The sequence below is a fragment of the Streptosporangium sp. NPDC023963 genome (assembly GCF_040639135.1).
Classification (GTDB): domain Bacteria; phylum Actinomycetota; class Actinomycetes; order Streptosporangiales; family Streptosporangiaceae; genus Streptosporangium.
The window spans coordinates 55,444-103,525 of the sequence record NZ_JBEZZK010000025.1 but is presented as its reverse complement, the minus strand read 5'-3'; the positions used below and the strand labels follow the sequence as shown (position 1 = coordinate 103,525).

The 48,082-nt window shown below is 66.9% G+C and carries 41 protein-coding genes and 1 tRNA gene (1 of these 42 cut by a window edge); 20 read left to right on the top strand and 22 right to left on the bottom strand.

The genetic code is table 11. The features are described from left to right. Positions 1-443: 443 nt before the first annotated feature. Together AB0F88_RS42090 and AB0F88_RS42085 are read right to left on the bottom strand one after the other, a co-directional pair. Complete coding sequence (locus AB0F88_RS42090; protein WP_362697461.1) at positions 444-3,509, bottom strand: BTAD domain-containing putative transcriptional regulator; 3,066 nt, start codon at positions 3,507-3,509, stop codon at positions 444-446. A 337-nt stretch (positions 3,510-3,846) separates the two neighbouring features. Continuing rightward, positions 3,847-4,869, bottom strand: a complete 1,023-nt coding sequence (locus AB0F88_RS42085; protein WP_362697458.1) for a hypothetical protein — start codon at positions 4,867-4,869, stop codon at positions 3,847-3,849. Between the two features lie 91 nt (positions 4,870-4,960). Here AB0F88_RS42085 and AB0F88_RS42080 point away from each other — a divergent pair, with 91 nt between their 5' ends. Continuing rightward, positions 4,961-8,308, top strand: coding sequence for a S8 family serine peptidase (locus AB0F88_RS42080; RefSeq protein ID WP_362697454.1), 3,348 nt, complete (start codon positions 4,961-4,963; stop codon positions 8,306-8,308). A gap of 254 nt (positions 8,309-8,562) precedes the next feature. Here the strand turns inward: AB0F88_RS42080 and AB0F88_RS42075 are convergent, their stop codons facing one another. Next, entirely contained in the window at positions 8,563-9,189 is a 627-nt protein-coding gene (locus tag AB0F88_RS42075) for a transcriptional regulator (RefSeq protein ID WP_362697451.1), read from the bottom strand. Positions 9,190-9,206: 17 nt separating this feature from the next. Between AB0F88_RS42075 and AB0F88_RS42070 the strand changes: the two genes are divergently transcribed. Continuing rightward, on the top strand, positions 9,207-10,871 hold the full coding sequence (locus tag AB0F88_RS42070; RefSeq protein ID WP_362697449.1) for a pyruvate, phosphate dikinase: 1,665 nt from the start codon (positions 9,207-9,209) through the stop codon (positions 10,869-10,871). A 211-nt stretch (positions 10,872-11,082) separates the two neighbouring features. Here AB0F88_RS42070 and AB0F88_RS42065 read toward each other — a convergent pair whose 3' ends face one another. The 3 genes from AB0F88_RS42065 to AB0F88_RS42055 form a co-directional block, all read right to left on the bottom strand. Then, a complete protein-coding gene (locus AB0F88_RS42065) occupies positions 11,083-11,712 on the bottom strand; it encodes a hemerythrin domain-containing protein (protein ID WP_362697470.1) in 630 nt (209 codons plus the stop codon). A gap of 1,866 nt (positions 11,713-13,578) precedes the next feature. After that, on the bottom strand, positions 13,579-14,001 hold the full coding sequence (locus AB0F88_RS42060; protein WP_362697446.1) for a hypothetical protein: 423 nt from the start codon (positions 13,999-14,001) through the stop codon (positions 13,579-13,581). A 417-nt stretch (positions 14,002-14,418) separates the two neighbouring features. Beyond that, entirely contained in the window at positions 14,419-15,708 is a 1,290-nt protein-coding gene (locus AB0F88_RS42055; protein ID WP_362697443.1) for an esterase-like activity of phytase family protein, read from the bottom strand. 171 nt (positions 15,709-15,879) lie between these two features. On the opposite strand from AB0F88_RS42055, the gene AB0F88_RS42050 reads away from it, so the two are divergent. From AB0F88_RS42050 to AB0F88_RS42040, 3 genes are read left to right on the top strand one after another with little or no spacing between them, the layout of a single operon-like run. After that, positions 15,880-16,356: a SigE family RNA polymerase sigma factor gene (locus AB0F88_RS42050; protein ID WP_362697440.1), complete on the top strand. Its 477-nt coding sequence runs from the start codon at positions 15,880-15,882 to the stop codon at positions 16,354-16,356. Then, positions 16,356-17,774 carry a hypothetical protein gene (locus AB0F88_RS42045; protein ID WP_362697437.1) on the top strand — a complete coding sequence of 473 codons (1,419 nt, stop codon included), beginning with the start codon at positions 16,356-16,358 and terminating at the stop codon, positions 17,772-17,774. The genes AB0F88_RS42050 and AB0F88_RS42045 overlap by 1 nt, the downstream gene beginning before the upstream one ends. Before the next feature lie 10 nt (positions 17,775-17,784). Beyond that, entirely contained in the window at positions 17,785-18,249 is a 465-nt protein-coding gene (locus tag AB0F88_RS42040) for a MaoC family dehydratase (RefSeq protein ID WP_362697434.1), read from the top strand. 112 nt (positions 18,250-18,361) lie between these two features. Here the strand turns inward: AB0F88_RS42040 and AB0F88_RS42035 are convergent, their stop codons facing one another. Together AB0F88_RS42035 and AB0F88_RS42030 are read right to left on the bottom strand one after the other, a co-directional pair. Further along, positions 18,362-18,997, bottom strand: coding sequence for a response regulator transcription factor (locus AB0F88_RS42035; RefSeq protein ID WP_362697431.1), 636 nt, complete (start codon positions 18,995-18,997; stop codon positions 18,362-18,364). Positions 18,998-19,117: 120 nt separating this feature from the next. Further along, positions 19,118-20,257: a histidine kinase gene (locus AB0F88_RS42030; protein WP_362697428.1), complete on the bottom strand. Its 1,140-nt coding sequence runs from the start codon at positions 20,255-20,257 to the stop codon at positions 19,118-19,120. 259 nt (positions 20,258-20,516) lie between these two features. On the opposite strand from AB0F88_RS42030, the gene AB0F88_RS42025 reads away from it, so the two are divergent. The 3 genes from AB0F88_RS42025 (at position 20,517) to AB0F88_RS42015 (ending at position 21,460) form a co-directional block, all read left to right on the top strand. Continuing rightward, positions 20,517-20,699: a hypothetical protein gene (locus AB0F88_RS42025; protein ID WP_362697425.1), complete on the top strand. Its 183-nt coding sequence runs from the start codon at positions 20,517-20,519 to the stop codon at positions 20,697-20,699. A gap of 146 nt (positions 20,700-20,845) precedes the next feature. Continuing rightward, a tRNA-Arg gene (locus AB0F88_RS42020) sits at positions 20,846-20,918 on the top strand. A gap of 155 nt (positions 20,919-21,073) precedes the next feature. Continuing rightward, positions 21,074-21,460: a hypothetical protein gene (locus AB0F88_RS42015; RefSeq protein ID WP_362697422.1), complete on the top strand. Its 387-nt coding sequence runs from the start codon at positions 21,074-21,076 to the stop codon at positions 21,458-21,460. A gap of 78 nt (positions 21,461-21,538) precedes the next feature. Here the strand turns inward: AB0F88_RS42015 and AB0F88_RS42010 are convergent, their stop codons facing one another. The 11 genes from AB0F88_RS42010 to AB0F88_RS41960 form a co-directional block, all read right to left on the bottom strand. Continuing rightward, on the bottom strand, positions 21,539-22,783 hold the full coding sequence (locus AB0F88_RS42010; RefSeq protein ID WP_362697419.1) for a site-specific integrase: 1,245 nt from the start codon (positions 22,781-22,783) through the stop codon (positions 21,539-21,541). Then, positions 22,783-22,968, bottom strand: a complete 186-nt coding sequence (locus AB0F88_RS42005) for a helix-turn-helix domain-containing protein (protein ID WP_362697416.1) — start codon at positions 22,966-22,968, stop codon at positions 22,783-22,785. Before AB0F88_RS42005 ends, AB0F88_RS42010 begins: the two co-directional genes overlap by 1 nt. Then, entirely contained in the window at positions 22,961-24,154 is a 1,194-nt protein-coding gene (locus AB0F88_RS42000) for a replication initiator (protein ID WP_362697413.1), read from the bottom strand. Before AB0F88_RS42000 ends, AB0F88_RS42005 begins: the two co-directional genes overlap by 8 nt. 64 nt (positions 24,155-24,218) lie before the next feature. Continuing rightward, positions 24,219-24,398: a hypothetical protein gene (locus AB0F88_RS41995; RefSeq protein WP_362697410.1), complete on the bottom strand. Its 180-nt coding sequence runs from the start codon at positions 24,396-24,398 to the stop codon at positions 24,219-24,221. A gap of 42 nt (positions 24,399-24,440) precedes the next feature. Then, positions 24,441-25,313 (bottom strand): MBL fold metallo-hydrolase, encoded by an 873-nt coding sequence (locus AB0F88_RS41990; protein WP_362697407.1) that lies wholly within the window; start codon positions 25,311-25,313, stop codon positions 24,441-24,443. 45 nt (positions 25,314-25,358) lie between these two features. Beyond that, complete coding sequence (locus AB0F88_RS41985; RefSeq protein ID WP_362697403.1) at positions 25,359-26,096, bottom strand: hypothetical protein; 738 nt, start codon at positions 26,094-26,096, stop codon at positions 25,359-25,361. A 41-nt stretch (positions 26,097-26,137) separates the two neighbouring features. Then, positions 26,138-27,319, bottom strand: a complete 1,182-nt coding sequence (locus AB0F88_RS41980; RefSeq protein ID WP_362697400.1) for a glycine amidinotransferase — start codon at positions 27,317-27,319, stop codon at positions 26,138-26,140. Further along, positions 27,279-28,283 carry a hypothetical protein gene (locus AB0F88_RS41975; RefSeq protein WP_362697397.1) on the bottom strand — a complete coding sequence of 335 codons (1,005 nt, stop codon included), beginning with the start codon at positions 28,281-28,283 and terminating at the stop codon, positions 27,279-27,281. Before AB0F88_RS41975 ends, AB0F88_RS41980 begins: the two co-directional genes overlap by 41 nt. A gap of 102 nt (positions 28,284-28,385) precedes the next feature. Then, on the bottom strand, positions 28,386-33,065 hold the full coding sequence (locus tag AB0F88_RS41970) for a methyltransferase domain-containing protein (protein ID WP_362697394.1): 4,680 nt from the start codon (positions 33,063-33,065) through the stop codon (positions 28,386-28,388). 165 nt (positions 33,066-33,230) lie between these two features. After that, positions 33,231-33,545 carry a CU044_2847 family protein gene (locus AB0F88_RS41965; protein WP_362697391.1) on the bottom strand — a complete coding sequence of 105 codons (315 nt, stop codon included), beginning with the start codon at positions 33,543-33,545 and terminating at the stop codon, positions 33,231-33,233. A gap of 543 nt (positions 33,546-34,088) precedes the next feature. Beyond that, positions 34,089-34,304, bottom strand: a complete 216-nt coding sequence (locus AB0F88_RS41960) for a hypothetical protein (RefSeq protein ID WP_362697467.1) — start codon at positions 34,302-34,304, stop codon at positions 34,089-34,091. Positions 34,305-34,473: 169 nt separating this feature from the next. Here AB0F88_RS41960 and AB0F88_RS41955 point away from each other — a divergent pair, with 169 nt between their 5' ends. The 11 genes from AB0F88_RS41955 to AB0F88_RS41905 all read left to right on the top strand — a co-directional run bounded on the left by AB0F88_RS41955 (position 34,474) and on the right by AB0F88_RS41905 (position 45,399). Further along, positions 34,474-35,310 carry a hypothetical protein gene (locus AB0F88_RS41955; RefSeq protein WP_362697388.1) on the top strand — a complete coding sequence of 279 codons (837 nt, stop codon included), beginning with the start codon at positions 34,474-34,476 and terminating at the stop codon, positions 35,308-35,310. 212 nt (positions 35,311-35,522) lie between these two features. Further along, positions 35,523-36,938, top strand: a complete 1,416-nt coding sequence (locus AB0F88_RS41950; RefSeq protein ID WP_362697385.1) for a hypothetical protein — start codon at positions 35,523-35,525, stop codon at positions 36,936-36,938. A gap of 276 nt (positions 36,939-37,214) precedes the next feature. Further along, complete coding sequence (locus AB0F88_RS41945; protein ID WP_362697382.1) at positions 37,215-38,162, top strand: PaaX family transcriptional regulator C-terminal domain-containing protein; 948 nt, start codon at positions 37,215-37,217, stop codon at positions 38,160-38,162. 566 nt (positions 38,163-38,728) lie between these two features. Continuing rightward, on the top strand, positions 38,729-39,934 hold the full coding sequence (locus tag AB0F88_RS41940; protein ID WP_362697379.1) for a cellulose binding domain-containing protein: 1,206 nt from the start codon (positions 38,729-38,731) through the stop codon (positions 39,932-39,934). 271 nt (positions 39,935-40,205) lie between these two features. Further along, positions 40,206-40,358: a hypothetical protein gene (locus tag AB0F88_RS41935; protein ID WP_362697376.1), complete on the top strand. Its 153-nt coding sequence runs from the start codon at positions 40,206-40,208 to the stop codon at positions 40,356-40,358. A gap of 709 nt (positions 40,359-41,067) precedes the next feature. Next, a complete protein-coding gene (locus AB0F88_RS41930; protein ID WP_362697374.1) occupies positions 41,068-41,910 on the top strand; it encodes a peptidoglycan-binding protein in 843 nt (280 codons plus the stop codon). A 61-nt stretch (positions 41,911-41,971) separates the two neighbouring features. After that, positions 41,972-42,862 carry a peptidase inhibitor family I36 protein gene (locus tag AB0F88_RS41925; protein ID WP_362697371.1) on the top strand — a complete coding sequence of 297 codons (891 nt, stop codon included), beginning with the start codon at positions 41,972-41,974 and terminating at the stop codon, positions 42,860-42,862. A 34-nt stretch (positions 42,863-42,896) separates the two neighbouring features. Further along, on the top strand, positions 42,897-43,847 hold the full coding sequence (locus AB0F88_RS41920; protein WP_362697368.1) for a SpoIID/LytB domain-containing protein: 951 nt from the start codon (positions 42,897-42,899) through the stop codon (positions 43,845-43,847). A 299-nt stretch (positions 43,848-44,146) separates the two neighbouring features. Next, a complete protein-coding gene (locus tag AB0F88_RS41915) occupies positions 44,147-44,548 on the top strand; it encodes a hypothetical protein (RefSeq protein WP_362697365.1) in 402 nt (133 codons plus the stop codon). A 94-nt stretch (positions 44,549-44,642) separates the two neighbouring features. After that, entirely contained in the window at positions 44,643-45,029 is a 387-nt protein-coding gene (locus AB0F88_RS41910; protein ID WP_362697362.1) for a carbohydrate-binding protein, read from the top strand. 139 nt (positions 45,030-45,168) lie between these two features. Beyond that, positions 45,169-45,399: a hypothetical protein gene (locus AB0F88_RS41905; RefSeq protein ID WP_362697359.1), complete on the top strand. Its 231-nt coding sequence runs from the start codon at positions 45,169-45,171 to the stop codon at positions 45,397-45,399. Between the two features lie 310 nt (positions 45,400-45,709). Here the strand turns inward: AB0F88_RS41905 and AB0F88_RS41900 are convergent, their stop codons facing one another. Continuing rightward, positions 45,710-46,315, bottom strand: coding sequence for a DsbA family oxidoreductase (locus AB0F88_RS41900; RefSeq protein ID WP_362697356.1), 606 nt, complete (start codon positions 46,313-46,315; stop codon positions 45,710-45,712). A 231-nt stretch (positions 46,316-46,546) separates the two neighbouring features. Further along, positions 46,547-47,230, bottom strand: coding sequence for a hemerythrin domain-containing protein (locus AB0F88_RS41895; protein ID WP_362697353.1), 684 nt, complete (start codon positions 47,228-47,230; stop codon positions 46,547-46,549). Positions 47,231-47,301: 71 nt separating this feature from the next. On the opposite strand from AB0F88_RS41895, the gene AB0F88_RS41890 reads away from it, so the two are divergent. Next, positions 47,302-47,931, top strand: coding sequence for a TetR/AcrR family transcriptional regulator (locus AB0F88_RS41890; protein ID WP_362697350.1), 630 nt, complete (start codon positions 47,302-47,304; stop codon positions 47,929-47,931). A gap of 93 nt (positions 47,932-48,024) precedes the next feature. Here AB0F88_RS41890 and AB0F88_RS41885 read toward each other — a convergent pair whose 3' ends face one another. Next, positions 48,025-48,082 carry the 3' end of a helix-turn-helix transcriptional regulator gene (locus tag AB0F88_RS41885; protein ID WP_362697347.1) on the bottom strand. The gene runs 809 nt beyond the window's last position, so only the last 58 of its 867 coding nucleotides appear in the window; its start codon lies beyond the right edge, outside the window; its stop codon occupies positions 48,025-48,027.

The following is a 48,082-nucleotide window of genomic DNA, read 5'->3' as shown; positions in this document are numbered from 1 at the left end:
CAAACCCACACCACTCTTCCCACACACCCCGCTCTACCGATGCGCTGCGGTGAGGTCGCCGTCCGCACGCGACGGCCGGGCCGGCGGCGACCGCCGCGGGGAGGTCGCCGCCGGTTGGTGATCACGGTTTCGTACGTCTCAACGGTGCGCGACGCCCCGGTGGTCGCGCCTTGTCACGGCACCGCGGTCGAGGTCTCAGGCGGGAGAGGGCTGAGCATCCGGCCGCCGCGGCGATACGATGATCATGGTTCCTCCCGAAGATCCGAGTCGGGGAGACCGGCTAACCGAGATCGTGCCATCGGCTCGGATACGCGCCGTATACGCCACGTATATTCGGCCGGCCGCGAGAGCGGACCGTCACGTTCACGCTCGACGTCGAGCGCTCGTCCCCGGAGGGACGCCCGCCCCCGGAGGGACGCCGGGGCTCCGCCCCGGGAGGACGGTCAGCCGGGCGGGGTGGCACCGAGCCGGTCGAGGTGGTCGCGTACCACTCCGGCCTTGCGGTGCCCGAGGTCCTCGAAGAGGGCCAGGGCGGCCTCGAGGCGGGCCACCGCCTCCCCTGCGCGTTCCAGCGAGGCGTGGGCGAGGCCGAGCGCCTCGTACGCCTCCGCCCGCAGCAGGATGTCGCCGGTCCGGGTGGCGAGCGAGAGGGCGCGCTCCCCGCACGATATCGCCTCCTCGCGCGCGCCCATGTCGTGATGGAGCGTGCTCATGCTGACCAGGATCTGGGCGATGTCCCGATCGCCGCAGCTCGTCTCGCTGATCTCCAGGGAGGTCAGGTAGTGGCTCATGGCCTGGGGGAGGCGTCCGGCGAGGTGGTGGGCCTCGCCCAGGTTGCTGTGCAGCAGGGCGGTGAAGTGGCGGGCGTCCGTCAGCCGCGCTCCCAGGGATCCGGCCTCCTCCAGCCACCGGATCGCCTCTTCCGGGCGATGGGCGTTGACGCACACGGCGGCGAGGTTCAGCAGGGCCGTGGCCGCTCCCAGGGTGTCTCCGAGCCGGAGGCGGAGCCGGTGCGCGCGGTGACACGCGGAGACGGCGCGCTCCGTGTCGCCCAGCAGGCTGTGAACGATGGCGAGCCGGCCGGTGACCATGGCCTCGCCCGCGGGGTCTCCGGCCGTCGCGGCGGCCTCCGCCGCGACGGTGTACAGGTCGGCCCACTGCCTCGTGTGGTGGCGCCGGTTCAGCCACCCGAACATGGCCGCCGCGATCTGCCAGGCGAGCGCCGGATGTGATTCCGCCGCTCGCCGTACCGCGGCGTCGAGGTTCGCGGCCTCCGCGTCGAACCAGGACAGGGCCGAAGCCGCGTCGGCGAACTCCACGGGCCGGGCCGGGGAGGCGAAGTTGGGCCGTTCCTTCGGCCGGAGTACCCGGTCGGCCGCGTTGGCGGCGTCGCGGTACCAGGTCAGCAGCGCGGTCAGGCACCGCTCGCGCTCGCTCGCGCTCTCCTCGGCCAGGCATCGCTCCCGGGCGTAGATTCTCACCAGGTCGTGCATCGCGTAGTGGTCGCCGGGCACGGGCGCGAGCAGGTGGACGGACACGAGCCGGTCGAGCGGCTCTCGCGCCTCGTCGGCCGCCATGCCCGACAGGACCGCGGCGACGGCCAGTGACGGTTCGGGGCCGGGGTGCAGCCCGAGCAGCCGGAACATGGCGCGGACCGGTTCGCTCAGCGGGCGGAGCGAGGCGCGCAGAACCGCCCGGATCGATATCTCGCTCTCGTCGACGGCGAGCCTGTCCAGGCGCACGCGCTCGTCGGCCATCTCCGCCACCAGCGCGGGCAAGGTCGAATCGTACGCCGACATCTCCAGGCGGGAGGCCGCGATCCGGAGGGCGAGGGGGATACGGTCGCACAGCTCGGCGAGTTCTTCCGCGCCCGTGGCGTTGCCTGAGATCCCGTCTGTGACCGCGCCTGAGATCCCACCTGTGACCCCGTCTGTGACCGCGCCTGAGATCCCGTCTGTGACCGCGCCTGAGATCCCACCTGTGACCGCGCCTGTGACCCCGCCTGAGATCCCACCTGTGACCGCGCCTGTGACCCCGCCTGAGATCCCACCTGTGACCGCGCCTGTGACGCCGTCTGTGACCGCGCCTGTGGTACTGCCTGCGGCCCCGTCCGCGGTACCGCTCGTGGCGCCGCCCGGCCGGGCGAGCCGGTCCCGGATCAGGGCGACGGCGTCGGCCACCGGCAGCGGTCCGAGCGGGACCCGCGGGACGCCGTGCGTGGTGGCGAGCCCGTCCAGGCGGAGCCTGCTCGTGATCAGTGTCAGGCTCGGCGCCGATCCGGGGAGCAGCACACACGCCTGCGCGGCCGAGGCGGCGTTGTCGAGCACGATCAGCATCCGCCGGTCGGCCACCAGCGACCGGAACACGGCGGCCCGCTCCTCGGTGTCGGCGGGGATCCGCCACGACGGGACGTCCAGCGCGCGCAGGAAGCGCTCCAGCACCAGGCCCGGGTCCAGCGGCCCGTCGATCCCGAACCCGCTCAGATCCACGAACAGCTGCCCGTCGCCGAACAGGTGACGCGCGAGGTGGGCCCACCGGACCACCAGGGCCGTCTTGCCCACCCCCGGCGGTCCCACGACGGCGACGACCCGGGCCTCCCCGCCGATGTCCGCCGCCATCTCGTCCAGGCGCGCGAGCTCACCGGCGCGCCCCACGAACCCGAGAGGTCTCGCCGGTAGCTGGGCGGGCACGGCCCGGTGGCCGGGCGCCGGCGGACGCGCCGAAGTGGCGCGGGCGTCCATCCGGAGCGGCCGGTTCCCGGCCGTGTCCCACAGCCGCGGGTCGGCGGTGAGGATGGCTCTCTCCATCGAGCGCAGTTCCCGGCTGGGCTCCAGTCCCAGCTCGTCCGCGAGGATCCCGCGTGCCCGCCGGTAGGTCTCCAGGGCCTCCGCCTGGCGGCCGGACCGGTAGAGCGCGAGCATCAGGTGCGACCACAGCCGCTCACGGAAGGCGTTCCGGTTCACCAGCGCCGTCAGCTCGGCCACCAGGGAGGCGTCCTGTCCCAGGCGCAGGTCCGCCTCCATCCGTTGCTCAAGGGCCACCATGCGCCATTCCTCCAGGCGGGACCGCTCCTCGCGCAGGGCGGACTCGGCGGGCAGGTCGCAGAACGGGGGCCCCTGCCACAGCTTCAGCGCCTCGCCGAGCGACCGCCGGGCTCCGGCGGCGTCGTCCGCCGCGAGGGCCGCCTGCCCGTCGTGGACGAGCTTGACGAAACGGCAGGCGTCGACCTCGCCGCAGTCGACGTCGAGCCGGTACCCGGCGCGGCCCTCGCGCAGGATCCGATCGGTTCCCAGGGCCAGGCGCAGGCCGCGCGCGTAGAGCCGTACGTTGGCCTCCGCGGAGGGCGGGGGCGCGGACCCCCACAGCGCGTCGACCAGGTGGGCGACGGAGACGAAGCCGTGCGGGTGGCCGAGCAGCACCGCGAGGAGGAGCCGTTGCTTGGGCGGTCCCAGCGCCGGGGCGGTGTCGCCGGACCGGACGTGTAACGGACCCAGAACCTTGAAATGCACAATCACGTTCCTTCCGCGCGCCGCGTACGGCACTGCCGCGGATGGCCGCCGCGACGGCGTCTCCCGGCGTCGGTGGCCCGGGATCACGCGGGTACGGCTACCGCGCCATCGGCGAGTGCTGTGCCGGCGACCAAACTCAGGCGGTGATCATGGGCCAAAGCGTAGACCAAACCACGCCGGCCGGCGGGTCGTCCCGAAGGACGGACGACGGGCGGCCGGACTCCGGGCCTTCGGGTCTCCGCGATTCGAAGACCCTCTCCCGGAAACCGGGAAACCGGGAAACCCGGAAACCGGGGAACCGGGAAACCGGGAAACCCGGAAGCCTTCGTTCCAGAGGTCACACGAGGCCGCGGCGGCTGGCCTGGGCGCCCGCCTGGAAGCGGGTCTCGGCGTTCAGCTCGTCCAGGAGGTGGCGCAGGCGGCGGCGGAGGCTGCGCGGGCTGGTGCCGAGCTGGCGGGCGATGGCGTCGTCCTTGAGCCCGGCCGAGAGCAGCGCCAGGAGCCGGCGATCGTCCGGGTCGAGCTCCGCCCACCCCTGTTCGTCGCTCCGGACGGGTTCGCCGGCCGGCTCCGGGGCGCCGTCGCGGGACGCGGGCTGCGGATAGATCGGAAGCGCCTCCTGCCACAGGCGCTCGAACAGCTCGACCAGGGCCACCACCATGGTGGTCCCCCTGATCAGCACGCCGCGCGTCAGCGGCAGGTCCATGTGCAGCGGCACGACCGCCTGCCGCCGGTCGACGAGCGCCATCTTGAACGGCAGCTCGGGCAGGACCCGCGCCTCCTCGCCCGCCTTGACCAGGCTGCCCACCTCGTCGAGCGCCCCCGCGTGGTCGAACGCCTCGGGCACGTAGATGGTCCGGTAGCGGACGCCCTTGCGGAGCAGGCCGGTCTGCACCGGGTTGTGATAGTCCAGCACGTACGGAGGCCGGTCGAAGGTCAGCACCTCCTCCTTGGCCTCCTGCTGCAGCCGGACGTACGACCTGGCCTGGTCCTCGGGCCCCGCCAGGAACTCGAACTGGCCGCCCTCCTCCAGGTCCTGGCCGGCAGTGCGGAAGGTCTCCTCCAACTGGTCGGCCGTGTCGGTGAGCCGGTCCAGGTTGCTCTGCATGCCGCGTACCAGCGAGCGGATGGCGGTCCCCGGGTTCGTCGCCGTCCAGCGGGGCGACCGTCCCCACAGGCGGCTGACCAGGCCCTTGGCGCGGAGCCTGGTCAGTGACGTCTGGATGCGCCCCGAGCTCTCCCCGCTTCTCATGACGAGTTCCTGCACCGTGATGCCGGGGCAGGCCAGCACCTCACGATAGATCCGCTCGTCGAACGCGCTGATCCCCACGATCGCCAGTGCCGGACCGTCATCAAGCATGCCTACGAGCTTGGCCACTTTCGGCAGTTGCCGCAATAGGCCACACGAACCACCTTGTCACCAAAATTCGCATACCGTTAGAAATCGGGATGTGCTTCAGAGAACCGTCCTTATCGGCAGTGTGGTAACGGCCCTGGTAGCGGTCGCCACGCCGGTCCAGGCGAACCCCACCCCCACCCCCACCCCCCAGGCCTCGACCTCTTCTCCCCAGGCCGGGCAGGCCGCCGCGAAGGCCGGACCGCCCAAGACGATCACTCTCATCACCGGGGACAAGGTCACGCTCCGCGTGCTCCCCGGCAAGCAGACCCAGCTCGACGTCGAGCCGGGCACCGGCAGAGAGAAGATCAAGTTCGTCCACCGCCGGGCCAAGGAAGGGCTCAGCATCGTCCCCGTGGACGCGATGCCCCTGCTGGCCGAAGGCAGGCTGGACCCCCGGCTGTTCAACGTCACCCGGCTCGCCGAACTCGGCTACGACGACGCCGCCAGCCCGGCGCTCCCGCTGATCGTGACCTACTCCGGCCAGGCCGACGCCGCCATGCTGCGCGCCGCGGGCGGGCGCCCGCTGCCCGCGATCAACGGCATCGCCAGGAGCGAGTCCCGCGCCGCCGCCGGCACGCTCTGGAAGTCCCTGTCCGGGCAGGCCAGAACGGCGGCCGCGCCCGAGAAGATCTGGCTGGACGGCAAGGCCAAGCTGTCCCTCGACGTCAGCGTCCCGCACATCGGCGCCCCCAAGGCGTGGGAGGCCGGCCACACCGGCAAGGACGTCACCGTCGCGGTGCTCGACAGCGGCTACGACCCCGATCACCCCGACCTGAAGGGGCTGGTCACCAAGACACAGAACTTCACCGCCGAGCCCGACGTCCGCGACCTCAACGGCCACGGCACGCACGTCGCCGCCACGATCGCCGGATCCGGCGCCGCCTCCGGCGGCAAGAACAAGGGCGTCGCCCCCGGCGCGAAGCTGCTGATCGGCAAGGTCTGCGAGCAGAGCGGGTACTGCCCGGACTCGGGCATCATCGAGGCCATGACCTGGGCTGCGGAGAACGGCGCCCGCGTCGCCAACCTCAGCCTCGGCGGCCCCGACATCCCCGGCATCGACCCGCTGGAGCAGGCCGTCAACACGCTGTCGGAGCAGTACGGCACGCTGTTCGTCATCGCGTCGGGCAACGACGGCCCCCAGGCGCTCGGCTCGCCGAGCAGCGCCGACCACGCGCTGTCGGTCGGCGCCTCCTACCGCGACGCCGACACGGTCGCCCAGTTCAGCAGCACCGGCCCGCGCGTCGGCGACGCCGCGGTCAAGCCCGACCTGATCGCGCCCGGCGTGGGCATCGTCGCGGCCAGGGCCGCGGGCACCTCGGGCGGCTTCCCGGTGGACGACCTCCACACGGAGATGAGCGGCACGTCCATGGCCACCCCGCACGTGGCGGGAGCGGCGGCGATCGTCGCCGGACTGCACCCCGACTGGAAGGCCGGCCAGATCAAGGCGGCGCTGATGGCCTCCACCGCGCCCGGCGAGGAGCTCGGCGCCTACGTCCAGGGCTCCGGCCGCGTGGACGTCGCCCGCGCCGTCGCCCAGCGGGTCACGGCCGAGCCCGCCTCGCTGAGCCTGGGAGAGGTCGAGCTGCCCGTCTCCACGCCCAGGAAGAGCACGCTCACCTACCGCAACGACGGTGACGCCGCCGTACGGCTGGACCTGAGCGTGAAGGCCAAGGACGGTCGCGGCGAGACGGTGACGCCGTTCAAGCTCGGCGCCACCACGGTGGAGGTGCCCGCGCACGGCACCGCGCAGGTCGAGGTGACCGCCGAACCGGGTGCGATCGGCATGTACAGCGGCACGGTCATCGCCACCGGCGGCGAGGTCTCCGTGCGTACCGGCATCGGCATGCGGGTCGAGCCGGAGAAGCGCGGCCTCAAGCTGGCCTTCACCGGCTCGGACGGGCAGCCCGTGCAGAACTCCTTCGCCGGGGTGATCGACCTCGACACCAAGGAGCAGGTCAACTACGACATCTCCGGCGGCAAGCTGGACCTCAGGCTGCAGAAGGGACACCGCTACACGATCGTCTCCCTCATGCTCGACCACGACGGCACCCTGGTGATGTCCGCGGAGCCGGAGTTCACCCTCGACGCCGACCGCACCGTCACCGCCGACGCGCGCAAGGCCAAGCCGGTGGACGTGCGCACCGAGGAGCCGACCGCGCGACTCGCCATCGGCATGCTCGGCATGATCCAGCTCGCCGACGGCGTCCAGCCGATGGGCGTGGACGTCGAGCTGGCGGACATGTGGGGCGCGGACCGGATCGAGGGCATCAAGGCCATCCCCACGACCCGTACGGCGAGCAAGAAGTTCGCCTACTACCGCTGGACGCAGTGGGCCAAGCCGAAGGGCGACGGCACCTACAACGACAGCCCCTACTTCTACCACCTGATGAAGGCCGAGCCGCGCATCCCCGCCGACCCCGGCTACCGCCCGCGCGGACGCGACCTCGCCAAGGTCACCTCCACGTACGCCACCCAGCAGGACGCCAAGTTCGGCGAGCACTTCGCCCTGCCCGTGCTGTACGGGACCGAGCTGGCCTGGATGCCGTACGGCAGCCTGTCCCACTTCCCGCTCCCGTTCCAGCGGACCGAGTACTACACGCCCGGCGACACCGGCTGGTACCCCTCCTTCATCCAGTACAAGGCACTGGACATCGTGGAAAACATCGACCAGTTCTTCTTCGGCGAGACCACCGTCTACCGCGCAGGCCAGAAGGCCTCCGACCGCTGGAACGCCGGCGTCTTCGCGGCCGGGCTCATGCCCGGCGGGGACTACTCCTGGCGCGAGGAGAACATGCTGCAGTTCGCCGGCGGGCTGTTCGAGGACAGCGTGCCCGAGCGCCTCTCCTACGGCGAGTACACCGCCCCGCAGGCCAAGCTCTATCGCGACGGCAAGGAGATCTTCGCCGACACCTACCTGCCCGGCTACATCGAGGTGCCCGCCGACGGGAAGGAGAGCGAGTACCGGCTCACCAAGACCGCCGACCGTGATCCGGCCATGACCAAGTTCTCCACGCGGGTCAGTGCCGAGTGGCGGTTCAGGTCCAAGACCCCCGAGCCGGGACAGCGGCCGACGCTTCCGCTGATGGTCGTCAGGATGAGCCCGGAGCTGGACGACCGCAACTATGCCGGTACGGGCCACATGCGCATCCCGCTGCGGGTCCAGCGCCAGGCGGGCTCGCCCGACCTGAAGGTGAGCACGCTCTCCGCGGAGATCTCCTACGACGACGGCCGCACCTGGTGGCCCACGCTGGTGCATCCGACCGGCAAGGGCACCTGGGCCGCCGAGACCTTGCACCCGGTCAGCGCGCGCGGCAAGTTCGCCTCGCTGCGCGTCAAGGCCGCCGACGTCGGCGGCAACGCCTTCACCGAGACCGTCATCAGGGCCTACGGGATCAAGTAAGCCCCGGCATCAGGTAAGCCCCGGCATCAAGTAAGCCCCGGGAACCCCGCCGCGCCTTCCGGACGCGGCGGGGTTCTCACCGTCGGACGGGTCGGGTTCTCACCGTCGGACGGCTGGAGGACGATCGCCGGGACCTGAACAGGACCGTCGGGACCTGTGGCCGAGACCATCAGGATCTGAACAGGACCGTCAGGATCTGAACAGGACCATCGGGACCTGACCCGGAAGGAGACCGCTGGACAGGCCGGGACGGTTCAGTGTCGCGGGATGCCCAGGGTGACGAGCAGGTCCTCGTGAAGCTGGAACCACACGCTGTGGTAGGACTCGAGGTCGTCCGACACGTGGTCCAGCGCGCCGGACCTGGCGCGCGTGAGCGCGGTGGTGAGCCGGGTCCGATACCGCTGGAACCGGAGCATCGCCGCGAACAGGTCCGCGCAGGCGTCGTCGACACGCTGGTCGAGGTCCGCGAACCGGTCCAGGAGCCGTGAGTTGTAGGCGGGGTCGGTGTGGTCGTTCGGTACCGCGACACCGTCGACGGATCGCATCTGCCACGCCGTGCAGAGATCGAGCAGCTCCGGGTTGAGCACGAGAAAGCCGTCGTACGCCTTGGCCACCGTCGCCCGGGTGCCCGCCGTGTCCAGTTCGGCGGAGATCCGTTCGGCGTCCGCGGCGAGACCGGCCTCGGTGAGCCCCCACCCGCCGAAGTCACCCGAAGCATGCGTGACGAGGCCGGCCACCGCGAGATCGATCAGCTCGGATTCGACGTCGGGCTCGGAGAGCCCCGCCGCCCGGGCCACGCGGGCCAAACCTGCGAACCCGATGCAGCGGAGAGTATGCAACGTCAACAGGTCGACACTGGTCACATGGGGTGGGTTCGGCACGTCGATATGCTACATCGATGGTGTGGATTCACCCGATTTCTACCGAGGTCGAGGAGACCGCGAGCGTCCTCGGCGGCAAGGGGTACGGCCTTGTCGTGTTGCGACGTCTCGGCGTGCCCGTGCCCCCCGGATTCGTCATCGGCACCGCGGCGTGTCGCGCCTTTCTGCGTGACGGGGAGCTTCCCGGCGACCTCGGCGCCGAGCTGGCGGCCGCCGTCTCCGGTCTCGAAGCCGCCACGCGACGGCGCCTCGGCGGGCCCGACCGGCCACTGGCGGTGTCGGTCCGTTCGGGCGGCAGCGTGTCGATGCCCGGCATGATGAACACGATCCTCAACCTCGGTCTCACCGCCGAGGCCACGGCTGGGCTGGCGGCCGAGACAGGTGATCCGCGGTTCGCGCTCGACTCGCGCCTGCGCTTCCTGTCCAGTTACGCCGCGGCGGTCTTCGGTACGGAACCGGAACGTCTGGAAGCCGCCGCGCGTGAGGCGGCCGAGCGCGGCGCCGGGAACGAGGCCGGGAACGAGGCCGGGAACGAGGCCGGGAACGAGGAGACACGCCTCGCCGACGCGATCCGGGGAGTCGAGGCCCTCATCCGCGAACGAGCCGGCGGGCCGGTGCCGGACGACGCGGCGAGGCAGCTGGAGCCGGCCGTCAGGGCCGTGTTCTCGTCCTGGGACACGCCGCGCGCCAAGACCTACCGCGAACTGCACGACATCCCGCACGAGCTCGGCACGGCCGTCGTCGTGCAGGCGATGGTGTTCGGGAACCGCGACGACCACAGTGGCACCGGTGTCGCGTTCAGCCGCGACCCCAACACCGGCGAGAGCGTCCCGTTCGGTGAGGTCCTGTTCGGTCGCCAGGGCGAGGACGTCGTCTCCGGGAGGTCGGCGACCCGGCCACTGACCGAGCTGGCCGAACGGGAGCCGGCGGTGTGGGCCGGCCTCCTGGAAGCCATGAGCCGGATCGAGGAGCACTACCGCGACACCTGCTACCTGGAGTTCACCTTCGAGGCGGGTGAGCTGTGGGTCCTGCAGGTGCGGCCCGGCAACCTCGTCGGACGCGCTGCCGTCCGCGTCGCGGTGGAGCTGGCCGACGAGGGCGTCATCAGCCGCAGCGAGGCGCTGCTCCGGGTCTCTCCGCACCATCTTCGCCACGCTCGCACACCCCGGATCGAGGTGACCGACGCGAGTGACATCCTCACCCGGGGACTGGGCGCCTGCCCGGGGGTCGCGGTCGGCAGGGTGGCGACCACCGCCGACAAGGCGGCGCGGATGACCGCCGACGGCCCGGTCGTCCTGGTGCGCCCGCACACCTCCCCGCTCGACATGCACGGCCTGGCCGCAGCCGTGGGGGTCGTCACCGCCCGCGGCGGGCCGGCCAGCCACGCCGCCGTCGTCGCGAGGGCGATGGGCAAACCCGCCGTCGTGGGAGCCGCTGACCTCACGGTCGACGTCGCCGCCGCCTGCGTGCGAGCCGGGGGGCGCATCGTCCAGGAAGGCACGCTCATCACCATCGACGGGACCGGCGGAGAGGTCCTCGTCGGCAGCCACCGCGTCGTCACGGCCGTGACCGACTCCCACCTGCACCGCCTGCTCGAATGGGCCGACGAGATCTCGGGCGACGACTCGGACCGCGACGAGACGGAACGTCTCAGGGCGGCCCGCGCGGCCCTGCGGACCTGAAACGGCCCAGGCCTGAAACGGCCCGGGCCTGAAACAACCTGGGCCTGAAACGAGCCAGACCTGAAACAACCTGGGCCTGAAACGACCTGGGCCTGAAACCGGCCGTGAAACCACGCGGGCCTGACGGATGCCCTGACGCGCACCCGTTTCCGGAGCGAAGCGCGTTCCTCACTCCGGCCGGGGGCTCGTCGGGTGGTCCCGCCGGCCGGGCTCACGCCGCCAGCGGCCCTCGGAGACGCGACACCTGCTTGGCGTACTGGCGGCGGCCGACGGTTCTCCACAGCAGCCGGGCGACGGCCGGCAACTTGCCGAGGAAGAATCCGCGCTCTTCCCGGGTGGCCTCCTCCAGGATCGCACCCATCGAGAGCAGCAGCTTCTTCTTGGGGATCTGCTCCACCGCGCGGGCGCCGACGGCCTCCCACTCCGCGACCGACATGTGCTCGGCGACGAGCGCCAGCACGTACCGCTCCTCGTCGTTCAGATGCTCGACCAGGGCGGTGCGGTGCTCCTCCATCGCGATCGCGAGTTTCTCACCGGCTCCCTTCGAGGCGGTGAGCCGCCACTCGGGCAGCACCTCGGCGATCCGGGCCAGGGTCTCGGCGATCCGGTCGTGCTGCTCCTCCATCCGCATTACCATGTCCGTCTCCAGACGGACCCGCGACAGCAGCAGCGGCCACACCAGCTCGTCCTCGGCGCTGTGGTGGTGGTGCAGACCCTCGGCGTAGTCGAGGTAGTGCTCGGCGATCTCGGCCGCGCGAGCCGTGTCGCCTTCGGGCACCGCCCGGACGAACCTCGGCATCAAACCGGACTCTCGCCGGAAGACGCGGTGGACTACCACCATCTCGTGGGTGTACGGGCGATCTGTGGCATTCATCGCAAGCATCTTTCGTCCTGTGCCAGGGGCGGCGGACCAAGTCTGCGAGAACCACCTTGGAACCGACTTGCCGTGCTCTTGGAAGGGGCGACGTGCTCTTGGAAGGGGCGACGCGCGGCTGCCGGGCCGTGGACGCGCGCCGGCACGGCCACCGCGTGATCTTCGGGTTCCATCCCGGATGGATCACATCGGTGGCCGTGCCGGCCGGTTACGGCCGAGCCCTCACCGGGCTTGGTGACGGTGCGGTCCGGTGCCGTACGGATTCCGCGAGGTCGTGCCCGTATCGGAGCGGCTCGCGTCCTGTCCCGTGAGGGTCACGGAAGCGCGCCGCTTCGCTACGAGCTACACGCACCCGATGCCTCCTGACGCGTGGAGAACGTGGATGGTGCTGACAGGAGCGGGGATGCAGAGAGGCCCGGGAAGGGCGACGGGAACGACGGGAAAACTGACAGGAGCGACCGCGCACGCGGACTGGAAAACGACCAGGGGACTGGCCGTCGCGCAACCTGTGGGACTGGGCGAATCAACGAGTATCGCCGGTCCCGGAGGGCCTGCCGGTCCTGGCGGTCCGGCCAGTCCGTCCGCTCCTGCGGGTCCTGCCGGTCCTGGCGGTCCGGCCAGTCCGTCCGCTCCTGCGGGTCCTGCCGGTCCTGGCGGTCCGGCCAGTCCGTCCGCTCCCGCGGGTCCTGCCGGTCCTGGCGGTCCGGCCAGTCCGTCCGCTCCCGCGGGTCCCGCCGGTCCTGCCGGTCCTGGCGGCCCTGCCGGGCCTGCCGGTCCTGCCGGGCCCGCGGGTCCCGCCGGTCCTGCGGGTCCCTGGGGCCCGGGGTCGGACCTGGTGGGATTGCCGGTGGGCATGGCGGGCGGCCTGACAGGCGTACGGATGGGAACAGGTATGGCGATCACTGCGTCATCGTCATCGTCATCCCGCTCCCTCTCCCGCTCCCGCTCCCTGTCCCGGTCTCGGTCGTCCCTGCCGCACCCGTCCCCGCCGCGGCCGCCGGGGCAGTCACAGTTACGGGCGCCCTTGGGGCACCGGCAGGGCCGGCACGGGCGAAGAAGGGGCTTCTCGCCAGGGTGCGCGGAATGTTGAGAACGGGCTTTGTCGCCGACGCCCCCGGTGTCGCTGTAGGGGGCGAGATCGAGAAGGTTCGTCCCCCCGGTGGCGTTCGCCGGCGCCTGATTCGACGACATCATGAGGATGCTGGCCATCGCTGCGACGGCCAAAGCGCCGGCGCGCTTACCGGAAAGGGCTGGCGCCCATCTGCTACTACGAGGAAGCACGTTATTTCCCCATATCGTTGCTAATTCCGAAAACGTTCGGATCTGTCATGCGGTCACGGAAGTGACGACGGACAGGAGATACCCGAGGCTTATGCGGATAACGCGACGCCATAGTTCAGGAAGAGCAAATAAACAGTGTTGTGAAGGAAAACCTGCGCCTCATCTACGATTTAGCCGTATTTGCAATGATTATTCGTCCATGGTGTTCAATAGATGATTTCAGCTGGCCGGGGGAGGGGGCCGAGGGGACGAAAGTCGGGTCGCAGGGAGGGGGCGAGGCGATGTGTGCCGCACCGGTGCGCACCGGTACGCACCGGTACGGCACACGCGTTCCTTCCGCGACTCGGCGGCGCCCGATCCGGTGCCGTACCGGTCACCCGCCGGTCTCCGTCATGCCGTACCGGTCACCCGCCGGATCTCGGCGCCCCGTTTTCGCCTCGGTGGCGTGCGGGGTCCGGCGTCCAGCTCTCCCGGCTCGCTCTCTCGACCCCGCTCTCGCGCCTCGTCCTCTCGCGCCTTGTCACGGCCGGTACGGGCGGTCGCCTGTCGGGCTCACTTCTCGCGAACGATGATCTCCGGGAACGACGGGTCTTCCTGGAGTTCCCGCATCATCCGCTCGGAACGGGAAAGGCGCTCGCGCCCGGCGGGTGCCGCGTTGTCGCCCCTGCGTCCGCGGTAGCGGTCGTAGGGACGACCCTGGTGGCGCTGCGACCTGCCCCGCCACCTGTCGGAGGGCCTCGTCTCGTGCCCGCGATGGCGGCGGGAGGGGTCGGGGCGGCCGGAGAGCCGGTCGCCGGGAGTGCTGTCGGCATTCAGTTGTGAGATCGAGCCGAGCACCCGGGCCTGCCCGATGGTGGCGCCGGCCGGTACCTGGTTCGACGTCATGAGGATGCCGGCGACTGCCGCGATGGCGAGGACGCCCACCTGCCTGCCGGAGTTCGCCCCCGGTGTCCGTCCGCTCTTTCGAGGAAGCACGTTATTTCCCCATCTCATTTCTGGTTCCGAAAACATCTGATATCCCTCACTGCCTCATAAGTGGCAGCAGCTAGGAGATACCCCCCGGACCATGAGATAGCGCATTGAAACGGTTGGGGCAGAGCAAATAAATGGCGCCGTGAAGACTAATGAGATCTTATCTATTGCTATTTGTGGTTTTGTCATAATTGTTCGTGTGGTGAGGGGAAAAGAACGTCCGGAATGTTCACCGGGCCGGATCATGCCAGAAGCGTGACGGCTCAGCGCCGGCCCCTCGGGAATAGCGGGACCCCGCGAAGGGACGAGCCCTCGGGAAGTGCCGGACCCTCGGGAAGAGCCGGACCCCGCGAAGGGACGAGCCCTCCCTCCCGGGAGGGAGGAAGGGCTCGCGGAGCGGGGAGGAAGGGTGCGCGGACGTCACAGATAGACGCGGATGTCGGCCTGGAGCGGGCGCGACAGGCGTACGGTGATGAACTCGTTGTTGTCGGGCTTGCCCGGGGTACGGCCGGCGGAGGACGGGAAGTTGTTGTCGTCCAGCACGCCCAGGGTCCGGTCGTCGAGGATCACGACGTCCTCGATGGTCTGGAACGGGAAGCGGAAGGTCTCCCCGAACCCGCCCAGGCCGCGCGGGTTGGCCAGGTCGAGCAGGTCGGCGACGAGGGTCTTGCGCAGGTCCGCGTGGCGGGTGTCCACCATGTAGATGCGCTTGGTCCTGGCCGCGTCCCCCTGGAGGTTGTCACGCTCGATGACGAGGAACCGGTGCCGGTCGACCGCGATCATGTCGCCGATCGCGTTGTCGGGGCTCTCCAGCCTGTAGGTCCAGCGCTTGCCGGTGTAGGCCCGCCTGCGCAGGTCGAACTCGTTCATCCGCAGCGTCCCGGCGGCGTCGCCGGTCACGGTGCCTTCGAGCAGCGGGTACAGCTTGCGGCCGTCGACCGAGCGCGCCATGCCCTCGAAGCCCTTGCTCCGTCCCAGGTTCGGCTGTTCGCCGTTGAGGGAGGGGTTCTCCGGGGCCTTCACGCCGGGCAGCGGGACCGGAGCCTCGAGCAGCCTGCCCGAGGAGGAGAAGTGCAGCAGGAACGGGCCGAACTCGTCCCCGATCCAGTAGGTGCCGTCGAGGGTCCGCACGATCGACTCCACGTCGAAGTCGGCGCCGGTCAGCTTCCGGTCCGGCCGGGTCAGCGGCCAGGTGACGTGCCTGTCGGGGTCGCTCAGGTTGAACCCGCCCAGCACCGACACCTTCTCGCGGCGGAAGTCGGGCTTCACCCGGTGCACCCGCAGCAGGAAGTCGGCGCTGTTGTCCTTGGCGCCGAAGCCGTTGTCGGACAGCACGTCGAAGGTGCCGTCGTGCCGCCGCACGATGCCGCTGAAACCCTGCACCGGCTGCCCGGCGAACGGCGGGGTCACCCCGTTGACGGGGGCCGTGCCGAGCTGGGATCCCGAGGGCTCGCTGCCGGGGACGAAGGTCAGCGCGGGCAGGGACGCGAACCCGGTGAGCGTGGCACGCCCGAATCCGGAGTGACCGGAACCGGAATGACCGGAGCCGGAATGACCGGAACCCGACTGCTGTGAATCCGCCTGCAGGGTACCGGCGCCGTCGGAGCTGGGAAGGCCGGGGCCGGGCTGCCCGGGGTCGGCCACCGCCGGTGCGGACACCGCCAGTGCCAGCACGGCCGCGCCGATGGTGATCGTCATGCGTCGTCTCATGGCGGCACGCTAGGGAACCCGCGTGAACGGCCGGTGTTGCGTCGCGGGCCGTACAGCGAAAACAAGATGCGGACCGTACGAAAAGCTGGCAGAAGCCAGCCGGAAAGTGACATGCCGGAGACAGATGAAAAGGAATGCAACAGAACGTGTCCCTGAAGCGTCCCTGGATGCGTGGAGTTCACCGATTTCGTCGCCGCACGGGGCAGGGCGCTGTACCGGTACGGCTACGTACTCACCGGGAACGCCGAGGACGCGGCCGACCTGACACAGGAGGCCCTCATGCGTCTGGGGGACGCGTGGCCGAGAGTGAGGAGAAGGGAGGATCCGGAAGGGTACGTCCGTACGACCATGGCCCGCCTGCACATCAGCGTCTGGCGGCGGCTGCACAGGGAACGGCTGGTCGCGACGGTGCCCGAGGCCGCCTACACCGATGACCGTCTCGGAGACGACGTCGGCCTGTGGAACGAGCTGAAGCGCCTGCCGCCCAAACAGCGGGCGGTACTGGTCCTGCGCTACTACGAGGACCTCTCCGACCAGGAGATCGCCGATCTCCTGGGTGTCTCGCGGGGCACGGTGCGCAGCCAGGCGGCCCGCGCGCTGGACAAGCTCAGGATCAGAGCGGCCGCTCTTGAGGGGGAGCGAGTGTGATGAGCCACAGGGACGAGGAGGCGCTGATCCGTACGTTGGCCGGCGCGGCGCGGTCCGCGCCCGAGCCGGTCGAGGATCTGGTGGCGGCGATCGGCAGGCAGCGCAGGCGACGCAGGCGCGTGCGCGCGCAGTCGGTGCTCGCGGTCGCCGGGATGATCGCGGTGGTCGGTGGCATGGCGGTGGTCAGGGACACCCTCCCCAACAGGGGCGGAGAGGGTGTGAGCATGACCCAGGCGGCGCCGCCGGTCGACGCGAACGAGAACACCGAGCAGCCGGTCCAGAGCGGAGCGGGAGGACCGGCGAACCGGGAGGAGACCGCGCCGATCGACGTCCGGCCCGTCGCGGAGGTCTGGCCCATGGCGGTCTCCACGATCCCCGTCCGGGCCGCGGACGGCTACAGGTACCGCCCGGTCACCGGGCTGAGCGCCACGAAGCTGCTGCTCTCGGCCGAGTCGTCGTTCGAGAGATCGGGCCGCCTGGAGGTGTACGACACGGCCGACCGCAGCAGCACCGTGCTCACGACCATGCCCGACACGGGGGTGAAGGGTTACTTCGCGGGCAGCTTCGAGGTGGGCTCCGACTACATCGCCTGGTGGGGGGGGACGCCCAACGACCCCGACGAGTGGGCCGACTTCTGGGTCGTCCCCCGCTCCGGCGGCGTCGCGCGGCGGGTCGGCGAGGTCACCGGCGACCTCTCGAAGGTGACGCGGATCGCCGTCACCTCGGACTTCCTCCTGTGGTCGGTGAGCGGAGGGGGGATCTACCGCATGCCGTTGGGCGGCGGAACCCCGGAAAGGCTCGGCAACACCGACGGACTCCACCTGCTGACCTGGCCGCTCGCCGTCGACATCGGGGCCGAGCAAGCCGTCAGCGGTAGGGGGAACCAGACCAGGACGGTCGACCTGGAGACCGGCCGGACCACCGAGGTGAGCATCCCCGCGGGAGGGGGCGGTTTCCGATGCGGCCCCGTCTGGTGTTTCGGGCAGCAGGGGGACACGATGATGGTCCAGCGGCCGGACGGTTCGGACCGCAGGCTCCTGCCGGGGTTCAGCGCGGACAGAGGAGTGGTCGACAGGTTCGGGGTGATGGGGCCCCCCTTCAGCGAGAAGCGGGACGCGTACGTTCCCCTGGTAGCGGTCTACGACGCGGCCACCGGCCTCGCCGCCGGGATATCGCAGATGCGGGAGGGAGGCGGGGGCTACGGGATGGGCATCTCCTCCTCACCCAGCTCGATCCTCTACTGGGACGCCGAAGAGAGGACCGTCGAGGACTGCGGGACGGCCGACGCCCGCGGTTTTCCCCGCCCGTCGGGCGCACCCGCCCCCACCGATAAGGGCACGGTGTGCACGACGAGAGAAGTGGGCGGCGGCAAGGAGTTCACGGTGGTGAACCTTCTCGCCGTCCCCTCAACGAAATAAAGTTCGGGACATGAGAACTTTCGCCAACATCACCGAGCTCAAGGCCGCCGTCGGAGAACATCTCGGTCACACCGAGTGGCGCGAGATCACCCAGGAGCAGGTCAACCTGTTCGCCGACGCGACCGACGACCACCAGTGGATACACGTGGACGTGGAACGGGCGAAGCAGGGGCCGTTCGGCGCCACCATCGCCCACGGCTACCTGAGCCTGTCGCTGCTGCCCTCCCTGATGTCGGAACTGTTCCAGGTGGGCGGCCTGGCCATGGGCATCAACTACGGGCTCAACAAGGTCCGATTCCCCGCGCCGGTCCCGGTCGGCGCGCGGATCCGCGCCGGAGCCGAGCTCGTCGACCTCAAGGGCACCCCCTCTGGCTACCTGGCGAACGTCCGCATGACCGTGGAGATCGAGGACGGGAGGAAACCGGCCTGCGTCGCGGAGACCCTCGCCCTGTACGTCCCGGCGGAGGGCCCCTGACCCGGGCTCTCCCGGATCACCTTTCCGCGTAGGGTTCCTGACCGGGTTTTCGCGGAAGGCTCCCGGCCAGGCCGCGTCCCCTCCCGACGGAGCGCCTGTGGACCAGGACGGATCACTTCTCGGCGGAGAGCTCCTGGGCCAGGATCGCGGCCTGAACGCGACTGCGAAGACCCAGCTTGTTCAGCAACCGGCTGACATGGGTTTTCGTCGTCGCCTCCGCCATGTCCAGCTCCGCGGAGATCTCCGCGTTCGACAGGCCCCGCCCGATGCAGGCCAGTACCTCGCGCTCGCGCGGGGTGAGACCGCCGACCTCGTACGACCTGCGCTCGGGCACCGACGCGCCGAAGGCGGAGATCAGCCGCCGGGTGACCGCGGGCGCGATGAGCCCCTCGCCCCTGGCCACCACCCGCACCGCGTCCACCAGGGCGTCGGCGTCGGTGTTCTTGAGCAGGAACCCGGCGGCTCCGGCCCGCAGCGCCCCGAAGACGTACTCGTCGAGGTCGAACGTGGTCAGGATCAGCACGTCGGTGATCCCGCTCAGCTCGCGTGTCGCGGAGATCCCGTCGAGCTTCGGCATCCGGATGTCCATCAGGACCACGTCGGGCCGGAGGTCGAGGGCCATCGCGACCGCCTGCTCCCCGTTGGCCGCCTGGCCGACGACCTCGATGTCCTCGTGGCCGTCGAGGATGAGGACGATCCCGGCACGGACCGCCGCGTGGTCGTCGGCGACGAGAACTCGGATGGTCATGCGATCTCCCAGGCGGGCGGTCGGGTGGTCACGCGATCCCCCGGCTGGGTGGTCGGGTCCTCATGCGACCTCCTGGGCGGCCGGGTCGTCGTGCGATCTCCAGGCTGGCCGGTCGGGGCATCATGTGATCTCCCGGGTGGGCAGTTCGGCGCGGACGCGCCAGCCGTCGCCGTACGGTCCGGCCTCGAAGACCCCGCCGACGAGGGCCGTACGCTCCCGCATGCCGATGATCCCCGCACCCGCGCCGGGAAGCCCCCGCCCCGCGCCGTCGATCGGGTTGTCCACGGTCAGCGTGACCAGCCCCGGCCGGTAGCCGATCACCACGTCGGCGGCCTTGCCGCCGTGCTTGAGCGCGTTGGTCAGCGACTCCTGGACGATCCGGTAACCGGCCAGGTCGACCGAGGCGGGCAGTTCCCCGGCCTCACCGTCCACGCGCATCCGGACGTCGAGTCCCGCCTCCCGCGCCCGCTCGGCCAGCTCTCCGGCCTCGGCCAACCGCCGCCTGGTCGCCTCCGGCTCCTCGCCGTCCTGCCGGAGCAACCCGATCATGGCGCGCATCTCCCCCATGCCCTCGACGCTGTTCTCCCTGATGGACGCCAGCACCTCCCGTACGGCTCGCGCGTCCAGGTCCCTGCGGGAGAGGACGGCGGTGGACTGGATGGCGATCGCGCTGAAGTGGTTGGCGATCATGTCGTGCAGCTCCCGCGCCATCCGGGTCCGCTCGGCCTGCACCGCCGCCGCCCGGTCCAGCTCCGCCAGCCGCGCCACCTGCTCGGCCCTCGCGCGCTCGGACAACGCCTGATCCTGCAGCTGCCTCGTGAGCATGGCGGTGAAGACGGGGGTCACCCCGACCAGGCCGCCCTGGACGAGGAAGATGGCGGCGGCCGACCAGTGCCTGAAGAGGGCCCCTGCGATCACACCCGCCACGACGGCGATCACCGAGGTGATGCCGAGCATCCACCGGCCCAGCGCCCGCGGGCCGTACCTGACCCCCGCGTAGAGGTTGTCCGTGATGATCAGCACCGTGCCCAGGGACGGGCCCATGGCGAAGTCGCCGAGGAAGGCCACGACCCCCAGTCCCAGCGAGAGCAGCGGCCTGCTCCGCCGTACCGCGACCCCCGCGCACGCGATCGCCAGCGGCCCGGCGAACAGCGGGGCGGAGGCCCATCGGTGCTGGTAGGCGCCCGCGGCGAGCAGGAGGAGACCGCTGACGAAGCACGCCACGGCCCACAGCGCGTCGTCTCGTCTCACGCCTCCCATCTCATCACCCCGACGCGGCCCGTGGGTCCGGCGCAGGGCGGGTCCCCCGTACACACAAGGATGTATCCGGCTCATCGGCACCTCATCAGCGCCGACGATGCCCCGGGCGCGGAGAGGCGCCGCGTGATCTCCGAAGAAGAGCCGGTGACGCCGAGATCGGGATCGAGGTCGGGATCGGGATCGAAACCGAGATCGGGATCGGGATCGAGGTCGAGGTCGAGGTCGAGGTCGAGGTCGAGGTCGCCGGCGATCCCAGTGCGTGACCTCCTTCATCGGCACCCGGCGCGCGGGCTTGAAATCGGTCCCGATCGTGTATGCCGTCCGCGAGGCCGGTCTCCTCCGCGTCACCCCGGAAGGCGGCTTCCGCCGCCACGAGCTCCGACTCGCCGAGATGGAGATCCGTTTCCCCGGCGTCCTCACCTCGATCCTCCAGGCCGCCTGACCCGCCCGCCGAGGCACGGCCCCTTCGGCCCCTTGCCGGATCCCCGTCCCCACCGAGGAACCCGGCGTCGACACGCAGATCAGAGGGCGATCGTTTAACCGGTTCGAGGCATCGCCCAAAACCCGCTATGCTTGCTTACGCAGCGAGCGGCCGTAGCTCAATGGATAGAGCATCTGACTACGGATCAGAAGGTTGGGGTTTCGAGTACCTCCGGCCGCACAGCAGGTCAAAGGCCCTCCGGGATCATCCCGGAGGGCCTTTTTCGTGCTTGTACAGCAGCGAAATACAGCAACGGGGTCTGACGGCCGCCACTGATCAAATGTCTTGGGTCTGCTCCGCGTGAGAGGCGTCCGTCGCAGGGGAGGGTGAAGCACGTGACCGGGATCCGCGTTCTCTCGTTCGCGGCTTGGCGAGGAGGCCGCTACGTCGGCCTGGCGGAGGTCCTCACGTCCCTCGATACCTTGATCGAGGACCATCGCTGGCAATTGATCATCGACTGGCTCGTCTCTTCGGAGACTGAGGCGATCGCCGAGGCCACGGCGAACTCACTGGTGACCACGAGTCGTCTCATCGACCTGTTCAGCGGGGAGGGCCAGCTCATCGATGGAGAGCTGGTGGGCTATGGCGATAGTCCGTCGGTGCCGGAGGTGAGGATCCGGGCGTTCGACAGCGGCCATTGGGATGTGCAGACAGGCAGCCCTGAGCTGTTGGAGAAGATCATCGTGCTCTATCCCGACGCGCACGATCTTCCCGAGTGGTGAGTCCGCGAGACTCACCACGAAGGCCTCCCAGGAGGATCCTGGGAGGCCTTCGTCGATCGGTCCGTGTGGGCGATTCTCCTAGCGGTCGCTTTCCTCGGTGTCGAGACTGGCATTCAAACGATCCAGTGCCTTCCGGGTCTCGGGTGATGGGATCTGCGTGTAGACGTCCATGGTCATCGAGATTTGCGAGTGCCGCAGGATGCGCATCGCTACCCGAGGGTGGACGTCGAGGGCGGCCAGGAGTGAGGCGCAGGTGTGCCGGGTGTCATGGACCCGGATGCGCGGGACACCCGCTTTGCGGCATTGAACCTCGAAGGAGCGGTTGAAGTTGCGCGGCTCGATCGGAGTGCCGTTCCTCGTGGTGAAGACGAGATCGGAGTCCTTCCACTTCGCTCCGGCCGCCTTGCGAGCCTCCTCCTGGGTTCGCTGGCGGTGTCTGAGCGCGGTGATGCACAGGCCGAGCAGCGGAAGCGACGCGGTTGAGTCGTCAGTCTTGGTCGTCTCGCGGTGGAGGAGCTTTCCCCTGACGCGGTTGAGCTGCCGAGAGATCCACACTTGTTCTCCGCCGAGGTCGACGCAGTCCCAGGCGAGCCCGAGCACCTCGCCCCGCCGCAGGCCCAGAACGAGGATCAGCACGTAGGCCGCGTAAAGCGGGTCATCCTCCGCCCGCAGGTGTTCAAGGAACCTCCGCGCCTCATCGACATCCCATGCCACGTGCTGACGCTTCTTCTTGGTCTTGCTCGGGTTGGGCAGGGTGGTCAACGCCGCGACGTTCTTGGAGATCAGCTCTTCCCGGATGGCGTTGCCGAGCGAGGAACGCAGAACACGGCGAATCCCCGCGATCGTGCTCCGGGACGGATACCCCTTGCAGCACTTTCCGATGGCGCAGCATCGCCGCTTGGCTTCCGCCCGCCGGTGATCCTTCTTCTGGTCACAGCAGGTGCAGAGGGTGACCAGCGTGTTCAGCCACGTCTGAACCTCGCGGACCGTAAGTTTGTCGAGCCGCTTCTTGCCCAGGCCGGGGACGATGTAGAGCCGCACCAGCGGCTCATAGGCCACGTAGGTCGTCGGCTCCAAGTTAGGCTCGACCACCTCGGCGAGCCAGCGCGTCAGGTACGCGGCAAGGGTGGGGTGCTTGGTCGGCACCGGCCCCTTGCTCGCCATCTCGTGGAGCTTGAGCCACTTCTCGTGGGTCTCCTCACGAGTCTTGCCGTAGGCCCATTTCCGGGTTTTCTTACCTTCTGGGGTGACGACCCAGACGTAGCCGGCCCAACCGTCCTTGTACGGGAAGACCGAGCCCTCACCGTTCGAGCGCTTGCCCATTAGGCGGCCTTTCCACAGAGTCGGTTCACGTAGTCGTTCAGGGCGGATTCCGGGATCCGGCGGCAGCGCACGTTGACCACGATTGAGTCGAGTTCACCGGAGCGGATGAGCTGGTAGAGCGTCCACCGACTGACCTGGAGAGCGGTCATGGCCTGGGGGACGGTGAGCAATGCGGGACTACTCATGGACGCCTCGCGAAGCAGCGAGATGGTTTCCGGTAAGGGCGCTTACCAAAAGGGCGTCACCGGCCGAGTGGCCCTGTCCCGCGTACTCCCAGTGCGAGACGACGAGCACGGTGTCCTCATCGAAGAGCGGAAGCCGTCCGGTGCTGATCGCCTCACCGCGCATGTAGTCGGTGCGTTCCTGGCGGATGTCGCCGAGGGTGGTGGAGTAGCGGCGGCTCTTGGTGGAGAAGTGGCCGCGGAAGCCCAGCATGTTCGCCCATTTGATGAGCCGGAACTCGGTCAGTTCGTCGAAGGCGCCCAGGCGCAGGCACTCGGCGATGAGCCGCCGGGCGTGGTCGCGGATCGGCAGGGCGGTCAGGTCGTCGAGGGGATTGATGCGCCGGTCCAGGGTGCCGACGCATTCGGCGGCTTTGGTGGCGTACTTGGCGATGTAGGCGGCTACGGCCTGGTTGGTGAGGTCACCAGTCATCGTGATCTCGCGGACGTCGAGTTGGGCGCCCCACTGGAAGGCCCGCGCGGGTTCGCCGGGTACCGCGGGGACGGTGACCGCGATGGCGAAGGCGGCGTGCTGTACGGCGTCGGTCATCAGGTCGGCCGTCACCCAGGCCGGTGGAGTGGTAGCTGGCCCCTCGGGACCGTCGACGCGGATGACCGCGTGGAAGTGGACGACGCCGCGCCGCTGGTACTCGGCGACCTTGGCGAAGGAGATGACGGCCTGTTCCCGTAGCTCCCGCTGTGTCAGTCCGGCGTTCTTGGCGACGCGTCGGCGAAGAGCTTCGGTGAAGCGCCGCCACAGCTCCGGGGACATCGCGTTGAACAGCACCGAGCCCGCGTAGTCATAACAGTCCGGGCAGAGCGGTTCGCCAAGACGACTTTCGTCGGCCCCGTGCCGGGCGGTGCAGGACATGACGCGTCCGTGCGGGCAGGTGGCCGCATCGCGTCGAGCGTGACACGGCAGGACGGCGCCGTTCTTCTCTCGCCGGGTGTGGACGGCGCCGAAGGCGGGAGCGGTGAGGGTGACGAACAGGCAGGGGTGCGCGGTGACCGAGGCCGGGACACCCTTGCCGCCCACCAGGCCCGCGCGGATGAGTTGGTAGGTGTCGGCCCGGTAGGTCTCGGCGCAGGACGGGCAACGTGAGGCCCGTCGGGTCTTGCAGGGGATAGGAAGGATGCCGTCCGGCATCATTGCGCAACGCGTCGCCACCTCAGGCGAAGAAGTTCACCAGCCGCTGCATGCGCTCGGGACCGCTCTACCCGGTCGCCTCGGCCGGCGTCCAGCCGTTCTGCCGCATCGAGCAGGCCATCTCCCGAAGCGCGTCGTCTTCCGGACCGAGGAGATCATTGTTCTCGAAGATGCCGGGCAGCCGGTCGGCGACATCGGAAGCTGACGCTCGACTCGAGTCGAAGATACGCCTCAGCTGAGCCAGCAACTGCCTCGAATAGATCCAGGATTAAAAGCCTAAATATGCAGATTACCGGACATGTATCAGCTGGAAGCCGTCGCCATCGGTGATGACTTTACCGGCTGAGGGTACCGGGAAATGGGAGCCAATCAGCAAGGTAGGCGAACCGGACAATGCCTCTAGTAGCTCTCTGCGGGAAGCCCGGGCCTCGTCTGGCCGGGTGTCCGAAAGGGTTCCCCATTCAGGCGCGGCAATCTGGCACGGATGGTGCATAGCATCGCCCGTTATTACGGCGCGATCAGAACCCGAATGGACTTCGACGCTCACGTGCCCCGGAGTGTGCCCGAAGGTCGGCAGGAGCCGCACGCTTGCACTGACCTCATGATCAGCTTCAACGAGTGTGGCAAGACCGGCATCGACAATGGGCTGAACAGAATCCGCGAAGCCGGCGTGATCGTCAGCGATCTCCGCCTCGGGATGTCCTGCCCAGTACTCGTACTCACCTCGGAAGAACAGATAGGAGGCGTTAGGGAAGGTGGGGACCCAATCATCACCCTCCCTAACGGTGTTCCAACCGACATGATCGAAATGCAGATGCGTGCAAACCACGATGTCCACGGCCTCCCGATCGAAGCCGAGGCGACTCAATGTCCCGAGGAAGTCTGTTTGGATTCCGCTCCACTCGGCCATCTCCTGCCGGTGCTTCCCGTTCCCCACACACGAGTCGATCAGGATGACCTTGTTGTCGGCTTCAATCAGGAAGCTCTGGACGAGTCCTTTCAGCTGGCCTTGCTCATCGACGTAGTCCGGTGCGAGCCAAGGGAAAGCACCTAGACTCTCCACCGTCGCATCAGGCAATATGGACGAAATGATCGACGTTGCGTCGATCTCTGGAACAGTGGTGATCCGGGCCGTTCCGATCTCCCATGTCTGGGTGTCCATACGAGCGTCCTTTCATGACGTCTTTGATCGCGACAATGATAGCGGCTATGGCAACCCCGGTGGAGGCCGCAACACCGCGGTTCCATAGGTTTCCAGCACGTCGTAGAGATGTTGCCGCTCGCGAAGCAACGAATTGTTCGCCCAATCGGCTCGAAAGGCCTCAGGTGAATAGGGTGAGTCGTGTGAGACAAGAACACCCAATGTGAGCCAGCAGGTCGGCTTTGAAAAGACGAGACGTCGGGCCATCCCGGATGAGTGAGGTGACGTCATGATACTCGTAAGAGTCAGCGCATCCGAAATCACAAAATCAATCCCGGGGTCGCTCAGAAGTTCTGCCAGGTCCCGGTTGCTGGTTGCCGGTTCCACGGTCACGCGTTGAAGCCACTCGGCTCCTTGGGCCAACACGACGTCATGGCCGATGTCGCCCTCCTTGACGACGATTCGCCTGTTTGAATCGAGAATCGTGGTCAAGCTCTTATCGTCTGCTCGATGGTTTTGCCCCAGCGGCCCGGCGGCCTGAACAGCAACTTCGGCAACCGCACCCTCAACCATGCCCATGTAGGAACGGCGTGGCGAGTCGAATATCGCCAGCGCAAGATCGAAGTTGGTTTCATCGAAGTGGGCCAGTTGATAATGACCGATGTGCTGGAACTTTGTAGTGAATCCTGCGTGTGCAGCGAGCTGTACAACAATCCTCGGAAAAGGACCTGAACATCCAGCGCTCTCAGACCAGTAAACTAAAGGTGGGCTGAAGAATGCCCCACAGATCAGTTCCGTTCTCATGCGGTAGCCCTCTCCGGGCAGATTTGGGAAATCTGCGACTGCTATGTCGTATAGTCTTCCAGTGTTCCCGTTCTCCGCACATCCAGGGTGAAGCAGTGAAAGCCGCCGCCGAAGAGGCGCCGATGCCGGTGCTGCACGGGAATAACTGTGAACTTATTACGCTCAAGCAGATGAACCAGTTCCGGATACAGAGAGTTCACTACAACAATGTCGGCATCCAGTGAAAGAATGTTCATGTCGATGAACTTGCTCGATATTGAGAGGTTGAAACCGCTATAGGATGGAAAGTTGTCTTCATCGACCTCCGGAGCCTCGAGGTAATCCCAGGTGTGAAATGGCGCGGGCAAATAGTCTAGGACACCTCGATGCCGCACCAGCCAGAGTCCAGGCCTCAAGGGCAGTAGCATGCTGTCGATGTGACTGTCCGAGAGTCTGTTCAGTTTGTGAAATTTGAATGACGAACCGAATTCCCGAACCAGCCAGTCGTAGCCCAGTGCGTGATTCGCGTTCGCGACATTGACCAGCACATCCTTTCCCAGCCGGGCTGTCTGGGCTCCATCGAATGCGAGTTCCCGTGAAAGGCCGACCAGCTGCTCGGTGATGGGGTCCGACAGAGCTTTCCGCTCTACTGGTGACAAATCGAAGAAGGAGTCGTCCAGAGACCCTCTTGCCAGTGACGGCTGCGGCATGGATAACCAGCGGGCTCCTTGGGTGAAGTACTCCTGGAATAAGGGTCTCAGATACTGGTTTTCCAGAACCCTGGCCCTGACTTGCGGGGCTGTCTCAACGATGGTTGAACCGAGGATGATGGTTTGATCCCGAACATTGAGCGGCGGTGACTGGATGGATTTCCAGAAAGGCGTCTGGATCTCGGCATGGGGATTCGGTGTCGGAGCCGGGCGGCGAACGGTGATGCCTTGGCGCACAAGTGCTGTTTCGAGACCCTCGAGATCCTCTGCCAACTCGTCAAGAATCGAGCCCTCTATTTCTATCGTACGCCACCTGCCCTGGAGCTTGTCATCCTGAAAGAACCCATTCCGGGTGATGAATTCTTTGAGGTTGTCCCAGTGAAAGAGGCAGAATGAGTCGTCAAGTTGTAGAGCGCGAAAGCCCGAGCTGTGACCAAGGATGACTTCCTTTAGCGGAGACCACTCGTCGTACGAAGAGACCACTGAAACTTCATCATGAGTCACCAGTTCGACGCTCCGTTCTGCGAGACGCATTGGGTCGCGATATCCAGACGAACGCTGCCATGAAAAGCCCCACTCCTAACAGTTGAAGTACGGTCGGGCTGACTCTTCCTGCTACGGTTTCGGTCAGCAGGGTGAACGGGATGGAGAGCGTCAGAATGCCTGAGCCAAGGACGCTGCTGTCAGCTCGGGAACTTATGCTCGCAAGCCCGATCGTCACCAACAGATATACGACGCCGACGACCAACATCCCGTTGAGCAACTGCAGGCTGAAATCTGCTGCTGAAATCGCGTCGAAAATTTTCTTGTCAGATGGGGATGCGAACACGATTGCGCACACCGTGATACAGAGGAGCGTAAGCAGTGAGAATGTCAACAGGGCGCCGGTGGCTACCAGTTTCTCCTCGAAACGTTTCAGGTCCTTGGTTACCCGGGCCCACATGCTGACAAATGTTGCATATGATAGTGCCGCAATCAATCCGCCTACATTGCCAAGTAGGGATTTACCTCCGCCGGGACTGTTGGAGTAGCCGGCAACCAACGCTGCGGCGGTTACGAGGAGAACGGCTCGCACAACCCATTTGGTGCCCTCCTTCGTGCGCATTGTCACGGCGGCGAACAGAGCGGTCCACACCACATAAGTGCTTTCCAGCACGAGGGAAACGGTTGCGGAAGCGTGGGTTGCCGATAGAACATAGAATCCGGTATTGAGCCCTTTGCTTGCTCCGGCGCCCAGGGCAGCCCATCTCTGCCGGGCGATGCCAGCGAGCGTCGTCCGGATAGGCGGTTCGTCGCGTCGGCGACGTGCAACTAGAACGCCTAACGTCAAACCCAAGAAGACCAGGCCCCCAAGGGTGTTGGCAATGGCTATCAACAAGGGCGGAATCAAGATGGATTCACTGTTGTATTTACCTGCGGTAAGGCCTGTAATAGCATTACCTACACCCCAGGTGAACGCCGCCAGCAAAAGAATTGTAACATTTTGCTGAAACGGCATCGAGCGAGCTCTCTCTTGAGAGCAACGAAAAGGGTTCAATGCGGATACCGACCTTCGCCTGTACTGCTCATCAGCATCAATCCGCAAAACATGCCAGGAGTTTTACGATCGGGGACCCCTTTGCTTATTGTGGCCTAGAACATACACGATGAAAAATGCGCGATCTTCCTCGTCGAGCCACTCCACGCCGTCATCAGGATTCCCGAGCGGACGATGGACTTTCGATACCGTCAACCCAACTTGACGAAACACCTCTCGGTAGTCCTCATCGGCCCAGTAGTAATCATATAGAATTACATTGGTTCCTCGGATGTGCAATTTCACGGTGTCGCCGCTGACAAGGGGGCGTTTATTCTCCGGGAAGTTATAGGAAAACGACACCCAGTCGCCCTCGAAGCTGTCTGCGGGAGCGGTGACGATGATGATGCAGCCATTGGGCTTGAGAACTCGCTTCATCTCCTGAAGGATGGCAGCAATGCCCTGTAAAGTCGCAACCTCGATGAAGACGAAACTACAGAAGACCACATCGAAATAGGCGTCATCAAAGGGCAATACACCGCTTCTTATGTGAAAGTACTGACCATCCGAGTCCTGCTGTTTGGCCTGGCTAAGCATGTCTCGACTGATATCCGCGCCGTAGGCATCGAATCCCAACCCTCTGAGAAACCGGGTCGAACGCCCTGGACCACACCCATAATCCAAGGCCCTGCCCCTGCCCTGCGCAAATTCGTCAAGTACGCTGGGAATGTCTCGAAAGGCGAGCCGGTAGGTCCCGTCGAAGCCCAATGAAGCGTATTCCTCCGCGAACGTGGCGTAGTCGTGTGTCTTATTGCGCCGCGACTGCTCGATTGGTGGCTTTACCACGAATTCGCCCTCCTCAACAGCTCCCAGCACTCGCAGGGAGATTTTTTGTGCTTCCGTTAGTCCTTGAACCCCAAATATGTTTATTCCTTCATATGGCTTCAACGGGCGTAGTATCTTGACGAGCTCAGCCATCTTGCTGGCCCAAATCCTGATACTGCCGTCCTCGCTCGCGGAAGCAATCGCACTCAAGGCCTCGTTGTATACGACCGACCAAATGCCGCCCATATGCCCCGACAGGATTCGTATGCATTCGCCGGTCGTTGTGTCCCATACCCGTAGTGTCTTATCCTTCCCGCCACTCCAGATGTACCTTCCCGTCGAGTCGAAGACAGCAGAGATGACCCAGCTCTCGTGGCCGCGCAGCACTTGAAGGCAATTCCCGGATGCCGCTTCCCAAACACGCACCGTTTTGTCGTCACTGCAACTCACGATGCGCTGACCTGCAGGGTCGAAGGCGACAGAGTGAATACGATCCTCGTGTCCTGACAGCGTAGCCATACACGAACCGCGTTCAACATCCCAGATTTTCACCGTGTGGTCTTCACTACCGCTGGCCAGTGTTCCTCCGCCCGGCCCGAAGGCGACACCCCAGATTCCCTCCGCGTGGTCTTCCAAGGTGCGTATACATTCTGCTGTAGCAACATTCCATAGTTTGACGGTTCTATCATCGCTTCCGCTGGCCAGCATGCAACCGTCCTCGCTGAACGCCACGGTTTGTACCCAGTTGGAGTGACCCAGCAACGTTTTGGTCACCTCCCATGTCGAGGTATCCCATATTTTTATAGATCTATCATCACTTCCAGTTGCAAAGTGCCTGCCATCCGAACTGAACGCGACCGCGAAGGTCCAACCAGTGTGCGCCTTTAAACTTTCACGACACAGTGCAGTTTCAAGATCCCACACTTTGAGCGTTAGGTCTCCGTTACTCCCCACAATCGTGCTTCCGTCACGGCTGATGGCCAGAGCCTGGACCCAATCGATATACCCATGCAAGGTGCTTCGACATGTCCAGTCCCGCGTGTCCCAGACCCGCAGCGTTCCGTCGTATCCTCCGGTCACCAATATTTGGCCGTCCCGGGAGAAAACGACCTCCCATACTTCGCCCACATGGCGCTGCAAGGTGGTGACGCATTTCTGCTCGCGTAGGTTCCAGATGCGGACTGCGCCGCTTTCGCCACTGCTGGCCAGAATCTCTCCATCCGGATGGAATACGACCGAATGGATGCTATTAGTATGTCCGCTGAGTACTTCTGAGCATTCCCCCGTCTCCAGGTTCCATAGACGAATGGTCTTGTCCCAGCAACAACTAGCTATCACCTGGCCGTCGGGGCTGAATGAGACACCTCGAACGGTATCGGCGTGCTGCAACGTCCCGGAGCATTCCCATGTGCTTGTATCCCACACCTTCACGGTGTGGTCGGCGCTTGCGCTGACCATTTTTTCACCATTGGGGCTGAACGCCACTGCGAAAACTTTCTGCTGGTGTTGGCGCAGTGTCGCCTTACACTCTCCCGTGGCTACGTCCCAAATTCGAACCGTTTGGTCCTCGCTACCTGTGGCCAGTAGACGACCATCAGGGCTGAAGGCCACAGCCCATACCGAGTTGGAGTGCAGGTCCAACTCGCGAACACAGATATCGGTGTTCAGGTCCCATAACCGGACAATCTTGTCTTCGCCACCACTGGCCAGCGTTCGACCATCGGGACTGAATGCCAGGGCAAACACCCAGTTGATGTGGCCAGCAAGAGTCTTCTCTACTTGAAAATCGGCCAGTCGCCATACATGAATGTTTCCGTTGGATTCGCTTGCCGCGACGAGTTCCGCGTTGGGGCTCAGCGCAAGACTAGAGATCGGTCCGAACGTCTGAGTAAACACACAATCTGTGAGTGTGGCCTGAGCTAGATTTGTGTTGTGAACGCAAACTTCCTGAAGGTATGCCTGGCGGATATCCAGGCCGGACAAATCATAAGAATCGACGATCTCTGTTGAGTTGCACAAAATATTGAGAATGTTCCCGGCGGCATAGTTTGGCCCCAAGCCTTCGAACGCGCGCAAATGGTCTATGTGGGAACGCATTCGATCCTCAAGACGCAGTTGCCCGCCGAGCATGCTGCGCAGGCTCTCGATTATGGGTCCTAAAACCAACCTGCCCTGAGCTTCACGAACGTAGTCTCGAGCCAGCGCCTTTTGGAGTGTGTGACTGAAGATCACCTTTCGTTCGTTCAGCATAATGTCGCTTATGGCCAAATTTACGATCTTGTTGGTCACGTGTTCTATCAGCACGGGTTGAAGACTAAATCTGGCCGCCGTTCTTTCCATGGGCGCTCGGCGCTGAATGGCCTGAAGCGTTGACGGGAGCCGACGTCGAGAATCCGTGTTCAGGACGTTCGCCTGTAGTTCGTCAAGACTGACTGGCTCTCGCTCCAGTGCGAGCCAATATATAACTTCGATCTCGGCCTCGGAAAGTCGGTTGAGATGCCAGTCAAGCAACTCTTCGAGATCACTGAAGACGGGTGTTCCCAATTCCAAGAAACGTTTTATGTTACCGAAGAAGACTTCCGAGATATGTCTGGCCGCGAGCTCAAGCGCGAGAGGATTGCCGCCGTATAACCTTACGAGATCGCGCCAATCTTCGTCCTGCCCAGTGAAGCTTCCGATCTCATCGAGTATGAGTCTCCCGCTGGTGTCGTCGACACCGCCGATTTCCAGAGTTCGGACCGGCCTGTTCTTTCCCTCGAGTTTTGCGACGTCAACTGGCTTTTCTCGGCTGTTCAGAAGAAGGCAGCTCTTATGGGTCGTGGTTCCAATCCGGCGGAGCAGTTCACCGTAGCCCTCATAACCTTCCCTGTATCCGCCGGCGTGACGCTGTCTGCTTTGAAGAACAGCCTCGAAGTTGTCTAGGATCAAGAGGCATTTGTGCTTCTGCAAGTACAAAAGTAGGTGAGAGATCTGCTCGTCCAGAGTCTCCGGGAGGGAAACTTCGTGCTGGCTTGAGACGATCGCGACGGTCTCCCGCAGGATTTCCTCCACAGGAGGAGCGTTGAGCAGGCTCCGGAAAACCACGTAATCAAATTCTGTCCCGATTCCATGGCTTATATCCAAGGGAAGGTCGGTCCGTGCTGGGTGCCCTTTTGTTGCGCCCAGAGTAAGCGAGGTCTTCCCGATGCCTCGCAGTCCAAGAAGACCTACGATTCGGCACCGGTCCTTCGTTATCCACGTTTGTAACGTCGCGACCTCTTGCCGACGCCCATAGAGACTTTCTACGTCGGGCGCGTATCCCCAGTCCGCACTCGGCGTTTCCTGTTTGACTTCGGCCGTGAAGAGGCTGGCGAGATTCGGCCACTGACTCTGGACGGCATGTGACGAGATCGCGATTGCTTTGTCACCGTCACCCTGTTTGATCCGCAGGATCCCGACAACGGAGCCGTCTGTCGGATCTATGACAGGGGCACCGCTATGGCCAGGCTGTACTATCGAGCCCTTGTCCAGGTTGATTTCCCACGCGTCGATCCGAGTCGTCGTACCTCGTGACTCGAGCCCTAGCCTTCTCCCTACTCTTCCCGTCAGCTCGCGCAGTGCGTAGTTGCGGCCGACAACGTGCTCGAATCCTGCTGTATGAATTGAAAGTCCCGGACGGCCCTGAGGCCTTATAATAAATGGATCACGGCCCGCGATGCTGTCGACCTTGACGATTGCCAGGTCCAGATGATCTGCGTCTCCGGACGCGACTACCGTCCCGGGAACGCCGTCGACGACGATATTCGCTTCGCCGCCCACTGCATTGACCACATGTGCGCAGGTCATGAAGTAGGTATGTTCTGCGTCTCGGTGGATCGCAAAGCCGGTTCCGAACCTTGGGTTTAGCTCATCACTGCTTGCGATACGGACGATTGCTCGCGTCGGGATCCGATCTTCCATTTATTTTCCTCTGGGTGAACACGTCGACTTGCCGTAGGACGCGTTCCGGCTGCGGAGAGATCCAGTTGGCCCTGCCTGGCGGAGTAGCCCAGGTGTACGCGGCATATCAGGACGGATGAACAGCCCCATCGGCGACACGAATAGGAGCCGTGACCTGGCTCGTCATCACGTGGTCAATGATTTGGGCACAATCCTGACAATAATGGTGGCGGTCGACTTGGCTTTGGCGATGTAGAGATTGCCTTCGGCTTCGAAGCTGAAGCCCAGCTCCACCTCGGTGGATTGCACGTCCCCGCGGCTTTGCATGTCCTGGCAGGCTCGGATGATCGGGTTCATGGTCTTCAAGATGGTGGCGGCAGCACCTTCAAGCGTTGATCCCACCTTTTCGGCGAATCCTCCACTGATTTCTCGCGATTCGCCGTGTATCGCCTCAATCTCGACGAGAGTGCCATCCGACAGCTCGATGAGCCTAGTCGCCATCTGTCTCCTGCCCCTTTCCCGGGTCGAAGCGGCGGTACCAACGATAATGATGGTTCCTCACTAGTCCCTGCAGGTACCACAAGCCGAGGCTACGTTCGGAGCTCGAAGGCGCGTACGCCCGTTGAAGTCCAACCGTCAACTATAGGAGATTACCGCGTGAGCGTATCGATTCATAGCTGTCCGGGGACCATGGGCAAACTGGATTGTGCAATGCCTGCGCTCCCGTTCATGCTCGCTCGCATCAGGACCGGCGTTCTTGATCATTTATGTCGTATGATCAAATTGGTGCCTGCGAAAGCGCGGCGAGTTTGTCGGTGCGACGTGGCGATCATGCAGGCCCGTGAATCGGAGAGGGGAAGCGTTCGCCGGATGGACGAAGTGGATCGTTGACGTGTGCTGGGCGGGCATCCGCGATCTATGGAACAGGTTTCACGTCATTCGGAGAAATGAGCCTTTTCCATTGTGACGGTGCTGGTCACGGTGGGCGCAGGAACCTTCGAGTACCTCCGGCCGCACACATACGAGAACACCCCTGAGCAGGCATTACGCCATCAGGCCTTCTTGATTTCCTGATCGTTGGGGCTTCTTCCCAACACCCTTGCTAACAGGGCGTTTCTCCTGCTCGCCGACGGCATCCGCGAAGACGTCGGCGACGGAGGCCTCCGCCGCTCGAACCATGTGAGCGTGAACGCGAAACGTGATGGACGGGCCGGCGTGGCCGAGCCGGGCGGTGGCGACGCGGACAGGGACGCCCGCCAGGAGCAGAGCCGTGGCGTGGATGTGCCGAAGTTCGTGGAGCCGGGCGTGCGGGACGGATGATCGGGCTGGGGTACCTTCGGTGGGTCGTCGTGGCGGCGAATCATGGTTCGGGAAGCGTCGTCTCGAAGGAGAGACCAGGGCGTGGAAGTCTCAGAGGAGAGACCAGGGCGTGAAGGACGACATGGACCACGATGATCACTGGCGGTGGCGTGCCCTGTACGAGAGCATCGGCAGCCACGGAGGTGCGAACGCCGGGCTGGCCGATGAGCTGAGACGGTGGTCGGCCGAGCACCCGGCTCACGTGGCGGAAGTACGGGAGACGGGCCGGCCGGAAAGCCACCTGATTGCGGTGCCTCACGAGCTGGGCTTCAGGCTGTACGCGGTGAGCCGCATCCTCGATCTGCTCATCCAGAACTACCAGGATCCCGCGGACGGTCCGGCAGCGGACCCGGACGAGTACTACCCGCCTGTCGGCGCCTATCCCGCCTTCTGCGAGGCGCTGGGCGCGGACCCGATCGGCCGGCGGGGGTTCCACCCGTTCTTCCACGAGATCGTCGAGGTACGGCAGGCCGGTGACCCCGGCGAGCCGCCCTCGATCGTCGAGGAGCGCTGGCCCGGCTACATGATGGGCTCGATGCTGCTGATGCGGGCCGGGGTGGTCGTCACCGCCGGGGCGAGACATCTGGTCGCGGGAGTCGCCGACCGATCCACCCTGTACTGGACCTACCGGCGCCGGTCACGATCCACCGACGACCCCTCTCACGGGTGGGGAGGCAACTCGCAGTGGGCGACCACCTTCCGCCGTGACTACCTGATCGACGGCCGGTTCCACTACAACGTGGACAGTGCCCTGGACCTGAGGGACCACGGAGGGGGAGGCGAGGAGGAACTCGACCCGGCGTCGATGATCGACCTCATCCGGCACCGATGCAGCACCGTCGTCGACCATGGTGCCGGCCTGTACCCCTACTGGAGTCACCATGTCGAGCCGCCCCCCGCGGGCTGACTCGACGCAGGCGTCCCGGCTCCACCGGAGTGGGCGACCGATGAAGTGCGAACCCGTCCCGGTCGCGTTCACGGAAGGGACGTACGGCAACACCGTCTTGTACGGTCACACGTCACCGACCTGTGTCCACCGCTGACCGCGAAGCTGATCTTTGTGTCGCGGCAGGCGCTAAGCTACCCCGATCCCTCGTAAACCGACTGGAAAGCCGTCCGATGCGCGCAGTGTGGTTCTTCTGGTCGGCGGCGGTCACGCTGTCGCTGTGGGAGCTGTTCGCCGACCCCCTGCTCGCCGAGCGGCAGACGGTCGTCTGCATGAGCGGTGTGCCGATGGAGATGCCCCAGCCCCACCCCGCGGCCGTGGGGGCGGAAGTATTCGGCGCGCTGCTCACCGTGTTCCAGCCCATCCTGCTGGCGCTGGCGGCCCTGTGGGCGCTCCGGTCGCGCGCACGGGCCGACGCCGCTCTGCCGGGACGGACGGCCTCCTTGCGTCCCGCCGCGCTGGGGCTGACGTTCGCCCTGCTGCCCGTCGCGCTGATCGAGGCCGGGGATCGGCTGTCTCCCGAGCCGCCCCTGTGGTGGCGGGAGTGCCTTGAGGCGCAGCTGGCGCCGCCGTCCCTGTCGGTGCCGCGCATGATCCTGGCCTGGCTGCTCTCTCCCGCCGCCATGGTCCTGCTGGCCGGGATCGCCGGCGCGGGTGTCCGGCCGCGCTTGACCGACCTGCGCAACACGGGGATCGCGGCGACGGCCGTCGTGCTGGCCGTCCTGCTGCCCGGCGCGCTGATCGGCCTGCCCGCCAACGCGGACGGCACCCCGCGTTATGCCTTGATCAGGTCGTTCTTCCCGCACGTGCTCGATCTGGAGTCCGGGGAGCTGATAGACCAGTTGCCCGAGGCGACCCGCGCCTACGGCGACTACGCCTACATCGCCGCCGACACCGAGCCGGGCCACTACGTGGCTGCGATCAGCAACCGGTCGGGCCGTCATTTCCGCCTCTACCGGCTGACCATGAGCGCGGACGGCCGCGTCACCGTAGGCGAGCGGCTCACCCCCTCGATCAGGGGTACGGTCATCGGCCTGGCCCTGTCATCCGAGGGCCGCATCGCCTACGGGCGGTCCACCGGCGAGGGGAGGTTCGTGGGCACCCTGGAGCGCGAGTGGCCCGTCAGCGGCTACGGCCTGCAGTGGCTGGACACCCGAAAGCTCGCGCTCCCCGAGCACGGCACTCCGGCGGGCACCCTGGCCACCCTCGACGTGGAGACGGGCGAGGTCAGGAACGTCGCCGCCCCCGCGGAGCACGAGTTCTCCCGGCCGCTCCTGGTACTACCCGGCGGGCGGCAGGTGCGCGCGCTCGGCTGGCCGACCCGCACGCTCGTCCTGCACGAGGGGACGCGGATGGTCAGGAGGCTCCTCGACCTGGACTGCGGCCACATCGAGTCGCTGAAGCCCGACCCGACCGGCCGCCACCTGCTGGTCGGCGTCGATCGCGAGGCCGAGGAGATGGACAGGTCACCGCTGGCGGGACTGCCGCCGTGCGGTGGCGCCGCCTCCCGGTTGCTGCGCATCGACGTCGAATCGGGCACCAGCCGGATCGTTCCCGGCGAGCAGATGCCCTACGTCGAGGCTTGGTGACCCTCACGCCGGGAGTGGTCCGGGTGGGGTTTGCGGAGTCACGGACCATCGCGACGCTCGGCACGAGTGCTTCGAGTAGAGGACCGCGATGCTCGGCGTTACGGCACCTGACGATGAATGCCGTCGTGTATTCGGGTACCGGTCCACGGCTTCCGATGATTTCCTCATGCCTTTGCCGGCCTTGCCGGTCTCGGGTTCGCCGGGAGGGACTCCGGGGCGACGGCGCGGGCCCCGGAGCCGTTCGGCGAGGGCGTTGTCGTGAGGCAAGCTGATGACGTGAGTGTCCATGTGTCTTCGGACGATGTCGGAGCCCCGCGGGCACAGGCCGGCCCCAACCCGCAGCACCTGCTGACGACCTTGCTCGGTGAGTACCTCGACTCCTCGGACGCCGACCTTCCGTCGGTGGCGGTGGTCGCGATGCTCAGGGAGTTCGGCATCAGCGAGGCCAGCGCGCGGGCCGCGTTGTCCCGGCTGACCAAGCGTGGCCTGATCGCCGTGCGGGGAACCGCGCGGCCGCCCGTGTACCACCTCACGCCTCAGGCGATCGCCAGGCATCGCTCCCGGATGGATCACTTTCTGAGCTTCGGCGCACGCCCGCCGCGGTGGACCGGCGACTGGGTGACCGTCTCCTTCTCGATCCCCCAGTCCGGCCAGGCCCCACGGCACGCGGTCCGCAAGGCTCTGGGGTCGCTGGGTTTCGCGCGGCTGTACGACAGCGTGTGGATCCGGCCCGGATCCGGCTCCGGTCCGGTGACCCGGGCGCTGCACGACATCCTGAACGACGTCGACGGCAGCCGATGGTCGGTGATGCACGCCCGTTTCGACGAGGAGACCGGCCCGCACGGTCCGGCCGCCGCCTACGATCTGGCCGGCCTCGCCTCGGCCTACGAGGCTTTCATCGCGCGGTACTCGGACCTGCGGGTGGCCGTCCGCAACGGGGAGGTCGACGCGACCCGGGCGCTGGTGGCCCGGACCTCCGTCATGGATTCCTGGCGGAAGTTCCCCGACATCGACCCGGACCTCCCCGAGCACCTCCTGCCGGCACCGTGGCCCCGCCAGGCCGCCAGGGACCTCATGCTGGAGATCCATTCCGCTCTCGGCTCGCTCGCCGAGACGCGGCTCATCCGGGTCGCGACACCGTACTGGCCGGACGCCGCGTCCTGGATCACCCACTTCCGGGCATCGGAGAACTCCGTATCGGCCCCGGCAGGCGGGGACGGCTGAAAGAAACTTTCATTCGTTCGGACGACTGCCCGGCCGCCGGGGTGCGTTTCGTGACGGCCGCGGCGCGCCGGTTTCCCGACGGGCGGCCGCCCGCCGCGACCCTACCGGAGCGCCAGGCTGGCCAGGCATGGTGACCTGCGCCGGAGCCGCTCGCACCGGTGCGTCCTCCCGCCGCCGGGCAGGGTGGCGGTGGCGCCGTCCCGAGGGTTCGCGTGATCGGCCGGCCCGCGCCCGGAGCCGAATGCGCTCAGAACGTCTCCGGTTCGCGCACGCGCCGCTCGACCGACCGGGTGGGCTTTCTTGACACTTTTTATTACCGCAGTGATAGTAACTGCACGTTGATCTCGTCGGCTCGTTCCGCCTGACACGAGCGCGACCTGTCGTCGACGGTCCGCCATATCGATCTCCGGATTCGGCCGGCGCCGGCCGGCCTGGCCGCGGTGGGAGTGGTCGTGCCGCTGCCGGGCTCAGTCGTGCCGCTGCCGGGCTCAGTCGGGCTCTGTCGGCGTGCGCCGCGCATGCCACATCGGACACAGAGCGCTGTCTTGACACCCTTGGAGGGCGAAATGAGAAAACGCTCGATCATCAGCGCGGCACTGGCGGCCGTGGTCGCCACGGTCGGTGCCGGAATGGTGGCGCTCACCATGACGCCGAGCGCCGCGGCGGCCCTCAACTCGGGTCCCTATCCGGCCGGTTACGAGACCTCGGCCGGCCTGCCCAATCACACCATCTACCGGCCCGAAGCCCTCCCGTCCGAGAAACTTCCCGTTTTCGTATGGGGCAACGGGGGCTGCTCCGCCAACGGGACGTCGCAGCTGAACTTCCTCCGCGAGATCGCCTCGCACGGGTTCCTGGCCATCGCCAGCGGCGGCCCGAACGGCTCCGGTTCGACGACGTCCCAGATGCTCACCCAGTCCATCGACTGGGCGGTCGCGGAGAACAGCCGCCAGGGCGGCAAGTACTACGGCAGGCTCGACACCAGCAAGATCGCCGCAGGGGGCTTCTCCTGCGGGGGCCTGGAGGCCTATGCCGTCTCCAACGACCCACGTATCACCACGACCACCATTTTCAGCAGCGGGTTGCTGAACGACGCCGACGACTACCAGCTCCGCCGGCTGACGAAGCCGATCGCCTACTTCATCGGCGGGCCCAGTGACATCGCCTACCCGAACGCCATCGACGACTGGGGCAAGCTTCCCGCGGGGCTGCCCGCGTTCATGGGCAATCTGAACGTCGGGCACGGGGGCACCTACGGCCAGCCCAACGGCGGCGAGTTCGGCCGCGTGGCGGTGCTGTACCTCAAGTGGCGGCTGAAGGGCGACACGATGGCCGGCGCCAACTTCGTCGGCCCCAACTGCGGCCTGTGCAACACCCAGTGGCAGGTCCAGCAGAAGAACCTCACGCTCGACGGCGGTACCCCCTCCCCCTCGCCGACGCCCACCGTCACCCCGACCCCCTCCCCGACGCCGAGCGGGCCCCAGGGCTGCTCGGCGACCTACTCGGTGCAGGACCAGTGGGCCGGCGGGTTCGTCGCCGCCGTCAACGTCACCGCGGGCGGCGCCGCGATCAACGGCTGGAGGGTCGCCCTCACCCTGCCCGGCGGAGCCACGATCACCTCCCTGTGGAACGGCGTCAACTCCGGCACCAGCGGCAGCGTGGCCGTCACCAACCAGAGCTACAACGGGCGGCTGGCGGCCGGACAGAGCACCAACTTCGGGTTTCAGGGCAACGGAACCGGCGCCGGAGCCACCGTCACCTGCACCGCCGGCTGATCCCGGCCCGCCTGGACTGGGCCCGCCGGAGGCTGCGGAGTTCGAGGTCACCGGTCGTGGTGTGTACGGTGCCGTGGCCGGACACCCGGAGCCCGGCCCCCGTACACGCCGGATGATTCCACCGTCGGGCGGGCGGCGGACAGGACGTGACCTCGTCCGCCGCCCGTCCGAGATGATGGACGGGCTGTCCCGGCTCCGCGCGTCCCGTCGCGGCGGACGGTGGCCGGGGCCCGCCGTACGGCGGGGCCATGCGCAGCCCGACGCCACAGACGTGGACCTGGAAACCCAGGAGAATCAGTCGTCCTGGTTCCTCCCGTTCCATTACTGTCCGCTCGGATACCCGCGGCGGGAGGAGAACCGGATGGACGGCGGGACGTCCTACGCCCGGACGTTCACGCTGCTCGTGCACCGCGAGGGCTTCTGATCGGATCCCGGAATCCGTATGTTCCGATGTCCCGGTCAGGCTCAAGCCGTGGATCGCGGTCGTGCGCGTTCGCGGGCCCGGGGCCTGCGGTCCGGGCTGTTGGCGGGATTGCCGCGTAAGAACCGCGTAAGAACCGCTGGAGTCCTCGCCAACGGCGCCGGCGAGGACTCCAGCGGCCAGGGCTCCGGGCCGCCCTTCGTCGAGCCCTCGATTCGCTGACCTTCCATCGCGCCCACCGAGCCCTCGATCGTGGGTCGACGTACTCACACGCTGAGCGTTCGGTACTCACACGCTGAGCGTTCGCCGAGCTGAGCGTTCGCCGAGCTGAGCGCTCGCCACGCTGAGCGCTGACGCGCGCCTCGTCGCGAGCCGCTTCGGCCTCGTCTTCCACGGCGAAGCCGCTCACCCACCCGGGCTTGCCCTCAGCGGTCTCCGGGCCCTCGACGCCGATCACGTACGACCGGGCCCTGCCGCGTTTCGTCACACCATCGCGAAGCCCGGGCGTGTTCCTGCGCCCGCCGGCACCTGCGCGGTCGCGGGCCGTGCGTCTCACCGGCCGTCGGATCGCCTGTCAGACGGCCCGTACGCATGTACGGGGAGCCCGTCGAACAGGCTGACAACAAGATCTTCTTGTGGACGGCGTGAGCGAACCGGAACTGTGGGCTCCGCCGCAGGAATCACTCCCCGGCGTCCTGAACCAGGAGAAACGATGAAGTTGCCCTCATGTGCCGCCCTCGTGGCGGCCGCCCTGCTCGCTTCCTTGACCGGGGCGTCCGGGATGTCGGCGGCACGGGCGGCCGACGCCGGGGCCCTTCCGGGCGTGAACATGGAGGCCGTCGTCAAGGCGGCCCAGATCGACCCGCGGCGGTCCGACGACACGCTGACACCGGGCGCCAAGGCCGGCGTGCTCCTCGTCGAGCGGGCGCTGCGCGACCGGCGCCTGCTCGACGCGAAGTGGGTGGACGGTTACTTCGGCACCACCACGGTCACCGCCTACGCGAAGTACCAGAAGTCTCTGGGCCTCACCGGTCTCGCGGCCAACGGCCTGCCGGGCAGGACGTCGCTCACCAGGCTCGGAGCCGGCCGGTTCAAGGTCACCCACATCATCGACCCGGGCACCCGGGTGTCCGTCGGCGGCGGCGTCGTCGACACCCGCACGCGAAGCATGCTGGCCGAGGCGAAGCGGCTGCTCGGCCACGACCTGGTGCTGGATCAGGGTTCGTACAACCCCGGCGGCGACCCCACGTCCGCGGGCACCCACGACGGCGGCGGCGTCGTCGACATCTCGGTCAAGAAGATGAGCTCCGCCACCCGCACCGCGGTCGTCCGCGCGTTGCGACGTGTCGGCTTCGCGGCATGGGTGCGTAGCCCCGATCAGGGCGACTGGCCATGGCACATCCACGCCGTCGCCATCAGCGACACCGACCTCTCCAGCCAGGCCCAGCACCAGGTCGGTGACTACTACCTCGGCCTGAACGGGCTCTCCGGCCGTGGCCCGGACGACGGCCCGAAGGTGACCGTCCGCACCTGGGAGGAGTACCGGCGTCGCTGACCCGTCCGGACCCCAGGCCCCGCAGCCACAAGCAGACAGAAGCAGAAACAAGGAGAACACCATGAGAACTCTCACCAGGATCCTCGCCGCGGCGACCGCCATGGTGGCGCTCGGCGGGACGACACTCGCCACCGCGGCGCCCGCCGCGGCGGCCGGTCGCGACGGTGTGTGCGAGAGCGGCGAGTTCTGCTACTACTTCAACAGCAACAACCAGGGGTCGGTCTCCGACTTCACCGCATCCGTCGGCGACTACGCCACCACGCAGCCCTCCTGCTACGACTTCAAGGGGCCCGGCGCCGGCAAGGGCAAGTGCATCAAGAACTCCGCCGCCTCCGTCTGGAACCGCAGCGGCAAGACCGTCCGCGTCTACTTCAACAGCGGCCACACCGGCACCTACCAGGACTTCAAGGCGGGCGCCAAGGGCAACCTCACGGCCACCCTCAAGAACCAGAACGCCTCGCACCAGTTCAGCCCGTCATCGTCATCGCGCAGCAACATGTCGTTCTCGCTGTACACGGCCAGCGGCCGGATCAGCTGCGGCTTCGACGGTTACACCTCCACCTCCGGCCGGCACGAGGGCATCGACATCGTCCGCGGCGTGGGCGCGGACGTTCACGCCCTGGTGGGCGGCCAGGTCATCAACGTCGCACGCGGATACAACGGCAGGGCGGGGCTCTCCACGATCGCCATCTACAACGCCTCGCTGAACAAGACGGTGATCTACCTGCACTCCGCTCCTCGGTCCTCCCTGCGCGTGGGACAGCAGGTCAGCCGCAACCAGGTCATCGCCGACGAGGCGTGGCGCGGGGTGTCGAGCAGTTCATCCGCGCACACCCACATCGAGATGCGCCCCGGACGGCACACGCGTGCGGCCAAGAGCGTCGGCGACCCGCACCTGGAGAACCCGAACCCGACCTCGTTCTGGAACTCCCAGGGCTACAACATCCGATAACGCGCCGCGACCTTTGACGAAGAGGAAGACGACTGTGCCTTCACGAACTGTTCGGCTGATCTCGCGGCTCATCGCGGTGGCCGCCGCGACGGCGCTCGGCGGGACGGTGCTCGCCACCGCGGCGCCCGCCTCGGCGGCGGGTCGCAACGGTGTGTGCGAGAGCGGCGAGTTCTGCTACTACTTCAACAGCAACAACCAGGGGTCGGTCTCCGACTTCACCGCATCCGTCGGCGACTACGCCACCACGCAGCCCTCCTGCTACGACTTCAAGGGGCCCGGCGCCGGCAAGGGCAAGTGCATCAAGAACTCCGCCGCCTCCGTCTGGAACCGCAGCGGCAAGACCGTCCGCGTCTACTTCAACAGCGGCCACACCGGCACCTACCAGGACTTCAAGGCGGGCGCCAGGGGCAACCTCACGGCCACCCTCAAGAACCAGAACGCCTCGCACCGGTTCCTGGGCGGCTCCACATCGCCGACCGGGTGCAAGACCGACGGCACGCACAGCAGGCTGCCCACGACGATCCTCGTCTACCGGAAATCCCTCAACCGCGTGGACCGGGTGGAGTTCAAGACCTACATCAAGAACGTCCTGCCCAACGAGTGGCCGTCGTACTGGCCCAAGGAGTCCCTCAGGGCCGGGGCGATCGCCGTCAAGAACTTCGGCTGGTACTGGGCGCTGAGGTCGGCGAGCAAGACGCCGAGCGGCCAGTGCTACGACGTCTCCGACAACACGAACAGCCAGGTGTACAGGCCCGGCTCCGCGACGGCGGCGACGAACGCCGCGGTGGACGCGACGTGGGGCACCCGGATGACGCGTAACGGGAGTATCTTCCGGGCCCAGTACTGCGCCACGACCACGGCGTGCGGCCACTGGGTCACCGGCGACTGGATGTCGCAGACCGGCTCCCGCGACAAGGCCAAGGCGGGCTGGAGCTCCTCCAGGATCCTCAAGCACTACTACCGGGGGATCGCTCTCACCTCCTGACCCCCGCAGAAGCCTCCTGACCCCCGCAGACCGCCCGCCCCTGGTTCCCCGCCGTGCGACGCACGGCGGGGAACAGGCGTCAGCCGGCGGGTCAGAGCCGCCGCGGCGTCACCACGAACATCATCACCGTCCGCCGACGACGATCTGTAAGCCGGGCGGCCGGCCTCCGGGAAACGCGATCCGTCCATGATCTTGATCTGCGGGGCATGTCGCCGGCATCGGGTCCGCTGTCAGCGCATCCGGTCCACTATGAGTGAACCCGCCCGGGTGTCCGGCGATCGCGGTGCTTGGGTGTCGGGATGGAGATCTTGATTCTGGGTGGAACGGCGTGGGTGGGCCGGGAAGTGTCGCGGCAGGCGATCGAGCTCGGTCACCGGGTGACGTGCCTCGCGCGCGGCGAAAGCGGAGCGGTCGCGGAGGGAGCGACGCTGGTGGCCGCCGACTCGGCGTGGCTGCTCACGAACGGCGTGGCCGAGTACATGGGGGCCGAGTCGCTGCCGATGTGGCTGGTCGAGCCGGGCTGGGAGGGATTCTCCGCCCGGAACGGGTCCGCGGCGCGCGCCGCGGGGCTCCGTCATCGGCCCCGGGCGGAACTGCTGGCCGACACGCTGCTCTGGGAACGCGAGCAGGGTCTGGACCGGGCAAGGCGTTCCGGCCTCGGCGTCCAGCGCGAGCGCGAGTTGCTCGACGCTCTCGGCTGACGGTTCGTGGCCCTTCCCGAGCGGGTTTCCGCGAGGTGAACGGCTGACATGACCGTCGCGTGAGCCCGCGTCGCACGCCGCCGGCGGCCGGACGGTGGAGGGCGAGGCGTTCACGTCGCAGTCCGGTGTGCAGCGGGCCGACCATCCGGGCGCCAGTGGCGGTGCCTCGGCGGGCTACATCGAGAACGGTGACTGGGCGGCGTACTCGGGGGTGAACACCGCGGGACTGCGGACCTTCAGCGTCCGGGTGTCGTCCGCGGGATCCGGCGGGACGATCCAGGTTCGGTCGGGATCGGCCACCGGGACGTTGCTGGGGTCGGTCGCCGTGTCACCGACAGGCGGCTGGGACACCTACGCGACGGTGTCCACGACGTTGAGCGGATCGGCCTCCGGACCTCTGTATCTGGTCTTCGCCGGCAGCGGCACCAACTACCTGTTCGACATCGACATGGACATCGACACCTTCACCGTCGCGACGTGAGGTGACGTCGGTCCATCCCCGGGCCGGTGACCGCCCGGGGATGGCACTGCCGCTCCGGCCGGGAGGATCCGGGCACGGGGAGAAGCGAAGGCAGGTGAGTGATTCCATTTGTCGGATTCATTGTGGGATTCTCTCCAGCATGACCGAACCCACGGATATCCCGCCTCCTTACATTCCCGGCCCCAGACCCGACGACGACATCACGTTCGTCCGCGCCATGGGATCCATCGCACTGATCGGCGGCGTCGTTCTGTCCTTCGGCATCCTTTTGTTCGGCGGCGGGTCCCCGTTGTGGCCATGGCTCACAGCGCTGATCGGGCTTGGACTACGCCTGGAGGCGGCGATCCGCGAGCATGGGCGACGCCCCTGAGCCCTTTGCCGTCGTCCCTCTCCCCTTTCCGATGACGCTTGTCCACCGCGTTCGCAAAGGTTTGCAAAGGTTCGTGGCCCTCGGTGTTCCGAGTAATCGCGGTGACTTCCCTGGTAATCGGCTTTTGGAAGGTGTTTCGCGCTCTCTGCGGGTACGAATTCAATCCCGGCCTCGCCGCCCTGGATGTTCTGATCAATGCCGGAACGGCACTTCTCATCGGAGCCGGCATATGCATATTGGCTGAGCTACGTCGTGGCGACATGCCTCCGGCGGGGGCGCCTCGGCTCCGGGGCGATCCGGTCGGGCCGCGCTACAGCAGCCGCCGCAGGTCGGCGACGGGCTGGATTCCGGAGACCGGTGGCCGGCCGTCGATCACCAGGCTGGGAATGCCGGTGACACCGTGCTCGGTCGCGCGACGCCGGTCGGCGCGTACCTGTTCGGCGTAGTCGTCACCGGCCAGGACCGCGCGTACCTCATCGCCGTCCAGCCCGGCCTCGCCGCCCAGGCGCCGCAGGACCTGCGGGTCGGCCACGTTGAGCCCCTCGGTGTGGTACGCGTGCAGCAGGAGCTCCATCATCTGGTCGGCGCGGCCGCGGTCGGCGGCCAGCTTGCTCAGCCGGTGCGCGTCGAAGGTGCTCACCGGGCGGGCCAGATGCAGGTTCAGCTCCAGGCCCTCCGCGGCGCCCAGCGACTGGATCTGGGCGATGCGGGCGGGCGCCTGCTCGCCGAACCAGCCGGCCATGGCCTCGGCGGCGGTCGGGCCGGGGGTCCGGCCCGCCTCCGGAGCGAGCTCGTAACCGCGCCAGACGATTTCGAGACCGTCGCGGCCGGCGTGCTGCGCCAAAGCGGCCGCCAGGCGTCTTTTACCGATGTAGCACCACGGGCACAGCACATCGGCGTATATCTCAAGCTTCATGAACGTCTTCCAACATGTCGTGGCCGGTCGGCGGATGTTCGTCCCATCCGCGTCGTGTCAACGCGTCGTATCAATATCGTCGGCGACCAGTAGAGCGGCAAGGGCCTCCGGAGACGTAGGTCGGATGACTGGTCCGGCGACTCAAGCCGTCTCGACGGGGCCGGACCGTGGAGGCTCCACCGGCCGGTGACCGATATCCGGTCCTATCCCAGCGCTCCGGCGCGCACCGCCCTATCCCAGCGCTCCGGCGCGCACCGCGCGCACGTGGGCCTCATACCGCCGGGCACCCATCACGCGCCACAGGAACCGGGCCGGAGCGGGCATCTCGTTGAGGAACCAGGTCCGCTCGCGCGGTGTCGCGTCCTCCAGGACCATGCCGGCCATGGTCAGCTTGCCGGTGAGGCTCTTCGGGCCGTGTTTCATCGCGTGCTCCTGCGGCGCCAGCCACTCCGGCACGGTGAGGTGCTCGTGGATGAGGGGGAGCACCTTGCTCTCCTCCAGCTCGAGGTGCTCGGTGAGAGCCGGGCCGAGGTCGCGCAGGGCGCCGGCGACGCGGTCGCGGGCCGTGGGGCTCGCCTCCGCGGTCCAGCTCGGCAGCTCGGCCTCGACGACGCCGACGGCTCGGGCGATCACGTCATGCTGCCGCAGCATGACCTCGATCAGGTCTTTCTCGAGCGGGACGCGTTCGACGAGGATCGGCCAGAGCAGCTCGTCCTCGGCCTCGTGGTGTTCGTGCAGCATGACGAGCACCAGGTCGAGATGTGCGCCGAGCAGGCGCGCGCGGGCGACGTCGCCGGCGGGCACGGCGGCGATCAGCTCGGGGAGCTGCGCGAACTCGCGGCGCATCGCGCGGTGGATGACCTTCATCTGCTGGGTCTCGGGCTTGTCCACGGGGGAGTTCGGATCGATCAACATATATTCATAGTAATCCATATACTATGAATGTATGTTCATTACTATCAATGTTCTACTGTCATAGTGATTTCATGGCAAAGCGTGCGTACACCTCGACGGTCCGGGCCGTCGCGGCCCGGGAGACCCGCGCCGCGATCTTGCGAGCCGCGAAGCAGCTCTTCGCCGAGCAGGGGTACGCGAGAGCCACGGTGGCCGGGATCGCCGAACGAGCGGGGGTCGCCCTGAACACCGTGTACACGAGTGTGGGCGGCAAGGCGGCGCTGATGGAGGCACTGGTCTCGGAGAGCGCCGGTGACGAGCAGATCCAGGCCACCTTGAACGCCGCACTCGGCTCGGCCGACGGCCGTGACATCCTGCGCCGGACGGCCGAGGGCACGGGCGACATGACACGGCGCCACGAGAGCGTCCTGAACCTGCTGTTCGACAACGCCACCGCCGATCCCGCGGTGGCGGCCGTGGCCGGGCGTGCCGTCCAGCGCTACCGGGGCCGGCTGGCCCGCATCGCCGAACACCTGGTGACGCTCGGCGCCGTTCGCACCGACCAGGTCAGGACCGAGCAGGTTCTCTGGTTCTACTTCGGCCGGGGCGGGTGGAAAACGGTCCGAGAGCTCGGCTGGGACTGGGACGACGGCGCCGCCTGGCTGGCGGAGCAGGCCGCCGCCGCTCTGCTGGACCCGACGGCCGGCAGGGAGGCGACGTGACGGAGGAGGCCGGCCCGCAGGCACCCGGCATCGCCCCGGGCAACGGTACGGCTACCCGGTCGCACGGCCCGCTCAGGCCGCGGCCGCCTCGTCTCACGCGGTCCTTCGCGCGGGTTGTGAGCGCGCCTCGGCGGTCCAGCTGGCCAGGAGC

Coding starts and splice junctions, on each gene's coding strand:
- AB0F88_RS41940 (WP_362697379.1), top strand. CDS start 38,729: ATGAGAAAACGCTCGATCATCAGCGCGGCACTGGCGGCCGTGGTCGCC.
- AB0F88_RS41965 (WP_362697391.1), bottom strand. CDS start 33,545: ATGGCGACTAGGCTCATCGAGCTGTCGGATGGCACTCTCGTCGAGATT.
- AB0F88_RS42085 (WP_362697458.1), bottom strand. CDS start 4,869: ATGCTTGATGACGGTCCGGCACTGGCGATCGTGGGGATCAGCGCGTTC.
- AB0F88_RS41895 (WP_362697353.1), bottom strand. CDS start 47,230: ATGTTGATCGATCCGAACTCCCCCGTGGACAAGCCCGAGACCCAGCAG.
- AB0F88_RS41950 (WP_362697385.1), top strand. CDS start 35,523: ATGCGCGCAGTGTGGTTCTTCTGGTCGGCGGCGGTCACGCTGTCGCTG.
- AB0F88_RS41970 (WP_362697394.1), bottom strand. CDS start 33,065: ATGGAAGATCGGATCCCGACGCGAGCAATCGTCCGTATCGCAAGCAGT.
- AB0F88_RS42000 (WP_362697413.1), bottom strand. CDS start 24,154: ATGATGCCGGACGGCATCCTTCCTATCCCCTGCAAGACCCGACGGGCC.
- AB0F88_RS41930 (WP_362697374.1), top strand. CDS start 41,068: ATGAAGTTGCCCTCATGTGCCGCCCTCGTGGCGGCCGCCCTGCTCGCT.
- AB0F88_RS42035 (WP_362697431.1), bottom strand. CDS start 18,997: ATGACCATCCGAGTTCTCGTCGCCGACGACCACGCGGCGGTCCGTGCC.
- AB0F88_RS42030 (WP_362697428.1), bottom strand. CDS start 20,257: ATGGGAGGCGTGAGACGAGACGACGCGCTGTGGGCCGTGGCGTGCTTC.
- AB0F88_RS42005 (WP_362697416.1), bottom strand. CDS start 22,968: ATGAGTAGTCCCGCATTGCTCACCGTCCCCCAGGCCATGACCGCTCTC.
- AB0F88_RS42010 (WP_362697419.1), bottom strand. CDS start 22,783: ATGGGCAAGCGCTCGAACGGTGAGGGCTCGGTCTTCCCGTACAAGGAC.
- AB0F88_RS41915 (WP_362697365.1), top strand. CDS start 44,147: ATGGAGATCTTGATTCTGGGTGGAACGGCGTGGGTGGGCCGGGAAGTG.
- AB0F88_RS41905 (WP_362697359.1), top strand. CDS start 45,169: ATGACCGAACCCACGGATATCCCGCCTCCTTACATTCCCGGCCCCAGA.
- AB0F88_RS41980 (WP_362697400.1), bottom strand. CDS start 27,319: ATGCGTCTCGCAGAACGGAGCGTCGAACTGGTGACTCATGATGAAGTT.
- AB0F88_RS42055 (WP_362697443.1), bottom strand. CDS start 15,708: ATGAGACGACGCATGACGATCACCATCGGCGCGGCCGTGCTGGCACTG.
- AB0F88_RS42070 (WP_362697449.1), top strand. CDS start 9,207: ATGGTGTGGATTCACCCGATTTCTACCGAGGTCGAGGAGACCGCGAGC.
- AB0F88_RS42065 (WP_362697470.1), bottom strand. CDS start 11,712: ATGGTGGTAGTCCACCGCGTCTTCCGGCGAGAGTCCGGTTTGATGCCG.
- AB0F88_RS41990 (WP_362697407.1), bottom strand. CDS start 25,313: ATGGACACCCAGACATGGGAGATCGGAACGGCCCGGATCACCACTGTT.
- AB0F88_RS41985 (WP_362697403.1), bottom strand. CDS start 26,096: ATGAGAACGGAACTGATCTGTGGGGCATTCTTCAGCCCACCTTTAGTT.
- AB0F88_RS41890 (WP_362697350.1), top strand. CDS start 47,302: ATGGCAAAGCGTGCGTACACCTCGACGGTCCGGGCCGTCGCGGCCCGG.
- AB0F88_RS42040 (WP_362697434.1), top strand. CDS start 17,785: ATGAGAACTTTCGCCAACATCACCGAGCTCAAGGCCGCCGTCGGAGAA.
- AB0F88_RS42045 (WP_362697437.1), top strand. CDS start 16,356: ATGAGCCACAGGGACGAGGAGGCGCTGATCCGTACGTTGGCCGGCGCG.
- AB0F88_RS41975 (WP_362697397.1), bottom strand. CDS start 28,283: ATGCCGTTTCAGCAAAATGTTACAATTCTTTTGCTGGCGGCGTTCACC.
- AB0F88_RS41925 (WP_362697371.1), top strand. CDS start 41,972: ATGAGAACTCTCACCAGGATCCTCGCCGCGGCGACCGCCATGGTGGCG.
- AB0F88_RS41900 (WP_362697356.1), bottom strand. CDS start 46,315: ATGAAGCTTGAGATATACGCCGATGTGCTGTGCCCGTGGTGCTACATC.